The organism is Amycolatopsis sp. NPDC048633 (assembly GCF_040650695.1).
Lineage (GTDB): Bacteria > Actinomycetota > Actinomycetes > Mycobacteriales > Pseudonocardiaceae > Amycolatopsis.
Map to the genome: position 1 here is coordinate 56,135 of NZ_JBEZHS010000024.1, position 52,631 is coordinate 108,765.

At 72.3% G+C, this 52,631-nt stretch carries 63 protein-coding genes and 2 pseudogenes (2 of these 65 running past the window's edge); 32 read left to right on the forward strand and 33 right to left on the reverse strand.

Going from position 1 to position 52,631, the window contains the following annotated elements; translation table 11 throughout:
- The 8 genes in view from AB0C38_RS33240 to AB0C38_RS33275 are tightly spaced (at most 42 nt apart) and all read left to right on the forward strand, a layout consistent with a single transcriptional unit that may run on beyond the window.
- Window positions 1-144, forward strand: the 3' portion of a protein-coding gene (locus AB0C38_RS33240) for a hypothetical protein (protein WP_360681185.1). It extends 114 nt beyond the left edge of the window; only the last 144 of its 258 coding nucleotides appear in the window; its start codon lies off the left edge, out of view; the stop codon is at window positions 142-144.
- Complete coding sequence (locus tag AB0C38_RS33245; protein ID WP_360681187.1) at window positions 141-1,058, forward strand: FAD:protein FMN transferase; 918 nt, start codon at window positions 141-143, stop codon at window positions 1,056-1,058. The genes AB0C38_RS33240 and AB0C38_RS33245 overlap by 4 nt, the downstream gene beginning before the upstream one ends.
- Window positions 1,055-1,615, forward strand: coding sequence for a ferric reductase-like transmembrane domain-containing protein (locus tag AB0C38_RS33250; RefSeq protein WP_360681189.1), 561 nt, complete (start codon window positions 1,055-1,057; stop codon window positions 1,613-1,615). Before AB0C38_RS33245 ends, AB0C38_RS33250 begins: the two co-directional genes overlap by 4 nt.
- Window positions 1,612-2,742 (forward strand): NADH-ubiquinone oxidoreductase-F iron-sulfur binding region domain-containing protein, encoded by a 1,131-nt coding sequence (locus AB0C38_RS33255; protein ID WP_360681191.1) that lies wholly within the window; start codon window positions 1,612-1,614, stop codon window positions 2,740-2,742. Before AB0C38_RS33250 ends, AB0C38_RS33255 begins: the two co-directional genes overlap by 4 nt.
- Window positions 2,739-2,933 carry a ferredoxin gene (locus tag AB0C38_RS33260; RefSeq protein WP_360681193.1) on the forward strand — a complete coding sequence of 65 codons (195 nt, stop codon included), beginning with the start codon at window positions 2,739-2,741 and terminating at the stop codon, window positions 2,931-2,933. Before AB0C38_RS33255 ends, AB0C38_RS33260 begins: the two co-directional genes overlap by 4 nt.
- A gap of 42 nt (window positions 2,934-2,975) precedes the next feature.
- Entirely contained in the window at window positions 2,976-3,437 is a 462-nt protein-coding gene (locus AB0C38_RS33265; protein WP_360681195.1) for a Sir2 family NAD-dependent protein deacetylase, read from the forward strand.
- Window positions 3,434-3,709 carry a hypothetical protein gene (locus AB0C38_RS33270; protein ID WP_360681197.1) on the forward strand — a complete coding sequence of 92 codons (276 nt, stop codon included), beginning with the start codon at window positions 3,434-3,436 and terminating at the stop codon, window positions 3,707-3,709. The genes AB0C38_RS33265 and AB0C38_RS33270 overlap by 4 nt, the downstream gene beginning before the upstream one ends.
- A gap of 2 nt (window positions 3,710-3,711) precedes the next feature.
- On the forward strand, window positions 3,712-4,233 hold the full coding sequence (locus AB0C38_RS33275) for a hypothetical protein (protein WP_360681389.1): 522 nt from the start codon (window positions 3,712-3,714) through the stop codon (window positions 4,231-4,233).
- A gap of 20 nt (window positions 4,234-4,253) precedes the next feature.
- On the opposite strand, the pseudogene AB0C38_RS33280 reads toward AB0C38_RS33275, so the two are convergent.
- A pseudogene (locus AB0C38_RS33280) lies at window positions 4,254-4,514 on the reverse strand (hypothetical protein); the annotation flags it as partial.
- A gap of 269 nt (window positions 4,515-4,783) precedes the next feature.
- A complete protein-coding gene (locus AB0C38_RS33285; protein ID WP_360681199.1) occupies window positions 4,784-5,356 on the reverse strand; it encodes a TetR/AcrR family transcriptional regulator in 573 nt (190 codons plus the stop codon).
- A gap of 50 nt (window positions 5,357-5,406) precedes the next feature.
- Here AB0C38_RS33285 and AB0C38_RS33290 point away from each other — a divergent pair, with 50 nt between their 5' ends.
- The gene (locus AB0C38_RS33290; RefSeq protein ID WP_360681201.1) at window positions 5,407-6,267 is read left to right on the forward strand and encodes an SDR family oxidoreductase; all 861 of its coding nucleotides are present in this window, start codon (window positions 5,407-5,409) and stop codon (window positions 6,265-6,267) included.
- A 1-nt stretch (window position 6,268) separates the two neighbouring features.
- Here AB0C38_RS33290 and AB0C38_RS33295 read toward each other — a convergent pair whose 3' ends face one another.
- The 4 genes and pseudogenes from AB0C38_RS33295 to AB0C38_RS33310 form a co-directional block, all read right to left on the reverse strand.
- Window positions 6,269-6,568, reverse strand: a complete 300-nt coding sequence (locus tag AB0C38_RS33295) for an antibiotic biosynthesis monooxygenase (protein ID WP_360681203.1) — start codon at window positions 6,566-6,568, stop codon at window positions 6,269-6,271.
- A 66-nt stretch (window positions 6,569-6,634) separates the two neighbouring features.
- A complete protein-coding gene (locus tag AB0C38_RS33300) occupies window positions 6,635-6,901 on the reverse strand; it encodes a hypothetical protein (RefSeq protein ID WP_360681205.1) in 267 nt (88 codons plus the stop codon).
- A gap of 619 nt (window positions 6,902-7,520) precedes the next feature.
- A pseudogene (locus AB0C38_RS33305) lies at window positions 7,521-7,841 on the reverse strand (glycosyltransferase); the annotation flags it as partial.
- A gap of 144 nt (window positions 7,842-7,985) precedes the next feature.
- A complete protein-coding gene (locus AB0C38_RS33310) occupies window positions 7,986-9,464 on the reverse strand; it encodes an aldehyde dehydrogenase (RefSeq protein ID WP_360681207.1) in 1,479 nt (492 codons plus the stop codon).
- Window positions 9,465-9,585: 121 nt separating this feature from the next.
- Between AB0C38_RS33310 and AB0C38_RS33315 the strand changes: the two genes are divergently transcribed.
- Window positions 9,586-9,909 (forward strand): STAS domain-containing protein, encoded by a 324-nt coding sequence (locus AB0C38_RS33315; RefSeq protein ID WP_360681209.1) that lies wholly within the window; start codon window positions 9,586-9,588, stop codon window positions 9,907-9,909.
- 99 nt (window positions 9,910-10,008) lie between these two features.
- On the opposite strand, the gene AB0C38_RS33320 is transcribed toward AB0C38_RS33315, so the two are convergent.
- The 6 genes from AB0C38_RS33320 to AB0C38_RS33345 form a co-directional block, all read right to left on the reverse strand.
- The gene (locus AB0C38_RS33320) at window positions 10,009-10,311 is read right to left on the reverse strand and encodes a protease inhibitor I42 family protein (protein ID WP_360681211.1); all 303 of its coding nucleotides are present in this window, start codon (window positions 10,309-10,311) and stop codon (window positions 10,009-10,011) included.
- Window positions 10,312-10,313: 2 nt separating this feature from the next.
- Window positions 10,314-10,727 carry a hypothetical protein gene (locus AB0C38_RS33325; RefSeq protein ID WP_360681213.1) on the reverse strand — a complete coding sequence of 138 codons (414 nt, stop codon included), beginning with the start codon at window positions 10,725-10,727 and terminating at the stop codon, window positions 10,314-10,316.
- Between the two features lie 10 nt (window positions 10,728-10,737).
- The gene (locus AB0C38_RS33330; RefSeq protein ID WP_360681215.1) at window positions 10,738-11,844 is read right to left on the reverse strand and encodes a C1 family peptidase; all 1,107 of its coding nucleotides are present in this window, start codon (window positions 11,842-11,844) and stop codon (window positions 10,738-10,740) included.
- Between the two features lie 143 nt (window positions 11,845-11,987).
- On the reverse strand, window positions 11,988-12,299 hold the full coding sequence (locus AB0C38_RS33335) for a hypothetical protein (protein ID WP_360681217.1): 312 nt from the start codon (window positions 12,297-12,299) through the stop codon (window positions 11,988-11,990).
- A gap of 238 nt (window positions 12,300-12,537) precedes the next feature.
- Complete coding sequence (locus tag AB0C38_RS33340; protein ID WP_360681219.1) at window positions 12,538-14,100, reverse strand: serine/threonine-protein kinase; 1,563 nt, start codon at window positions 14,098-14,100, stop codon at window positions 12,538-12,540.
- Between the two features lie 80 nt (window positions 14,101-14,180).
- Window positions 14,181-15,140: an SDR family NAD(P)-dependent oxidoreductase gene (locus AB0C38_RS33345; protein ID WP_360681221.1), complete on the reverse strand. Its 960-nt coding sequence runs from the start codon at window positions 15,138-15,140 to the stop codon at window positions 14,181-14,183.
- 107 nt (window positions 15,141-15,247) lie between these two features.
- Here AB0C38_RS33345 and AB0C38_RS33350 point away from each other — a divergent pair, with 107 nt between their 5' ends.
- Entirely contained in the window at window positions 15,248-15,787 is a 540-nt protein-coding gene (locus tag AB0C38_RS33350; protein WP_360681223.1) for a DUF6069 family protein, read from the forward strand.
- Window positions 15,788-15,798: 11 nt separating this feature from the next.
- Complete coding sequence (locus AB0C38_RS33355) at window positions 15,799-16,215, forward strand: nitroreductase/quinone reductase family protein (protein WP_360681225.1); 417 nt, start codon at window positions 15,799-15,801, stop codon at window positions 16,213-16,215.
- 27 nt (window positions 16,216-16,242) lie between these two features.
- On the opposite strand, the gene AB0C38_RS33360 is transcribed toward AB0C38_RS33355, so the two are convergent.
- From AB0C38_RS33360 to msrA, 5 genes are all read right to left on the reverse strand, one after another.
- Window positions 16,243-17,046: an ABC transporter permease gene (locus tag AB0C38_RS33360; RefSeq protein WP_360681227.1), complete on the reverse strand. Its 804-nt coding sequence runs from the start codon at window positions 17,044-17,046 to the stop codon at window positions 16,243-16,245.
- Window positions 17,043-18,011, reverse strand: a complete 969-nt coding sequence (locus tag AB0C38_RS33365) for an ATP-binding cassette domain-containing protein (RefSeq protein WP_360681229.1) — start codon at window positions 18,009-18,011, stop codon at window positions 17,043-17,045. The genes AB0C38_RS33360 and AB0C38_RS33365 overlap by 4 nt, the downstream gene beginning before the upstream one ends.
- Window positions 18,012-18,073: 62 nt before the next feature.
- Window positions 18,074-18,589 carry an OsmC family protein gene (locus tag AB0C38_RS33370; protein ID WP_360681231.1) on the reverse strand — a complete coding sequence of 172 codons (516 nt, stop codon included), beginning with the start codon at window positions 18,587-18,589 and terminating at the stop codon, window positions 18,074-18,076.
- A 94-nt stretch (window positions 18,590-18,683) separates the two neighbouring features.
- Entirely contained in the window at window positions 18,684-20,969 is a 2,286-nt protein-coding gene (locus tag AB0C38_RS33375; RefSeq protein WP_360681233.1) for a M4 family metallopeptidase, read from the reverse strand.
- Window positions 20,970-21,288: 319 nt separating this feature from the next.
- A complete protein-coding gene (gene msrA / locus AB0C38_RS33380; RefSeq protein WP_360681235.1) occupies window positions 21,289-21,804 on the reverse strand; it encodes a peptide-methionine (S)-S-oxide reductase MsrA in 516 nt (171 codons plus the stop codon).
- A gap of 174 nt (window positions 21,805-21,978) precedes the next feature.
- Here msrA and AB0C38_RS33385 point away from each other — a divergent pair, with 174 nt between their 5' ends.
- Both AB0C38_RS33385 and AB0C38_RS33390 read left to right on the forward strand, forming a co-directional pair.
- Entirely contained in the window at window positions 21,979-22,656 is a 678-nt protein-coding gene (locus tag AB0C38_RS33385; protein ID WP_360681237.1) for a TetR/AcrR family transcriptional regulator, read from the forward strand.
- A gap of 121 nt (window positions 22,657-22,777) precedes the next feature.
- Window positions 22,778-23,161, forward strand: a complete 384-nt coding sequence (locus AB0C38_RS33390; RefSeq protein ID WP_360681239.1) for an STAS domain-containing protein — start codon at window positions 22,778-22,780, stop codon at window positions 23,159-23,161.
- Window positions 23,162-23,194: 33 nt separating this feature from the next.
- Here AB0C38_RS33390 and AB0C38_RS33395 read toward each other — a convergent pair whose 3' ends face one another.
- A complete protein-coding gene (locus AB0C38_RS33395; protein ID WP_360681241.1) occupies window positions 23,195-24,061 on the reverse strand; it encodes a LysR family transcriptional regulator in 867 nt (288 codons plus the stop codon).
- 87 nt (window positions 24,062-24,148) lie between these two features.
- Between AB0C38_RS33395 and AB0C38_RS33400 the strand changes: the two genes are divergently transcribed.
- Window positions 24,149-24,601: a nuclear transport factor 2 family protein gene (locus AB0C38_RS33400; protein WP_360681243.1), complete on the forward strand. Its 453-nt coding sequence runs from the start codon at window positions 24,149-24,151 to the stop codon at window positions 24,599-24,601.
- Between the two features lies 1 nt (window position 24,602).
- Here the strand turns inward: AB0C38_RS33400 and AB0C38_RS33405 are convergent, their stop codons facing one another.
- Together AB0C38_RS33405 and AB0C38_RS33410 are read right to left on the reverse strand one after the other, a co-directional pair.
- Window positions 24,603-24,908, reverse strand: a complete 306-nt coding sequence (locus tag AB0C38_RS33405; RefSeq protein WP_360681245.1) for a hypothetical protein — start codon at window positions 24,906-24,908, stop codon at window positions 24,603-24,605.
- Between the two features lie 9 nt (window positions 24,909-24,917).
- Entirely contained in the window at window positions 24,918-25,154 is a 237-nt protein-coding gene (locus tag AB0C38_RS33410) for a three-helix bundle dimerization domain-containing protein (protein ID WP_360681247.1), read from the reverse strand.
- Window positions 25,155-25,302: 148 nt separating this feature from the next.
- Between AB0C38_RS33410 and AB0C38_RS33415 the strand changes: the two genes are divergently transcribed.
- The gene (locus tag AB0C38_RS33415; protein ID WP_360681249.1) at window positions 25,303-26,223 is read left to right on the forward strand and encodes a hypothetical protein; all 921 of its coding nucleotides are present in this window, start codon (window positions 25,303-25,305) and stop codon (window positions 26,221-26,223) included.
- A 69-nt stretch (window positions 26,224-26,292) separates the two neighbouring features.
- Window positions 26,293-26,733: a L,D-transpeptidase gene (locus AB0C38_RS33420; protein WP_360681251.1), complete on the forward strand. Its 441-nt coding sequence runs from the start codon at window positions 26,293-26,295 to the stop codon at window positions 26,731-26,733.
- Here the strand turns inward: AB0C38_RS33420 and AB0C38_RS33425 are convergent.
- Together AB0C38_RS33425 and AB0C38_RS33430 are read right to left on the reverse strand one after the other, a co-directional pair.
- Window positions 26,688-27,173 (reverse strand): hypothetical protein, encoded by a 486-nt coding sequence (locus tag AB0C38_RS33425; protein ID WP_360681253.1) that lies wholly within the window; start codon window positions 27,171-27,173, stop codon window positions 26,688-26,690. The genes AB0C38_RS33420 and AB0C38_RS33425 overlap by 46 nt on opposite strands.
- Window positions 27,174-27,205: 32 nt before the next feature.
- Window positions 27,206-27,640: a hypothetical protein gene (locus AB0C38_RS33430; RefSeq protein WP_360681255.1), complete on the reverse strand. Its 435-nt coding sequence runs from the start codon at window positions 27,638-27,640 to the stop codon at window positions 27,206-27,208.
- Window positions 27,641-27,751: 111 nt separating this feature from the next.
- On the opposite strand from AB0C38_RS33430, the gene AB0C38_RS33435 reads away from it, so the two are divergent.
- Window positions 27,752-29,113 (forward strand): NAD-dependent succinate-semialdehyde dehydrogenase, encoded by a 1,362-nt coding sequence (locus tag AB0C38_RS33435; protein WP_360681257.1) that lies wholly within the window; start codon window positions 27,752-27,754, stop codon window positions 29,111-29,113.
- Window positions 29,114-29,123: 10 nt separating this feature from the next.
- Here the strand turns inward: AB0C38_RS33435 and AB0C38_RS33440 are convergent, their stop codons facing one another.
- A complete protein-coding gene (locus tag AB0C38_RS33440) occupies window positions 29,124-29,483 on the reverse strand; it encodes a hypothetical protein (RefSeq protein WP_360681259.1) in 360 nt (119 codons plus the stop codon).
- A 17-nt stretch (window positions 29,484-29,500) separates the two neighbouring features.
- Entirely contained in the window at window positions 29,501-30,787 is a 1,287-nt protein-coding gene (locus tag AB0C38_RS33445) for an ABC transporter substrate-binding protein (RefSeq protein WP_360681261.1), read from the reverse strand.
- Between the two features lie 125 nt (window positions 30,788-30,912).
- On the opposite strand from AB0C38_RS33445, the gene AB0C38_RS33450 reads away from it, so the two are divergent.
- Together AB0C38_RS33450 and AB0C38_RS33455 are read left to right on the forward strand one after the other, a co-directional pair.
- Window positions 30,913-31,935: a LacI family DNA-binding transcriptional regulator gene (locus AB0C38_RS33450; protein ID WP_360681263.1), complete on the forward strand. Its 1,023-nt coding sequence runs from the start codon at window positions 30,913-30,915 to the stop codon at window positions 31,933-31,935.
- Between the two features lie 102 nt (window positions 31,936-32,037).
- Window positions 32,038-32,406: a DUF742 domain-containing protein gene (locus AB0C38_RS33455; protein ID WP_360681265.1), complete on the forward strand. Its 369-nt coding sequence runs from the start codon at window positions 32,038-32,040 to the stop codon at window positions 32,404-32,406.
- Here AB0C38_RS33455 and AB0C38_RS33460 read toward each other — a convergent pair.
- Window positions 32,393-33,223, reverse strand: a complete 831-nt coding sequence (locus AB0C38_RS33460) for an alpha/beta hydrolase (RefSeq protein ID WP_360681267.1) — start codon at window positions 33,221-33,223, stop codon at window positions 32,393-32,395. The two genes, AB0C38_RS33455 and AB0C38_RS33460, sit on opposite strands and share 14 nt — an antisense overlap.
- Before the next feature lie 38 nt (window positions 33,224-33,261).
- Entirely contained in the window at window positions 33,262-33,867 is a 606-nt protein-coding gene (locus AB0C38_RS33465; RefSeq protein WP_360681269.1) for a TetR/AcrR family transcriptional regulator, read from the reverse strand.
- A gap of 32 nt (window positions 33,868-33,899) precedes the next feature.
- Here AB0C38_RS33465 and AB0C38_RS33470 point away from each other — a divergent pair, with 32 nt between their 5' ends.
- From AB0C38_RS33470 to AB0C38_RS33505, 8 genes are all read left to right on the forward strand, one after another.
- Entirely contained in the window at window positions 33,900-34,763 is an 864-nt protein-coding gene (locus tag AB0C38_RS33470; RefSeq protein ID WP_360681271.1) for an SDR family NAD(P)-dependent oxidoreductase, read from the forward strand.
- Window positions 34,764-34,869: 106 nt separating this feature from the next.
- The gene (locus AB0C38_RS33475) at window positions 34,870-36,195 is read left to right on the forward strand and encodes a cytosine permease (RefSeq protein ID WP_360681273.1); all 1,326 of its coding nucleotides are present in this window, start codon (window positions 34,870-34,872) and stop codon (window positions 36,193-36,195) included.
- A gap of 20 nt (window positions 36,196-36,215) precedes the next feature.
- Complete coding sequence (locus AB0C38_RS33480; RefSeq protein WP_360681275.1) at window positions 36,216-37,766, forward strand: hydantoinase/oxoprolinase family protein; 1,551 nt, start codon at window positions 36,216-36,218, stop codon at window positions 37,764-37,766.
- On the forward strand, window positions 37,766-38,836 hold the full coding sequence (locus AB0C38_RS33485; RefSeq protein ID WP_360681277.1) for a DUF917 domain-containing protein: 1,071 nt from the start codon (window positions 37,766-37,768) through the stop codon (window positions 38,834-38,836). The genes AB0C38_RS33480 and AB0C38_RS33485 overlap by 1 nt, the downstream gene beginning before the upstream one ends.
- Complete coding sequence (locus AB0C38_RS33490) at window positions 38,833-39,927, forward strand: DUF917 domain-containing protein (protein WP_360681279.1); 1,095 nt, start codon at window positions 38,833-38,835, stop codon at window positions 39,925-39,927. The genes AB0C38_RS33485 and AB0C38_RS33490 overlap by 4 nt, the downstream gene beginning before the upstream one ends.
- Window positions 39,924-40,637 (forward strand): SDR family oxidoreductase, encoded by a 714-nt coding sequence (locus AB0C38_RS33495; RefSeq protein WP_360681281.1) that lies wholly within the window; start codon window positions 39,924-39,926, stop codon window positions 40,635-40,637. The genes AB0C38_RS33490 and AB0C38_RS33495 overlap by 4 nt, the downstream gene beginning before the upstream one ends.
- A 21-nt stretch (window positions 40,638-40,658) precedes the next feature.
- Window positions 40,659-41,729, forward strand: coding sequence for a DUF917 domain-containing protein (locus AB0C38_RS33500; RefSeq protein ID WP_360681283.1), 1,071 nt, complete (start codon window positions 40,659-40,661; stop codon window positions 41,727-41,729).
- A 100-nt stretch (window positions 41,730-41,829) separates the two neighbouring features.
- On the forward strand, window positions 41,830-43,308 hold the full coding sequence (locus AB0C38_RS33505; protein ID WP_360681285.1) for a helix-turn-helix domain-containing protein: 1,479 nt from the start codon (window positions 41,830-41,832) through the stop codon (window positions 43,306-43,308).
- On the opposite strand, the gene AB0C38_RS33510 is transcribed toward AB0C38_RS33505, so the two are convergent.
- The 3 genes from AB0C38_RS33510 to AB0C38_RS33520 are packed head-to-tail and all read right to left on the reverse strand — an operon-like array spanning window position 43,309 to window position 45,853.
- Window positions 43,309-45,024 (reverse strand): hypothetical protein, encoded by a 1,716-nt coding sequence (locus AB0C38_RS33510; protein ID WP_360681287.1) that lies wholly within the window; start codon window positions 45,022-45,024, stop codon window positions 43,309-43,311.
- Window positions 45,024-45,338, reverse strand: coding sequence for a hypothetical protein (locus AB0C38_RS33515; protein ID WP_360681289.1), 315 nt, complete (start codon window positions 45,336-45,338; stop codon window positions 45,024-45,026). The genes AB0C38_RS33510 and AB0C38_RS33515 overlap by 1 nt, the downstream gene beginning before the upstream one ends.
- Complete coding sequence (locus tag AB0C38_RS33520) at window positions 45,335-45,853, reverse strand: YbaB/EbfC family nucleoid-associated protein (RefSeq protein ID WP_360681290.1); 519 nt, start codon at window positions 45,851-45,853, stop codon at window positions 45,335-45,337. Before AB0C38_RS33520 ends, AB0C38_RS33515 begins: the two co-directional genes overlap by 4 nt.
- A gap of 183 nt (window positions 45,854-46,036) precedes the next feature.
- Between AB0C38_RS33520 and AB0C38_RS33525 the strand changes: the two genes are divergently transcribed.
- The gene (locus AB0C38_RS33525) at window positions 46,037-47,047 is read left to right on the forward strand and encodes an aldo/keto reductase (protein ID WP_360681291.1); all 1,011 of its coding nucleotides are present in this window, start codon (window positions 46,037-46,039) and stop codon (window positions 47,045-47,047) included.
- Here AB0C38_RS33525 and AB0C38_RS33530 read toward each other — a convergent pair.
- The gene (locus AB0C38_RS33530) at window positions 47,044-47,517 is read right to left on the reverse strand and encodes a hypothetical protein (protein ID WP_360681294.1); all 474 of its coding nucleotides are present in this window, start codon (window positions 47,515-47,517) and stop codon (window positions 47,044-47,046) included. The genes AB0C38_RS33525 and AB0C38_RS33530 overlap by 4 nt on opposite strands.
- A gap of 101 nt (window positions 47,518-47,618) precedes the next feature.
- On the opposite strand from AB0C38_RS33530, the gene AB0C38_RS33535 reads away from it, so the two are divergent.
- From AB0C38_RS33535 to AB0C38_RS33545, 3 genes are all read left to right on the forward strand, one after another.
- A complete protein-coding gene (locus tag AB0C38_RS33535) occupies window positions 47,619-48,308 on the forward strand; it encodes a response regulator transcription factor (RefSeq protein WP_360681296.1) in 690 nt (229 codons plus the stop codon).
- The gene (locus AB0C38_RS33540; protein WP_360681298.1) at window positions 48,305-49,570 is read left to right on the forward strand and encodes a HAMP domain-containing sensor histidine kinase; all 1,266 of its coding nucleotides are present in this window, start codon (window positions 48,305-48,307) and stop codon (window positions 49,568-49,570) included. The genes AB0C38_RS33535 and AB0C38_RS33540 overlap by 4 nt, the downstream gene beginning before the upstream one ends.
- A 73-nt stretch (window positions 49,571-49,643) precedes the next feature.
- Window positions 49,644-50,039 carry a hypothetical protein gene (locus AB0C38_RS33545; RefSeq protein ID WP_360681300.1) on the forward strand — a complete coding sequence of 132 codons (396 nt, stop codon included), beginning with the start codon at window positions 49,644-49,646 and terminating at the stop codon, window positions 50,037-50,039.
- Window positions 50,040-50,132: 93 nt separating this feature from the next.
- Here the strand turns inward: AB0C38_RS33545 and AB0C38_RS33550 are convergent, their stop codons facing one another.
- From AB0C38_RS33550 to AB0C38_RS33560, 3 genes are all read right to left on the reverse strand, one after another.
- Window positions 50,133-50,681: a DUF4232 domain-containing protein gene (locus AB0C38_RS33550; protein ID WP_360681302.1), complete on the reverse strand. Its 549-nt coding sequence runs from the start codon at window positions 50,679-50,681 to the stop codon at window positions 50,133-50,135.
- A gap of 149 nt (window positions 50,682-50,830) precedes the next feature.
- Window positions 50,831-51,388 (reverse strand): DinB family protein, encoded by a 558-nt coding sequence (locus tag AB0C38_RS33555; RefSeq protein WP_360681304.1) that lies wholly within the window; start codon window positions 51,386-51,388, stop codon window positions 50,831-50,833.
- Between the two features lie 18 nt (window positions 51,389-51,406).
- Window positions 51,407-52,631, reverse strand: the 3' portion of a protein-coding gene (locus AB0C38_RS33560; protein ID WP_360681306.1) for a glucodextranase DOMON-like domain-containing protein. 2,045 nt of this gene lie beyond the right edge of the window; 1,225 of the gene's 3,270 nt are visible here — the last part of the coding sequence; the start codon falls outside the window, past its right edge — the gene reads right to left on this strand; the stop codon is at window positions 51,407-51,409.

Below are 52,631 nucleotides of genomic sequence, written 5' to 3' on the forward strand. Positions count from 1 at the left end.
TTCGGCCTTTCGACCGCGTCCGCCGCCGCCGACACCACGTCGACCAGCACCTCGGACTCCGTCGGTACCCAGGACCAGCTTCAGCCGACCGACGGCTTGAGCTCCGGCTCGGGCAGCGCCCACACGGGCTCGGGCGCGTCGTGACGACGGCGTTCCCTGCGCTGGGCACGACGGCTTCGGTGGTGGTCACCGACCCCGCGCGGCTCCTGGCGGCGGCTTCGCTCCTGAGTGACGAGCTGGCCGCGATCGACCTGGCGTGCAGCCGGTTCCGGGCGGACTCGGAGATCTCACGGCTGCACGAGCGGGCCGGGCAGCAGGTCCGGGTCGGCTCGCTGCTGGCGGAGGCCCTGGGGGCGGCGTTGCGCGCGGCTCGGCTGACGGCCGGATTGGTGGACCCGACGGTCGGTGCCGCGGTGCGGGCACTCGGGTACGACCGGGACTTCGCGTTGCTCACCGGCAGCGCGGTTGAGAGTGGCGCCGCCCCGGCCCCCGCTCCCGGCTGGCACCGCGTGCTCTTCGACCCGGCCCTGCGCCTCGTCGTCCTGCCGCGCGGCGTCCAGCTCGACCTCGGTGCCACCGCGAAAGCCCTCGCCGCCGATCGGGCCGCGCGCCGGATCCACCTCGCGCTGGGGTGTGGCGTCCTCGTCAACCTCGGCGGTGATCTCCGGGTCGCCGGTCCGGAACCCGCCGGTGGCTGGCAGGTCGCGCTCGGCGACGACCACGCCGAAGCCGTCGCCCGGCCGGCTGCGCGGGTCGCCCTCACCACCGGCGGCCTCGCCACCTCCGGGACCACCCGCCGGCGCTGGCGCCACGCCGGGCGCACCGTGCACCACATCGTCGACCCGCGCACCGGTGATGTCGCGCAACCGCTCTGGCGCACCGTGACCGTCGCCGCGAAGTCCACTGTGGACGCCAACACCGCGAGCACCGCCGCCATCGTCCTCGGGACCGACGCCCCGCGCTGGCTGGAAGAACGACGGCTGCCCGCGCGGCTCACCTCCGACGCCGGCGACGTCGTCACGACGCCGGGCTGGCCCGCCGAAAGGAAAGCCGCATGAGCTGGTACTTCAGCCGCGCGACCGGCCTCGTCTCGCTGGTGCTCTTCACCGGCGTCGTCGTCCTCGGCGCGCTCGGCGCCGGCCGGTTCGCGACCCCGGCGTGGCCTCGCTTCACCGTCGCCGCCCTGCACCGGAACCTCGCGCTGACCAGCCTCGCGTTCCTCGCCGCGCACATCGCGTCGGCGGTCCTCGACGGCTACGTCCCGCTGAGCTGGCTCGACGTCGTCGTCCCGTTCGGCTCGGACTACCAGCCGCTCTGGGTCGGGCTCGGCGCCGTCGCGATCGACCTGCTGCTCGCGATCGTCGTCACCAGCCTGCTGCGCACGCGCATCCCGCCGCGGGCCTGGCGGGCCGTGCACTGGCTGGCCTACCTCTGCTGGCCGGTCGCGCTGGTGCACGGCTTCGGCATGGCCGAGGACGACGCCGCGTACGGCTGGATCGTCGCCCTCGACGTGCTCTGCGTGCTGGCCGTGCTCGGCGCCGTCGCCTTCCGCGCCACCCGTCAGGACGCCGACACCGCGACCCGCAAGCTCTCGCCGCTCGGAGGCACCCGATGACCATCCTGCCGCCCCACCGCCTCGACCTGGCCGGCCACCGGCGCCGCAACGGCGTCGTGCCCTGGGTCGCCTACCACGGTGAAGACGGCCGCGACCGGCTGATCGAAGCCGTCGCCGCGGCGGACCTGCGCGGCCGCGGCGGCGCGGGCTTCCCGACCGCGGTCAAGCTGCGTTCAGCCCGGTCGCCGCGCTCGGTCGTCGTCGCGAACGGGTGCGAAGGCGACCCGCTCAGCCACAAGGACGCCGCGCTGCTGGCGCTGTCCCCGCACCTGGTGCTGGACGGCCTGCAGCTCGCCGCGCACGCCATCGGCGCCGGGGAGGCCGTGCTCTGCGTGCACGCGGGCAGCCCGGTGCTGCCGAGCGTCTTCGCGGCGCTCGCCGAACGCGACGACCGCGTGCCGGTGCGCGTCGAGGAGATCCCGCGCCGGTATGTCGCCAGCGAGGAGACCGCGCTCGTCCACCACCTGACGTCGGGGGACGCGCGGCCGCTGGGCAAGTCGCCGCGGCCCGACGAACGCGGGGTGCGCGGCCGGCCGACGCTCGTGGACAACGTCGAAACGCTGGCGCAGCTGGCTTTGGTGATCCTCCTCGGCCCGCGGCACTACCTTTCCGCCCGCCGGGACTTGGTCACGGTCACCGGTGCCGTCCGGCGGCCCGGGGTCGTGGAGACGGCGCCCGGCGTGTCGCTGGCGGCGGTCCTGGCCGCGGCGGGCGGCGAGACCGAGCCGGTCCAGGCGGTGCTGGTCGGCGGGTACGGCGGGACGTGGACTTCGGATTTCGCGGCCGGTGTGCCGGGGATTCCGGCGGTGTACGCGCTGCCGGCGCGGGCGTGCGGGCTCGAGTACACGGCGAAGGTGCTGGCGTTCCTGGCGGCCGAGTCGGCCCGGCAGTGCGGGCCGTGCATGTTCGGCCTCCCGGCGATCGCGGCGGACTTCGCGGAGCTGCTCCGCGGCGGCCCCTCGACGTCCCGGCTGGCCCGCCGTCTGCCGCTGCTCACCGGCCGCGGGGCGTGCGCGCACCCGGACGGCGCGGCGCGGCTCGCGACGAGCGCGTTGCAGGTGTTCGGTCTGGATGTGGCAGCGCACGCGGCCGGTGGCCGGTGCCGGGTGCTGGAGAGTGTGGCGTGAAGGTGACGGTGGACCCGATCGGGTGCCGGGCGCACGGGTTGTGCGCGGACCTGCTGCCGGAGTTCGTGCGGCTGGACGAGTGGGGCTACCCGATCGTGGCGTCGGGCCCACTGCCGCCGGAGCTGGTCGGAGAGGCCCGGCGCGCGGCGGCCGCGTGCCCGGCCCTGGCGTTGCGGCTCAGGGCGCGGTAAATCCGGTCGTCGCCTCGCTCCCGGGTCGTTAACCTCCGGAGTATGAAGCTCACCGACCGGATCCGCGGCGCCCGGCTCGTCGGCGTGCTGACCGGTGCGGGCATCTCCACCGCTTCGGGGATTCCCGACTATCGCGGCCCCGACGGGATCTGGACGCGCACGCCGAGTGCCGTGAACGCCTTCACGCTCGAGAACTTCATGGCCGACGCCGAGGTGCGCCGCGAGTTCTGGCGCAGCTACCGCGGCCATGCGGCGTGGACCGCCGAGCCGAACGCGGCCCACCGCGCCCTCGCGAACCTGGATGGCTCGGGAACCGCCGTGCGCGTCCTCACCCAGAACGTCGACGGCCTGCACCAGAAAGCCGGCCTCGCCGCGCGCAAGGTCCTCGAACTGCACGGCACCTTGCACACCACGCGGTGCACTGACTGCCCGGTGCGGCTCCCGACCGCCGAGTGCTGGAGCTCGGTGAAGATCCGCGTTGTCCGGAGTGCGGCGGGATCTTGAAGCTCGACGTCGTCCTCTTCGGACAGACGCTGGACGGAGACGTCCTCGGCCGCGCGCGGAACGTCGCCGCGGCGAGCGAGGTCTTCCTGGCCATCGGCAGCACGCTGCAGGTGGAGCCGGCGGCGTCGCTGTGCACAGTAGCGGCCCGGTCCGGCGCGACGCTGGTGATCGTCAACCGCGATCCGACGCCCTACGACGAGGACGCGGCTTTCGTGCTGCGGGAGGACATCGAGACGGTGGTTCCGGAACTCTGCGCCGCGGTGCGGAGCTGACGATGGGAGATCCCGGGGCGGTCGCCGATCCGGACAACTGGGTCGGCGGCTTCTACGAGCTGTTCCTGGAAGCCGGTGAGGCCGCGCTGTCCGCGCTCTGGCGCGCGACCGGAGCCGAGCAGGTCTCCGAGGACTCCGGCCACGTGCGGGGCACGGTGCACCTGCCCCTGGGCGGCCCGGTCGTCTGCGGCAGCTACGCCGACATCGGCGGCGACGGACCGGACTACGTCGAGTTCTATCTCCCGCTCGGCGCGCTGGCCCGGCTCGACCGGCGGATCGGCGGCTTCCCGTTCGGCCCGGGCGGCGGGCCGGCGTCGCTGTCGTGGCGTGCGGCGCTGGACACGTGGCTGGCGGGGGTGGCGGAGGAGGTGTTCCGCGAGGTCGGCTTCAGCCTCGGCGTGATCGGCTTCGAGCTCGACGCGGTGACGTCGGCCGGCCTCGGCGGCGTGGTGCCGGACGCGCGCTGGGAGGGGTACCTGCTTCCGGTCGACGGACGCCTGAAGTACTGGCCGGCGAACCGATAAGACGGCCGAGTGGCCCAAGCCCGTTCGAAGTCGGCGGCTTCGACGCGCGAGGCCAGGAACTCCTCCTGCGCGTTGATCTCGTCCAGTGGCGGGACCGCGAGCCGGCCCAGGCCGGTGCCGCCCACCTCGTGGTCCTCGTCGGCCCAGCCGAGCCGGCCGTCGCGGAAGAACTCCACCTTGCGGCGCTCGTATCCGTCCGGGCCGATCTCGCTGATCATGTCGACGGGGTCGTCGGCGAAGTCGTGCTCCCACCGGACCCGCAGGTACCAGACGCCCGTCATGCGAGCCGGCCATCGCCGGTCAGGCGGCAGCGGCTCGCTCGGCAGTCGGCCAAGGAGTCCGCCGCCTTCCGGCGGACCCTTGACTCTGAAGTCAGGTCCAGATCCGGTTCCGATTCCGCGCGGAGCCCGGCGTCGAGGACTGGGTCCGTGACCTCGTAGCCCGGGAGAAGGCCTGCTGCCCCTTCTACGGCTTTGACATCGCCGTCGAGGACGGCCAAATCCGTTGGGACGCCGCGGCGCTCGTAGCCCTCTATGCGCTTGCCGGGTGATCAGCCGGGCCGGATCGCGGTGACCAGCATGCGCACCAGCTCGTCGCCGTCGACCGTCCACTTCTCCTTCGCCAGGTGACCGCTCAGCTCCAGCCCCGCGATCCCGTGCGCGCTCGACATCAGCAACGCGCCATACCGGCGCGCATCCGCTTCGCCGACCACGTCGGCGACCAGGGCGAGGAACTCGTTCTCCACCCGGGTCGCGGCCGCGGCGGCCACGGGATCGCCGCCCACCTGCGTGCTGAACATCAGCGCGTACAGGTGCGGCTGCCGGCGGCCGACGCTGATGAGGGTCAGCAGGCCTCGCTCGAGCCGGGCGCCCGCACTCGCAGCGAGGTCGGCTCGCAGCTGTTCCACCTCGTCCGCCACCGAGCTCCAGGCGTCGACGGCGAGCGCGGTCAGCAGGTGCTGTTTGTCCTCGAAGTGGCCGTAAGGCGCGCCGCGGGAGACGCCGGCGCGGGCTCCCACCGCCCGGAGGGTCACCGCGTCGGGGCCGCCCTCGTCCAACAGTTCGGACGCGGCCCGTACCAGGGCGCTCCGGGTCGTTGCGGCGGCTTCAGCTCGCGTCACCATGGCGCCGATCATAGTTGACAGTGTCACACGAGTTGCGCATAGTAGTTCATATGACAGTGTCACATCAGAACGAGATCATGGTCGTCACCGGCGCCTCGACGGGCCTGGGCGCCGCGACGGCCCGCGAGCTCGCCGCCCGCGGCTACCACGTCCTGGCCGGCGTCCGTCGTGAGACCGACGGTGACGCGATCCGGGCCGACGGCGTCGAGCCGGTGCTCCTCGACATCACGCGCCCCGAGCACGTCCAGGCCCTCGCCGACCGCGTCGGCGCCGATCCGGACCGCCGCCCGCTGCGCGCCCTCGTCAACAACGCGGGCATCTCGGTCAACGCGCCCGTCGAAGCGCTTCCCCTGGACGAGTGGCGGCGGCTGTTCGACGTCAACCTGTTCGGGCACATCGCCGTCACGCAGGCGCTCCTGCCCTTCCTCCACCGCAGCCGCGGCCGGATCGTGAACATCAGCTCGGTCGGCGGGAAGGTCGCGATGGCCACCTACGGGCCCTATGCGGGGACGAAGTTCGCGCTCGAAGCGGTCAGCGACTCGCTTCGCCGTGAGCTCGCCCCGCACGGGGTGCAGGTCGTGGTCGTCGAGCCGGGCGCCGTGCGGACCGAGATGGGCGACCGCGGCGCCGCCACCGCCACCGGCCTCGCCGACCGGATGACCCCCGAACACCAGCGGCGGTACGGGGGGCTCGTGAAAGCCGTCGTCGCCCATTCGCAGCGGTTCACCCGGGCCGGCATGCCGGCGGACGAAGCCGGATCGATCGTCGCCAAGGCCGCCACCGCTCGGCGGCCGCGCACGCGCTACACGATCGGTCGCGACGCGGCATTCCTGACGCGCCTCACCCGCGTCTTGCCGGACCGGATCCTCGACCGGGTGACCGCGGCGACCCTCCGGCCGTACCTGCCGTAGCTCAGCTCTTCTCGAACGGGCCGCCCGTCCAGGCGACGACGTGCTTGCGGACCCCGCCGTCCTCGAACGGCAGCCGCACCGTCGGCCGCGGGGCCACCTTCCGCCAGGCGTCCAGGACCTCCTCCGACTCCCAGCACTCGAAGATGTTCACCCGGCCCGGCTCGAGCGGGTCGGGCGAGATGGCGACGTCGAGGCAGCCCGGGTGCCGCCGCGCTCCCTCGACGACGACCTGGTGGCCGTCGACGAACCGGTCGCGGTCGGCCGGCTCGACGTACACGTGTCCGGCGATGATCACGGTCATTTCCCTGTCCTTTCCCGAAGGTGCCGTTCACCGGACCGACGAACGGCGCCCCGGGAAACCGACACCTCAGGCGGAGGCGAGCGGCACTGTCGTCAGCAGGTGGCGCGCCGCGACGCTCGCGCCGTCGCTGCGCACTTTGCCCGAGAACTCCCGCGCCCGCATCGCCACGCCGGGCCGTAGCGCGACGTCGAGAGCCGAGGTCAGCGCCTCGGCCGTCGGCACACCCGGCTCGGTCGCCGCGCCGAGGCCCAGGTCGCGGACCCGGGCGGCGAAGTAGTGCTGGTCGTACATCTGCGGCACGACCACCTGCGGCGCGCCCGCGCGGGCCGCCACCGTCGTCGTGCCCGCGCCGCCGTGGTGGACGACGGCCGCGACCCCGCTCGAACAGCGCCTGCTGGTTGACCTCGCCGATGCCGAGGCAGTCCGGAGCGTCGTCGGCGACCAGGTCCGCCCACCCGCGGGCCACGACGGCCCGGCGGCCGTGCGCCCGCGCCGCCGCGAGCGCGGCCACGGCGACCTCGCCCGGCGCGCGCATGCTGCCGAACCCGAAGTACACCGGCGGCTCGCCCGCGTCGAGGAACTCCCGGAGGTCGGCCGGCAGCGGCCGCTCGTCCGGCCAGATCCAGGCTCCCGTCTGGACGATCCGCGGGTCGCCCGGCTCCGGCCACGGCGCCAGCGCGGCGTCGGCCGCGAGCCACGGCCGGTCGCCGAATACGTGGCCCGGCAGGTCGTCGACCGGGGCCTGCCCCGCCGCTGCCCGGTATTCGTTGACCTTTCCGCCGAAAAAGGCGTTCCAGCGCTGCGCGTCTTCATTCCAAAGGGCACGGTTGTCCGCCTTTCCGGGCGACCGCCACGGCATCGGCGGCGGCGCGTGCAGATCGGACGGCAGCGTGATGGGGCAGAAGCTCGCGTAGACGTAGGCGGTACCCGACCGTTCGGCGATCGAGCGCGTGGCGAACTGCAGGGCGCCGCCGGCGACCAGGACGTCACACCCCTCGGCGGCCACGGCGATCGTCTCGAACTGGGTCGTGACGGTGTCCTCGGTGGACTTCCGGATCTGTTCGGGCGTCGGCTTGCCCTGGTGCGCCGACGCGGTCCCGCGCAGCTCCGGGCCGATCGGCACGACGTCGAAGCCCAGCTCGTCGAGCCAGTCCCGGAAGTCCGGCGGCACGCACAGGCGGACGTCCTGCCCGAGCGCTCTCAGCTCCGAGGCCAGCGCCAGCACCGGCTGCACTTCGCCCCGCGAGCCGATCGTGGACAGCAAGACACGCATGAAGGAATCCCCTCCGCAGAAAAAGGTGAGCCCGGATTGTGGACCCGCACCGGGGTCTTGCCGCAAGCCCCGGGGTCGGCTATACCTTTAAATGGGGAGAGGGAAATCCTTCGCCGGTCCGGCGCGTCTTCAGCCCAGCGTCCTTTACCCCAGGGTGAACGGATCCCGCGTGCCGCCGGTCAGCTCGACCCAGACGGCCTTGTCCACCAGGTACTCGTCCATCGCGTGGACGCCGTTCTCCCGGCCCAGGCCCGAGTTCTTCACCCCGCCGAACGGCACCGACGGCGCCACGACCCGGTACGCGTTGATCCACACCGTCCCGGCCTTGAGCTTCGCCGCGACGCGGTGGGCGCGGTGCACGTCCTTCGTCCACACTGCGCCGGCCAGGCCGTACGGCGTGTCGTTGGCCAGCCGGATCGCCTCGGCCTCGTCGGTGAACGTCAGCGCGGCCAGCACCGGCCCGAACACCTCCTCGCGCACGACCGTCGACTCCGGCGTCACGCCGGTCAGCACCGTCGGGCGCACGAACAGCCCGCCCAGCGCCGATTCCGCCTCACCGCCGCAGACGACCGTCGCCCCTTCCGCCTTCGCCGTTTCCAGGTAGTGCAGCACTTTCTCGTACTGCGGGGCGTTCGCGACCGGCCCCATCTCGGTGTCCGGGTCGTTCGGGTCGCCCAGCCGGATCGCCGCGGCCCGCTCGGCGACCAGGCGGACCAGTTCGTCGTGGACGTCGGCGTGCACGATCAGCCGCGACCCGGCCATGCACGTCTGGCCGGTCGCGGCGAACACGCCGGCGACGACGCCGTTGGCCGCCGCGGCGAGGTCGGCGTCGGGGAACACCACCTGCGGCGACTTGCCGCCCAGCTCCAGCGTCACCTTGTTGAGGTTCCCGGCGGCCGCCAACGCGACCGCGCGGCCGGTGGCGGTCGACCCGGTGAACGCGACCTTGTCGACGCCCGGGTGCCCGGCCAGCGCCGCGCCCGTCTCGCGGGAGAGCCCGGTGACGACGTTGACGACGCCGGGCGGGAACCCGGCCTCGGTGATCAGCCCGGCCAGCCCGAGCGTCGAAACGGGGGAGTGTTCGGACGGCTTCACCACCACCGTGCACCCGGCGGCCAGCGCGGGCGCGAGCTTCCAGGTGAGCAGCAGCAGCGGCGAGTTCCACGGCGTGATGGCCGCGACGACGCCGACCGGCTCACGGCGGGTGTAGACGAGGTAGTCCGGGTTCGGCGCCGGGATCTGGCGGCCCTCGATCTTGTCGGCGAGGCCCGCGAAGTAGTGGTACCAGCCGCCGAGCCCGGTGAGCTGGCCGATCATCTCGCGGTAGAGCTTGCCGGAGTCGTTCACCTCGAGCCGCGCGAGCCGCTCGGCGTGTTCGCCGATGAGGTCGCCGAGCCGGCGCAGCAGGGCGGCGCGCGCGAAGCCGGTGGTCGCGCCCCACTCGCCCTCGAGTGCCGCGCGGGCCGCCGCGACCGCGTCGTCGATGTCTTCGGGGCCGCCGTCCGGTACGACCGCCCAGGATTCGCCGATGTACGGGTTCTGCGACCCGAACGTCCGGCCCGAGCGGGCATCGACCGCTTTTCCGTTGATCAAAAGGGAAAACCGCGGGAGTGGGTCGGCCATGGGACAGTCCTCCTCGACGTCGAGCCGTGACGCTCTCAGCCTGCACCCGCCCGGGGGCCTGACGTAACCTTTCACGAAGAACCCGGACCGGTGGGAAAAACCCGGTCGGCAGGAGGTCGTGATGACACTTCGCAGCGTTCTCTTCGAAGACGAGATCATCCTGTCGGTCGACGGGCTCTTCGACGGCGGTCTGGCCCCCGCCTACCACCACGCGGTCGAAGACGCCTACGCCGCCGGGGTCCGCCGCCTGGTGGTGGACCTGACGATGGCCACGGCGGTCGACGGCGGCGCGGCGGCGGTCCTGGCCGCGACGGCGGCCGGCTGCGCGTCGCGCGACACCCACCTGATCATCGCGATGCCCGGGGGCGTCGAGGCGGAGATCCGCGACCCGGCGCAGGTCAAGCTGCTGCTGCGCAGCTTCGAACCCTGGCAGGACGCAGGCTGACGAGCGCCCCAATGTGGCCTTGATTGCGTTGAACGCACCCAAGGCGGCCTTCGGTGCGTTGAACGCACCGAAGGCTACATTGGGGCGCTTGGGCCGGGGCTAGCGGACTCGGACTGTCAGGCGGAAGTGGTGCAGCTCGGTTTCCGGCTCCCACGGGCGGGCGTGGCGTGCCACCAGCGTCGTCTCGCCCGGGGCGTCCGCGTGCAGGACGAACCGGTGCTCGCCGGTGCCGCCGGCCTGGTCCGTCGCCGGGTGGAGGGTTTCCTCGACGACCCGCAGCGGGGGCTCCGGACCGTCCAGCACCCACTGGTAGCCGGTGCCCGCGTTCTCGGGCAGCCGCAGCTCCAGCCGCTCGCCCGGCGCGACGTCCGCCGAAGCGCCGTCGGCCTCGAGCGTGATCACCTTCACCAAAGGTAGATCTCGTGGATCAGCCCGTCGGCGGCTTCGGGATACGTGACCGACCCGGCCAGCCGTCCCGACGACGCCAGGGACAGCAGCGCCTCGTGCACGCTGTCGCTGTTCGTCGCGAGGCGCTTCCAGCCGATGCCGTCGACGTAGGCGTAGCCGTTGCGGTCGGCGTTGTTCGTCCAGAGCGCGAGCACCTTCTTGTTCGACTGCCAGGCCGCGGCGGCCGCGGACGGCGCCGCGGTCTGCGGCGCGCCCGGGGGGCTCAGCACCGGCTCGGTGCGGGGTTCGGTGGTGACCGACGTCGTCGCGGCGTGCAGCTGGTCCGGGGTGAGGGGCTGCGGCGCGGTGTCGGGACTGGCGGTGGGCGCCACCGCCGCGGGCGCGGCGGACGGGCTTGTCGATGCGGCCATCTCGCGGCTCCTAGAAGACGTAGGTCTCGATGATCGTGCCGTTGTTGTTGAACGCGTTGACCGGACGGCCACCCTGCTTCGCGGCGACGAGCTCGATGAGCATCGCCTTGTTGACCACTTCGTCGTCCGCGGCGAGGTGCAGCCAGCCCAGGTCCTTCAGGTACGCCCACGTGTTGCGGTCCTGGTCGTTGCTCCACAGGCCCAGCACCGGCGTCGAACCGGTCCACGAGCGCAGGCTCACCGCGTCGACCTGCTCGACCTGCCAGGTCTCGATGCCGCACTCGCCGTAGCCGATCCGGAAGAAGCCGCCGTCACCCCAGCTGGTGTTCCAGCTGTTCTTCGCGATCCAGCAGCCCTGGGCGTCGTCGTAGCCCACCAGCGTGACGCAGTGGCCGCCGGCCAGCGCGCCGGTGACGTGGCGGTACACACCCGTCTGGTAGGAGAAGAAGTCCTGGTAAACGAGGAAACACGCGATGAGCGCGCCGCAGGCGGCGAGCTTTTCCTTCATCGCGGCCGGGTTGCCGGTCAGCGCGGTGTAGGACGGCGTGGTCGCGAGCCGGTTCGGCCAGTCGGCGTTCAGCTTGGCGCCGGAGCGGTTGCGCGGGCTGTACGGGAAGTAGTCCTCGTAGGTGATGCCGACGTCGTGGCAGGCCTTCAGCGCCCGGTCGGGCATCCAGCCGGTGTCGCAGGTCGCGTTGTCGTTCGCGCCGTGGGTGTAGAACAGGTGCGCTTCGGAGAGGTCGAGCTTCAGGCCCGGCTGCCCGCGGGTGAACGCGGCGACCGTCTCCATCGCGGCCACCGTGCCGAAGGAGACGCACGAACCGCAGTCACCCTGGTCCTTGACCGGCGTGACGTAGTCGGCGCCACCGGCGTTGCGGCTGTCGAACTGCGCGGGGGCGCCGGCGGCCTCCCCGGCCGTGAGGGACTTCGCCTGCGTCTCCAGGTCCCGCCGCTCGCTCTCCGGCGGCAGCGGCACGCCCAGGCGGTGCCGGCGCTGGTCTTCCTCGAGAATGGTCATGGAGTTCTCGCCCATGACCCAGGGGTGGCCTTGCGCGGCCAGTTCGGTGCGGACGCGGTCGAGTCCGACCGGCGGCGCAGGAGTAGCGGGATCGGCCATGATGACTCCCCAAATCTGGAACGCCGCGCGGGCGTTGCGGTGGCCGTGCCCGACCGTTGTACGCCGGGGTCGGGCGAGGTCACCAGGGGTGTCATCCCTTTGCCGAGGAGCAGTTTTGTGGCGCCTGGAAAATGATCTGCCGGTCAGGAGATCTCGATGCGCACGCCATTTTCGGCAGGCGTTTCCCGCGACAGTTCTTCGGCGAAGATGGAGTCGATCTTCCGGGACGCGGTCCGCAGTTTCGCGGCGCCCGCGACGAGCAGCACGAGCGCGGCGGCGGGGACGACGAGCAGCACGGGCGGCCAGCCGGCGCCGACGACAGCGACGATGGAGATCATCGCGCACAAGAGGAAGAGGGTCCTGGCGGCACCGCGCGGCCACGCGGAGCGGGGCTTGGCGTGCCGCCCGCGCGGGGTTCCGAAAACCGGCCGCACGAGGGCAGCGTGGACACTCATCAAGACCTCCGGAAAGTCGGCGAACCAGCCGGGACGGGGGATTCCCGGCGGTGGTGCCCGGGGCCGGAACCACCGGTGCGGACACGTGGTGTGTGTCGGGGCGAAGTGGGTTCCGGTTACCGGACGTTATTGCTTCGAGTCCGAATTCGGGGAAACAATTCGAGACGGCTTCCGGTCTATTCCGAATGGGTTTCCGGCGCTAGGGCCGTTGGGCCCGGATCGGGCCCGGCCGGAGGTCCTAGTCGTGGCCGGGGCCCTTGCCTTTGCCCTTGCCGTGGGTCTCGGGCTTGGGCGGTTTGACGGGCTTGGGGGCCTTGGGCGCGGCCTGGCGTTCGTGGGTGACGGCGGCGGGTTCGAGCTCGGCGGACTCGGTCGCGCGGGGGCTCGGATCCGGGGTCCCGGACCCGGCGAGCGGTGCCTCCGACGGCCGGGTGGACGCGGGAGAGCTGGGCGCCGGCGGCTGGGCCGGAGTGCTGGTCCCGGGTTCCTGCGAGGAGAGCAGCATGGCGGAAACGGCGGCAACGGCCGCGGCGGTCAACCCGGCGGCCGCGGTGAACCGCCGACGCTGCGCGGGCAGGCTCGCCGGCGACAGGCCCGCGGCGACGAGCATCCTGCGGGGGCCGGCGGGGTCGGGCCGGTGCGGGACGCCGGTGTCGCGCATGGTCGGGGCGAGCGGGCTGTGGTGGCCGGGGCTGGGGGCGAGCGTGTCGCGGGAACCGGATTCCTCGGTGCCGGCCTCGGGCTGGCTGGGGCCGTGGTGGCCGGGGATGGGGGCGAGCGGGCCGTAGTAACCGGGATCGCCGGTGTGGGGCCCGGGGTTGCGTCCCACCGCGCCGAACCGGCCGCGCCGGCCGCGGTCGCCAGGTGCCGCGCGGTGCCAGCGCCTCAGCACCCCCGCCGCGGCGAGCCCGCGGCGCTCGGTGGCCCACGGCCGCGCCGGCGCCGGTTTGTGCAGGAGCTGCCGCACCTCCTCCGCCGTCGGTCTGTCCGCGGGGTCCCGGTGCGTCATCCGCTGCAACGTGTGCGCGAGCGACGGCGGCAACCCCTCCGGGATCCGCGGCGCCCTCGTCAGCCGGGCCATCGCGGCCTCGACCATCGTGCCCGGGTACTCGCGACGGCCCGTCGCGCACTCCAGGAGGATCAGCCCGAGCGCGTACACGTCCGCGGGCGGGCCCGCCCGCTCGCCGCCGACCTGCTCGGGGGCCAGGTACGCCGCCGTGCCCGGGACCACGCCCGTGCCGGTGATGTGCGTCGTGTCGAGGGCGTGGGCGATGCCGAAGTCGCCGATCAGCGGGCCGTCCGCGGACAGGAACACGTTGGCGGGCTTGAGGTCCCGGTGCACGACGCGCCGCGCGTGCACGTGGGCCAGCGCTTCGGCGAGCCCGTCGGCCAGCGCCGTCACCTCGGGCACCGGCATCGGGCCGCCCAGCAGCCGTTCCGCCAGGTTCTCGCCCTCGACCAGCTGCATCACCAGGTACGTCCGGCCGTGCTCGGTGCCGCTGTCGAGCAGCGCCACCACGCCCGGGTGGGTGATGCTGCCCTGGATGCTCATCTCGCGCAGCCGGCGGCGCTGATCCAGCGCGACCACGTCCCGGTCGTAGATCTTGACCGCGACCTCCCGCTCGAGCCGCAGGTCGACAGCCCGGTACACGCGGGCCGTGCCGCCGCTGCCGACCAGCCGGCCGACCTCGTAGCGGCCGGCCAGCAGAGGCGGTGGATTCTCGTCGTGGAGGGAGCGCGGCTGGACGGTGAACTCGCCGAGCGCGAAGTGCGCACAGGTGACGTCGTTCGCGTCGCTCATCGGCGCGTGCCCCGTTCTACCGGCGTCGTCGGCCACGGCCGCGATGTACCCCGATCGCGTGACCGGCAAACGTCAGAAGATCACGCGAAAGCGTCGACGCCGGTGAGTTCCGCCGACAGAGTCCACAGGCGACGGGCCTCTTCGCGGTCCACCGCGTACCGGCGGACACCCGACTCGGTCATGCCCTCGGCGTCCGGCGGGGACAGCTCGGCGACGTCGCAGTCCTCGAGGTACAGCCCGCCGAGCCCGGCCAACTGCGGCGACGTCGCGGCCCAGACCGTGGTCGCCGCGCCCTGCTCCGGCGTCTTGAACTGCACGAGGAAATTGCCGGCTTCGTCGATCCAGCCGCGCTCGATCATCTCCTCCTTCGGGAGGTGCCGCTGCAGGGGCGTCATGATCCCGCCGGGGTGCAGTGCGAAGGCGCGGACACCCTGCTCCGCGGCCAGTTCGTCGAGCCGGACGGCGAAGAGCACGTTGGCCGTCTTGGCCTGCCCGTAGGCCGCCCACTTGTCGTAGCCGTGCTCGAACTGGACGTCGTCCCAGCGCATGGCCGAGTTGTGGTGGCCGCGCGAGGACAGCGAGACGACGCGGGCGCCGTCGGCGACCGCCGGCCACAGCCGGTTGACCAGGGCGAAGTGGCCGAGGTGGTTGGTGGCGAACTGGGCTTCCCAGCCCGGGCCGACGCGCGTCTCGGGGCAGGCCATCACACCCGCGTTGGCGATGAGGAGGTCGATCCGCCGTCCGGAGGCCAGGAAGCGCTCGGCGAAGGCGCGGACGCTGTCGAGGTCGCCCAGGTCCAGCTCCTCGATCTCGACGTTGTCGACCCCCGAGAGGGCCTCTTCGGCGGTCGCGCGGCGGCGGGCGGGGACGACGACGTGCGCGCCGGCGCCGGTGAGCGCGCGGGTGGCTTCGAGGCCGATCCCGGAGTAGCCGCCGGTGACGACGGCGAGCTTGCCGGTGAGGTCGGCGCCCGCGACGGCTTCGGCGGCGGTGGTGGTCGCGCCGAAGCCCGATCCGATCTTGTGCTGTGCGGTGCTCATGCCTTCGACGGTACGAGCTGGAGTGCGCTCCAGCGCAAGTCGCGCGGCCGGAGCCGAAACGGGGGACAATCGACGCTGAGAGGCGCAGCCGACCCAGGAAGGCTCTGATGTCCGACTACTACGGGAACCAGCCCCAGGACGTCCGCCCGGGGATCGACGCGCGCCGGCTGTGGGCCGGCGGCGTGGCGACGGCGGTGATCGCGGCCCTGCTCGCGGTGGTCGGGTTGCTGATCGCGCGGGGCGTCTTCGAGGTCGAAGTCCTGGCCCCAAAAGGCGAAGGCGTCTGGGGCAACGCGAGCACCACGACGTACGCGCTGGTCGCCGCCGCGGTGGCCCTGCTCGCCACCGGGCTGATGCACCTGCTCAGCGTCGCCACGCCCGCGCCGTCGCAGTTCTTCGGCTGGATCATGGTGCTGGTGACGCTGATCGCGGTGGTCCTGCCGCTGACGCTGAGCGTCGCGCCGAGCGCCAAGATCGCGACCGCCGCGATCAACCTCGTGATCGGCCTCGTCATCGCCGCGGTGGTGAACAGCATGGCGGCGAGCGCCCGCACGCTGCACCGGCGCCGCACCACCCAGCCGAAACCCGCGCAGCCGCAGCAGCGGATGCAGCAGCAGCCCCCGCCGACCCGCTACTACGACCAGTGACCGTGGACACCATGGACGTGCGGGAGACGAACCGCCGCGTGATCGAGCAGTTCCGCGCGGGCGGCGAGGTCGAGGGCATGCACCGCGAGCGGCTGGTGCTGCTCACGACGACGGGCCGGCGCACGGGCGAGCCGCGCACGGTCCCGATGATGTACCACCGCGACGGCGCGCGGCTGCTGGTGGTGGCGTCGAACATCGGGGCGCCCCGCCACCCGGACTGGTACCTGAACCTCGCGGACGACTCACGGGTGACGGTGGAGGTGGACGGCCGGAAGTTCCGGGCGGAGGCGCTGCCACTGCTGGGGGCGGACTACGTGCGGATGTGGACGGAGCTGGAGACGCACTACCCGTTCCTGGCCGACCACCTGGCGAAGGCCAGGGAGGCCAAGCGGGTGATCCCGATCGTGGAGCTGTCCGAAGAGGACTGACACCCACGGGTGCCAGTCCTCCTCGGACTACTTGCTCGCCACCCGGCGGTACTTCGCCGTGGCCAGCGGCGCGAACACCAGGATGATCGCCACACAACAAAGGATCGCGTACAGCGCCGCATTCTCCGCCGGCCACCCCGAAGGCGCCGGTCCGAACCGGTTCCCGAACAAGTCACGCGTAGCGTTGATCACCGCCGTGAACGGGTTCCAGTCCGCGATCGCCTTCAGGAACGCCGGTAGCGTCTGCGTCGGGACGAACGCCGACGAGATGAAGCTCAGCGGGAACATCCAGACCAGCCCGAGGCTCTGCGCCACCTCGACGCTGCGCGCCGCCAGGCCGATCAGCGCGCCCACCCAGGACAGGGCCCACGCGAACATCAGCATCACCAGGTAGCCCAGCAGCGCGTCCCAGAAGCTGCCGCGGATCCGCCAGCCGACGATCAGGCCGCACGCCGACATCACGACCAGCGCCACCACGCTGACCACCAGGTCCGACGTCGTCCGGCCGAGGACCACCGCGATGCGGGACATCGGCAGCGAACGGAACCGGTCGATGATGCCCTTCTGCAGGTCGTTGGCGAAGCCGATGACGGTGAACGCCGAGTTGAACGCCACCGTCTGGGCGAAGATCCCCGCGATGAGGAACTCGCGGTAGGCCGCGCCGCCCGACTCGCCGCCGATCGCGTTGCCGAAGACGTACGCGAACAGCAGCACGAACATGATCGGCTGCAGCGTCGCGGCCATCAGCCAGTCGGGGTTGCGGCGGACGTTCATCAGGTTGCGCCACGTGATGATGCCACCGTCCGAAATGCCCTTCGCGAACGCGTTCACTTCGCAGCCTCCTTCGACTCGGCACCGTGCCCGGTCAGGGACAGGAAGACGTCGTCGAGCGTCGGCCGGTGCAGGCCGACGTCCTGCACCGTGATCCCGCGGGAGTCGAGCCGGCGCAAGGCCTCGATGAGCGCCTTCGGCCCGGTGTCGACGAGGATCTCCGCCCGCCGGGTGTGGTCGTCGCCGGCCGGCTCGCCGGTGCCCACCTCGCGCAGCACCTCCAGCGTCGCCGGCAGGTCCGCGACCGAGGCGACGACCAGCTCCAGCCGTTCGCCGCCGATCTGGGCCTTGAGCTCGTCGGCCGTGCCGCGCGCGATCACCCGGCCGTGGTCGATCACCACGATCGAGTCGGCGAGCTGGTCGGCCTCTTCGAGGTACTGGGTGGTCAGCAGCACGGTCGTGCCGTCCGCGACCAGCTCCTTGATGACGCCCCACGTGTCGAGGCGCCCGCCCGGGTCGAGGCCGGTGGTCGGCTCGTCGAGGACGACGACGGTCGGCTCCGCGACCAGCGCGCCGGCCAGGTCGAGCCGCCGGCGCATGCCGCCCGAATAGCCCTTCGCCGGCCGGTCCGCGGCCTCCTCGAGCGCGAACCGCGCCAGCAGCTCCCGCGCGCGTGACCGGGCGGCGGACTTCCGCCTGCCGTAGAGCCGCCCGACCATGTAGAGGTTCTCGAACCCGGTGAGGTTCTCGTCGACGGCCGCGTACTGGCCGGACAGCCCGATCCGCTGCCGCACCTCGTCGGGCTGGGCGAGGACGTCGTATCCGGCCACGCGCGCCGACCCGGAGTCCGGTCGCAGCAGCGTCGTCAGGATGCGGACCATGGTGGTCTTCCCGGCGCCGTTCGGGCCGAGCAGGCCGAGCACGCGCCCGGCCGGGATGTCGAGGTCGACGCCGTCGAGCGCGCGGGTCGACCCGTACGTCTTGACGAGCCCGCGCACTTGGACGGCGCTGTCCGGTTCCGGCATGGCGGTTCCCCTCTCGGTGACCCCGCCAAGCTAGGCCACGCCGCCCCCGTTGTCCTCCGGGTTTATCCCTGACCCGCCGAGAGGGTGACGGCGAACTCCGGCGGCATCCGCAGCGTCTGGAACACGACGCAATAGCGCTCGGTCAGCTTCTTGAGCGTCGCCAGTTCGTCTTCGGACGCGTCGGTGTCCAGGGCGAACGAAAGCCGGATCGCGCGGAAGCCCACCGGCGCGTCCTTCGCGACGGCGAGGGTGCCGCGGAAGTCGAGGTCGCCTTCGGCGCGGACGCGACCGCCGCGCACCTCGAGACCCAGCGACGTCGCGACCGCCCGCAGCGTCACCCCGGCGCACGCGGCGAGCGCTTCGAGCAGCATGTCGCCCGAACAGGCGAGAGTGCCGTCGCCACCCGTCGCCGGGTGCAGTCCCGCCTCGACGACCGCACGGCCCGTCTCGACCTTGCAGGAGATGCCGAGGCCGTCGAGCTCGGCGTCGGCGTGCAACGTGACGAGCGCGCTTTCCGGCGCCTCGCGGTACTTGTCCTTCAGCGGGGCCTGGGTCGCGCGCAGCTCTTCGGTGTCCATGGGCCGATTCTGCCCCCGCGGACAGGAGAAAGCGAAAGGCGGGGAGCCGGAGGTTTCCCGGTCTCCCCGCCTTTTCAGTGCGGATTCAGCGGTTTCAGCTCAGCGTCACCGCGACGTCGTCGATCACGAACGACGTCTGCAGCGAGCTGTCCTCGGTGCCGGTGAACTTCAGCGCCAGGGTGCCGCCGGCGGCCGACGAGACGTCGATCGTCCGGAGGGCGTACCCGGAAGCCTTGTTCAGGTTGGAGTAGCTGCCGAGGGTGGCGCTGCCGTTGGTGACGGTCAGCTTGTCGTAGGCGGTGGTGCCGGTCGTCTCCGCCGTGTCGATGTGCAGGTAGAACGTCAGGCTGGCGTGGCAGCCGGCCGGGATGCTCACCGACTGCGCGACGGACTCCGTGTGCGTGGAGCCGTAGCCGTCGAGGTAGGCGGAGTAGGTGCCGCCGTGCGCGGCCTGACCCTGCGAGCCCCACTGGCCGATGGCACCGGTGGTGCCGGTCCAGTTCGCCGCGCCCGACTCGTAGCCGCCGTTGACGATCTTCTGGCCGGAGCAGCCGCCGGTGGTGCCGACGGTCCAGCTGAACGACGCCGTCCCGGTCTTGTTGGCCGCGTCCTTCGCCGTCACCGTGACGTTCGAGGTGCCCGCGGTGGTCGGGGTGCCCGAGATCGTGCCGGTGGAGGCGTTGATCGACAGGCCGGCCGGCAGGCCGGTGGCGGTCCAGGAGTACGGCGAGGTGCCGCCCGAGGCCGACAGCGGCAGGCTCACCGCGGTGCCGGTCACGGTGGACTGGTTGCCCGGGTTCGAAACCGTGACGGTGCCGGTCGCCGAGCAGGTCGGGTCGGCCGACTGCGCCGGCACGCTGATCGCGTCCCACGCCGCCTTGACGGTGTTGAACTCGGTGCAGCTGCCCGGGAACAGGTTCTTCGCCGCGGTCAGCGTCCAGGTGCGGTACTTCAGGTACGAGCTGCCGGAGGTCTTGAGCAGCATCGCGTTGTAGAAGATCTTCACCGCGTTCTGGACCCCGATGCCGGTGACCGAGGAGCTGTTGCAGGTGGTGCTGGTCGGCTGCCCGTTGGTCGGGTTGGTGCCTTCGGCCAGCAGGTAGAACCAGTGGTTGCCGGGGCCGGCGGCCGCGTGCACCTCACCGTTGGGGACGGAGCTGTCGTAGCAGTTCTTGTCGCCCAGCGCCGACGGGTTGTACATATTGCGGATCGGGCCGGAGCCGACGAGGTTCACCGACTCGCCGACGAGGAAGTCCGGCACGTCGCCGCCCGAGGGCTCGTTCGCGAACCACTCGGTCGAAGCGCCGAAGACGTCCGCGACGAACTCCTGGGTGCCGGAGCCGGAGATGCCGCCGGGGGTGTGGTCGTCGATGCCGTGGCCGTGCTCGTGTGCGACGACGTCGATCGAACCGATCCACTGGTTCTGCGTGTTGTGGCCGATCTGGACCTGGGTGCCGTCGTAGTAGGCGTTCTCGTCGTTCAGGCCGACGCGGATCGGCCAGCCGCCGCCGTTGCCGTCGAAGCCGTTGCGGCCCAGCCACTGCGAGAGCATCTTGTTCTCGGTCTGGGCGGCGAACAGCGAGTCGACGCAGCCGGTCTCGCGGCTGGTGGCGTTGCCGGTGCCCCAGGCGTCGTCCGGGCCGCTGAAGGTGGTGTTGTTGGCCGCGTCCTGGCAGGACGTGTTGGTGATGGCCGGGTCCTTCAGCGTGTACGTGCTGCCCGAGTGGGTGGTGTCGAGGTGCACCGGGTTCGGGCGGTTGTAGGCGCTGGTGCCGTCCCCGTTCATGACGTGTTCCTGCGTCTTGAGCACCTTGCCGGTGGCGGCGTCGACGATGACGTCGAGCCGGCTCGGGCCTTCGGCGTCCCGGCCGACGACGGTGTTCTTCCACGCCAGCGCCGGCGAACCGAGCGCGTACACGACCTGCTGGGCGGGGCTCACGCTGTCCACGGCGGACAGCTGTTGCCGCGCGGTCGCCTCGGCCGCGGCCTTCGACACGCTCGCGGTGGTCGAGGCGAGGTTGATGGTCTGGTCCTGTGCGACGGAGGTGCCGAGCACCTGGCCCGTCGAGTTGGTGGCCACGACGAAGTCGCCGCCGACCACGGGCAGGCCCTTGTAGCTGCGCTCGTAGGGGATGTACTGGAGGCCGTTGGTCGAGGAAATCGCTTTCTGGGCCTGGAAAACGTCGTCCGAGCTGGCGTGCAGCGCGGCGGGCCTGCTCGCCACGAGACCGGCGGCCGCGGTCGTGGCCTGGGCCAGGGCGCTCGGGGCGGCGTTCGGGATGGCGTTCGGGCTGGATTGCGCCTGTGCGGTACCGGTGATGCAGAGCGCGCCGACGAGCACGCCGGTTGCTGCCAAGACGACTGGACGTCTCAGTTCCATCGAGGGATCTCCTCCGGGCAGGGTGAACCAGACCCGGGTTCGAGGCCGGGCCGGATCAAGGGGACGAGAGGTGCTGCTGTGCAACGGAAATCAGAATCCGGTGCCGGAGCCTCGTGAACAAGCGACTAACGTACGGTCTTATCTACCGGACGCAATAACTCCCAAAAAGGACATTCCCCGCTATTGGGATTCGATCGCCTGACCGTCCACTCAGGACGGGAAGCGGATCACCGCCGTTCGGGTGATCTTTCCCGCGGCCGAAACGACGAAAGGCCCCTTCGCCGGGGATCGGCGAAGGGGCCTTGGTGATACGAGTGTGTCAGGCGGTCTTCTCGCGCTTCGGGAGCTTCCAGCCCGGGCGCACGAAGTGGCAGGTGTACCCGTTCGGAATGCGCTGCAGGTAGTCCTGGTGCTCCGGCTCGGCCTCCCAGAAGTCGCCCACCGGGCTGACTTCGGTGACGACCTTGCCCGGCCACAGCCCGGACGCCTCGACGTCGGCGATCGTGTCTTCGGCGACGCGCTTCTGCTCGTCGTTTTCGAAGAAGATCGCCGAGCGGTAGCTCACGCCGATGTCGTTGCCTTGGCGGTCCTTCGTCGTCGGGTCGTGCACCTGGAAGAAGAACTCGAGCAGGTCGCGGAACGTCGTCCGCGCGGGGTCGTAGACCACCTCGATGGCCTCGGCGTGCGTGCCGTGGTTGCGGTAGGTCGCGTTCGGGACGTCGCCGCCGCTGTAACCGACCCGGGTCGAGATCACCCCGGGCTGACGGCGGAACAGTTCCTGCATGCCCCAGAAGCAGCCGCCGGCCAGGACGGCCCTTTCGGTTGACGTGGTCACGGCGTCACTCCTTCTCCTCGTGTGGTGCTGCCACCTGTACAACTTCGGCGGCGTACTGATGATTCCACGAGGGGATTACGGAAGCCTGACGTCACCCGGTTTCGGTGACGCGGGTCGTGAACCGATGCTAACTCTCACTTGATATCAATGATACTCGCTGGTAGCGTCGCTATCATGGATGCGAGAACGCGGATTCTGGAGGCTGCGGCCGACCTGCTGTCCCGCTCGGCCGACTTCTCCACGCGGGCGGTGTGCGAGGCCGCCGGGGTCGGCGCGCCGGCGCTCTACCGGCAGTTCGGCGACAAGGAGGGCCTGCTCGCCGCCGTCGTCGACCGCGGGTTCGAGGAGTACCTCGCCGGCAAGCGGGCCGCGAAGCCCTCCGGCGACCCGGTGCGCGACCTGCGCGACGGCTGGGACAACCACGTCGCGTTCGCGCTCGGCCACCCCCACCACTACCGCCTGATGTACTCGGGCCTGTCGACACCGCCGGGCGCGGCGGCCGAGGCGCACAGCCTGCTGCTCGCGGTCCTGGAGCGCTGCGCGGCCGCGGGACGCCTGAAGCTGCCGCCGCCGCTCGCCGCCCAGATGGTCATGGCGGCCAACGCCGGCGTCGCGCTGTCGATGATCACCCGGCCGGAGCTCTACGCGGATCCCGAGTTTTCCGTCCTGGTGCGGGAAAGCGTGCTGGCCGGCGTCCTCGCCGAGGCGCGGCCGGAGCCCGGCGACGTCGCGGCGACGGCGACGGCGCTCGCCGCCCGGCTGCCGGAGACGGCGCCGGGAGGCCTGACGGCGGCCGAGGTGACGCTGCTGCGGGAGTGGCTGGCCCGGTTGAGTATCCACAGTGGACACTGAGCTGGCCGGCCGCGCCGGTTGCTCCGTCCGCTTGAACCCCGGCTTCTGTGCGGCCCCGGCCGGGCGGGGGTGGGACGATGGGCCGGGGGCCGGCCCCGATCCGGCTCCGGGGAGGCGCGCGATGCGCGAGCGGGAAGAAGCCGTCGCGGAGCGGAGCAGCGGTGTGCTGGTCGTCGAGGTCCGCGGCGAGCTGGACATCGCCACCGTGCTGCGGTGGACGACGCTGATCGAAGCCGCTATCTGCGAACTGCCGGAACCGCACCTGCTGGTGCTCGACCTCACGTCGCTCGAGTTCCTGTCGGCGCAGGGCGCGCGGGGCCTGCTGGAGGCGGTCGAGTGCTGCCGGACCCGCGGGATCACCGGCTGCCTGATCGTCACGCCCGGGAGCGTGACCGACCGGGTGGTGCGGCTGACCGGGCTCCCCTCCCGGGTCCGGGTGTTCCCGAACCGGCTGACGGCCATCGCCGCCTGCCAGCCGGTGGAGATGCGGTGGCTGCCGGGCTGACCGGCTCGCGGACCCGGCCGGGTAGGCGAGTCGTCAGGCCGGTTCGCGGACCAGTTCGGCCGCGGCTTCGGCGAAGGCGCGGACCCGGGCCGTCGCGGACCCTTCACGCCAGATGAGAGCCCACTCGAGGCGGGGCGCGCCGTCGAGCGGGACGTACGCGACGTCGGGCCGTGGGTAGTAGCGCCGGATGTGGGCGCCCACCGGCAGCACACCTTCGCCGGCGCCGGCCAGCGTGAGCAGCTCCTGCAGCCCGGCGCGCGGCCGCGACGTCGCGCCGGGAGCGTGTTCGTCCAGCCACGGGTCCGGCAGCGCGCAGCGCAGCACCGTGACCCGCGCCAGGTCGGCGACTCCCACGGCGTCCCGCCGGGCGAACGGGTGGCCCGCCGCGACGGCGAGGAAGCGCGTCTCCCGCACCAGCACCGGACCGGTGACCAGGCCGGGCCCGTCGAGCGGGAGCCCGGCGAGCACGACGTCGACCTCGCCCTCGCGCAGCCACGGCAGGACCTCGGCCGGGCGCACCTCGCGGAACTCGACCTCGCAGCCGGGCACGCGCCGCCGGAACAGCTCGGCCACCCCGGCCAGCAGCTGCCCGCCCGCGGCGTCGCCGAACGCGACGCGCAGCGTGCCGGTGACCCCGCGGCCGGCCTCGACCGCGCGGTCCAGGGCCGCTTCGACCGCCGACCACGCCGGCCCGAGGTCGGCGAGGAGCTGCCGGCCCACCGGCGTCAGCTCGACGCGACGGCTGGTCCGGGTGAACAGGGGTGCGCCGATCCGCCGTTCCAGCTTCCGGATCGTCTGGCTGACCTGGGCGGTCGACACGCGCAGCCGCTTCGCGGTGCGGCCGAAGTGCAGCTCCTCGGCCAGCACCAGGAACGACTCGACCTCGCGCGTCTCCGCCATCCCGCCCCTCCATCGTTAATCCCTGCTTCACGATCGTGGCACAGAAGCGCGTTGATCGGCTTTTCGGATGCGGCGAGGCTGGGGGACATGACTACGGACCTGCACGACCGCGTCGAGATCGTCGACGCGCTGTACCGCTTCGGCCTCGGCCAGGACCTCAAGGACCGGGCGCTGTTCGCGTCGTCGTTCGCCGCCGACGCGGAGCTGGACTTCCGGCCGGCGGCCGCGCGCTGGGGCGCGGAGCCGCCGCTGATGACGGGCCGGGACGCGATCGTCGACACGATCCTCGCGCTGTTCGAGGGCCGCGTCGACACGACGCACCAGGTGACCAACCCGCGCGTCACGGTGGACGGCGACATCGCGCGGCTGACGGCCATGGTCGAGGCCCAGCACCTGCTGAGCGACGACCACGGCAAGCACGCACTGCTGAAGAACCGCTACGACGTGACGCTGGTGCGCGACGGCGACCGCTGGGTCATGCGCCGGGTGCGGATCGAAAACGCGTGGTACACGGGCGATCCGACCGCGATCTTCGGCTGAGCTACTCGCCGCGCATCGAGCGGCGGATCTCGGCCAGCCGGTCCTTGGCGGCCTGGTCGCGGTCGGCGATCTTCTTGTCGAGGGTCTCCGCCGTGTTCTCCGTGCCCAGCCCCGCCAGCTCGGTCGCGCCCACGGACGTCGTGTAGCGGTTCTCGATCTTGTCGCGGACGAAGTCGAAGCTGGGCACGCCGCCCTGGCTGTAGTCCGGGTCCGGCAGCGGGGGCGAGGGGATCGCCAGTGCGGCGGTCGGCGTCTCGTCGACGATCTCACCGTCCACGACGTCCGGGTCGTCCTGGGGCTTGTCCATCTCCCGACTTTAGCGCCGGTGGCGGCCCGGCGGGGCGTCGAGGGACTCGCGGACGGCCCGTTCGACCAGGATCGGGACGAACGCGTGGACCCGCGCGGCGGCGAACCGGGTCCGCTCCCGTTCGACGAGGGCGTGGGCGGCCGTCCGGTCCAGGTCCGCGTAGTCCTGGCGCAGCCGGTCTTCGACGATGTCCAGCTGCAGGTCGAGCTGTTCGGACGCGATCGTGTCGAACGTCTGGGTGGTCATGGTGGTCTAGTACCTCGCCGGAAGAACGCGGCGTGAACTGAAGATGAACGACACGTGAGGGGCGGCCAGTGGGTAATTCGGCCGTGGGGCGGCGCGGCCCGGTGGGGAATTCTCGACGCGCAAAGCCGGTGTCCGGAGGGAGCAGACCATGAGTGCCGGGGCCTACCGCGCCGAAACCACCGAAATGGGGACGGTCGCCAAGGCGGTGGAAGACGTCGGGTCGTCCTTCATGTCGACCACTCGCGACCTGGAAGGCCTGGTGCTGGACGCGTTGTCGTTCGCCGGCATCGGCAGCGGGGTCGCCGCCGCGAATTCGGCGCTGCATTCTTCGCTGGGCAGCGCGTTGCAGAAGTTCCTGAGCCTGATCACGAACGTGAACCAGAACGTCCAGACCGCCGCGAACGGCTACAACGCGGCCGACTCCGACGTCGCGCAGGCCTACGGCGGCGGGCCGCAAACCGCCCAGGGCGGCGGCGGGGGAGCGGCGGCCGCGGCGGCGCCACCGCAACTCGACGCGCGGGTCGTCGACTCGATCATGCGCTCCGAGGGCGCGACGGGGGAGCAGGGCGGCGTGCCGGAGGCGTACGGCTTCCGGCAGAACATGCACAACGGCTACGACCGGATCGTCGCCGCGCGCGAGCAGTACGGCATCGGCAGCGCGGAAGAACGTGCGGTCGTCTCCGACCTGATGACCGCGAACGCGCGCACCGCGGGCGCGCTCAACTTCACCGATGCCGGCACCCAGGCCGCGGTCATGTCCGGCGCGCACATGCGCGGCGCCGGCGGCGTGCGCGCGATCCTCAACCACATGGCGGGCGACGACATCGTCCAGAGCTCGCGCACGCTGTCCGACGCGGCGGTCCAGCACGCGCAGGGCCTCACGCCCGAGCAGTTCCAGCAGGAGTTCCACGACGCGCGCATCGAGTACGACCGGCAGGTCTACGGGGACACGACCACCCACCAGGGCGGCCACACGGCGAACTGGTGGGACCGCTACGGCAACGGGCTGACCCAGCGCTACGACCGTGAGCAGAACGAGTTCCTCCAGCTGTCGCAACCACAGGAGTGATCTCGGATTCGAAGATCGGAAAACGGGGCACACTACCTCCTGTAGCCGAACGACAACGGGAGGCGCACGATGAACCGGAGGATGATCGCACTACTGGGCGGGGTTGCCGCGATGGCGGGGACCGTGGCGTTCGCGGGTACGGCCGAAGCGGCGTCGCCGACGCCGTGCAGTGCCGCCGCGAAGGCCTGCGTCCAGCGCAGTTCGAATACGGCGTGGCTGACGGACGGCGCCGGGAACGTCACCTACGGCGGCGTCCCGATCACCGTCGGGCTGGCGAAGTACCCGACGCCGCTCGGGACGTTCCACGTGCAGTACAAGGACATCGACCACTACAGCAAGCAGTTCAACGGGCCGATGCCGTACTCGGTGTTCTTCACGACCACCGGCGTGGCGTTCCACCAGGGCAGCCTGAAGGTGAAGTCCCACGGGTGCGTGCACCTTTCGCACGCGGCCGCGGTGACGTTCTACAACTCGCTGCACCCGGGTGACGTCGTCCAGGTCGTGCCCTGATCCGTCCCGTGTGGACGGTCCAGGAGCGCGCCGATGACGGCGCCGAACACCAGGTGGTCCAGGACCTGCGGGGCGCGGGGAAGTGCCCGCACGGCCGGGTAGGCCCGGTCGGCTACGCCCAGGTCCAGTGCCGCGATCACGAGCCCGGCCGCCGCGCCTCGGAGCAGTCCGAGGCGGTGGCGGCGGGCGGTCGCGGTGAGCACCCCGGTCCAGGCGGCCGAGACGACGATGTGCGCGATCAGCCCGGCGGCGACGCCGGGCCGGTCGCGTCGGCCGGGGAGCAGGGTGCCGGCGGCACGGGTCGCGGCGAGCGCGTCGCGGCCGGTGAGGAGGGCGTGGGCGGTCGACGGTATCCCGCTCACGACCGCGACGAGGGCTCCGGCTCGCGCGGCTCGGCGACCCGATGCCATGAACGACTCTTTCACCTCGTCAGACGACATGAACGACTCTTTCATGTCGTTGGTCTGGGAGGTCAGCCGGCGGCCAAGTACGCGGCGAGGCGGATGCGCAGGCCGCGGACCTGCGGGAGCGCGATCGTGAAGCTGCGCGCCGGCCGGTAACCCGGCCACGGGTCGCCGTGGGTGCACGGTCCGGCGAAGTAGACGAAGCCGTCTTCGTCGTCGTAGCGGCCTGGTGACCAGCGTGTGGCGTCACCCGCCCGGCGGTCCGGGCACTCGGCTCGCGCCAGCCAGTACGCCTCGTGCTTCATGACGCGCTTGAGCTGCCCGGCGAAGGCCGGCAACTCGTCTTCGGGCAGGCCGAGACCGCGGCCGCCCCAGACGCGGGGCGCGCGTTCATACGTGCGCTCGCGACAACCGAACGTGACCGCGCCGCCCGCGTACCGACGAGTCCAGCTTTTCGTTGCCAGGGCGGAGAAAGGGGTTCCGCCGGTGAGTTCCAGCGTCATGAGGGAACGATAGTCGATCACGCGCCGACGGGTACCGCCGCGCGGGTGTCGACCAGTGATCCCATGGTGTATACAGTATGCAGTAGGCTAGCGTGGGCAGAGGAGACCGCCATGTATTCCGTCACCAACCCCGCCACCGGTGAACTCGTGGAGGAGATCCCGAACGCGACCGACGAGGAGGTCCGCGCCGCGATCGACCGCGTCCACGGCGGGTTCGCGGCCTGGCGCGCCCGGCCGGTCGCCGAGCGGGCCGCGACCGTGTCGCGCGCGGCGGAGCTGTTCGCCGAACGCGCCGACGAGCTGGCCGCGGTCATGACCCTCGAAATGGGCAAGCGGATCAACGAAGGCCGCGGCGAGGTCGGCGTCGTCGCCGACATCTTCCGGTACTACGGCGAGCGCGGCCCGGACCTGCTGGCCGACGAGCCGCTCCCGATCCGCGGCGGTGAAGCCGTGCTGACCAAGGAGCCGATCGGGGCGCTGCTCGGCGTCATGCCGTGGAACTTCCCGGCCTACCAGGTCGCCCGGTTCGTCGCGCCGAACCTGGTGCTGGGTAACACGATCCTGCTCAAGCACGCGTCGATCTGCCCGCGCTCGGCGGCGGCGATCGAGAGCGTGCTGCGGGACGCCGGCGTGCCCGGGGACGCGTACGTGAACGTGTTCGCGTCGAGCAGGCAAGTTCCGTGGATGCTCGCCGACCCGCGTCTCGTCGGCGTCTCGCTGACCGGCAGCGAGCAGGCCGGGATCTCCGTCGCGGCCGAGGCCGGGCGGAACCTCAAGAAGTGCGTCCTGGAGCTGGGCGGGTCCGACCCGCTGATCGTGCTGGACACCGACGACCTGGACGAAACGGTCAAGGTCACCGCGACGGCCCGGATGCGCAATTGCGGCCAGTCGTGCAACGCACCCAAGCGGATGATCGTGCTGGGCGACCTCTACGACGAGTTCGTCGACCGCCTGGCCAAGCGCGTCGCGGAGTACTACGTACCGGGCGACCCGGCCGACCCGGCGACAACGCTGCCGCCCCTGGCCTCGATCGCGGCGGCAGAGGAGGTGGCGGCCCAGGTGGAGAAGGCGATCCACGAAGGCGCAACCCTCCGCGCGGGCGGCCGGCGGGTTCCTGGGCCGGGGGCTTTTCTCGAGGCGACGGTGCTCACCGACGTGACGCCGGAGATGGCGGCGTACCACGAGGAGATCTTCGGCCCGGTGGTGCTGGTGTTCCGCGCGGAGACGGAGGAGGAGGCGATCGCCCTGGCCAACGACACGCCGTTCGGGTTGGGTGCCAGCGTGTTCGGTACGGATCGGGAACGGGCGGTGCGGGTGGCCCGCCGCATCGAGGCGGGGATGGTTTACCTGAACAAGTCGGGCGGGTCGGAGGCGGATCTGCCGTTCGGGGGGATCAAGCGGTCGGGCATCGGGCGGGAGCTGGGGCCGCTGGGGATCGAGGAGTTTATGAACAAGAAACCGATACGCCTCTGACGAGCGGGCCTCAGCCGGGCGGTTGCTCGGTCTGCAACGACCGGTCCACCTCACGATCGATCTCCGCCTGCTCGCGTTCCGACCTGGCCTTGGACGCCCTCAAGCGGGCCTTCGCCCGGTCCACTTCGGCGCCCGTGCGGTCTAGGGACTCGTGGTCGATCTCCGTCAGCGTTGCCTCGAAATCCGGGCGGGTTCCCGAGACCGCTTCGAAGCGGGCTTCGTGGAACTTGATGCGGTCTTCGCGCTTGTCCGCCAGGTTCTCCCGGCGGTCGGCGCTCCGGTCGCGTTCGTCGGCGCGGTGGTCGCGCTCGTCCGCCTGGCTGTCGCGTTCGTCCGCGCGGCGGGCGCGCTCGCTCTCGGTCTCGCCCATGCCCTCCACGATACGGCTTACGGGATGATGCCCCGGGAGTTCAGCGCGTCCGCCAAGCGCTCGCGCAGCTCGTCGGCCGTGGCCTGGACGTCGATCTCCGCCGGTGGGGACAGCACCTTCGACATCACCGTCGACAGGTTCTGGTACGCCGGGGTCAGCGGGCGGACCGCCGCGTCCGTCAGGGCCGCCTGGATGTCGCCCTTCATCGGGTACTGGTCGGCCATCGTCGGGTTTTCCTTGGGGTCCGCCGGTTTCGCCGGGTCCAGCGGCGCGTTGTCGCGGTAGATCGACGCGATGCTCGGCGGGATGCCGTCCACCAGGGCCTGGTACTTCTGCGAAGTCGCGTTCCGCAGGCACAGCGCCGCTTCGAACGCCTCCGGCTTGTGCTGCGAATACGTGGAGACCGCCAGGTTGAACCCGCCGATCGTGACGCGGCTGGGCTGGCCGGCGACCACCGACGGGTACCGCGTCCACTTGAAGTGCGCCAGGTCCTGCGGCTTTTCCTTGGCGTAGGACGCGTACACGAACGGCCAGTTCAGCTCGGTCGCCGCCTGGCCGCGCTGGAACGCCTGGCGGATGTCGTCCTCCTTCTGGTTCGTCAGCGACGGGTCCGTGATCCCCGCCGTCGTGAGCGTCTTCAACAGCGAAAGCGCCTTCACCGCCCCGTCGTCCATCACGACGGACTTGCCGTCGTCGGAAAGGATGTGCCCGCCCGCGGAGGCGACCAGCGTGTTGTAGAAGACGACCAAGCCTTCGTACTGGGCGCCGGTGAACACGACCTGGTACGGCTTCCCGGCGGCCTTCAGCTGCCGGGCCTGCGTGATGAGCTCGTCGAACGTCTTCGGCGGCGACGGCGTGATCCGGTCGTCGTACCAGAGCAGCTGGACGTTCGTGTTCTTCGTTGCGCCGTAAAGCTTCCCGTTCCACTGGGCGGTGGCCAGCGGCCCCGGCAGCACGTCCCGCGTGGCCGCCGCCGCGCTCGCGCCCGTCCACTCCTCGGCCCAGCCCGCTTCGGCGAACTCCGGCACCCACGTGACGTCGAGGCCGAGCACGTCGAGCGAGGAGTCGCCCGCGGCGAGCCGGCGGACCATCTGCTCGCGCTGGCCGTCCGCGCCGCGCGGCAGCTTGTTGTAGACGATCTGGTAGCGGCCCGCGGCCTCCTGCGTGCACCGGTCGACCACCGTCTGGAGGTGGTCCTCGGGCGAGATGTACAGGTTGATCGTCAGGCCGGTGGCCGACGAGCACGCGGCGAGCGCGGTGGCGGCGAGCAGGGTCGCACCGGTGAGAGGGAGGAGCTGGCGCATGGCGGCCTCCTTGCCGGACAGGCGAAGCATTGCAAGCGCTTGCATCGATGATTAGCCTTGATCAAGGACACTGTCAATGGTAAAGACGAAGATGGTTGCAAGCGCTTGCAACGAATGGGGCAAGGATGCCGGAGAAGCTCGACGACGTGGCCCGCCTCGCGGGCGTCTCGGCGGCCACTGTGTCGCGGGCCCTGCGCGGGGTGCCGGGCGTCGCCGACCGCACGCGGACCCGGGTGCTCGCGGCTGCCGCGGAGCTCGGCTACGCCATCTCGCCCGCCGCGTCGAGCCTGGCGACGGGCCGGACCGGGACGGTCGGCGTGATCGTGCCCTACGTCGACCGCTGGTACTTCTCGCGGCTCATCTCCGGGGTCGAGCGGGTGCTGCGCGACGCCGGGATCAGCCTGCTGCTCTACAACCTCGGCGACGCCCCGGGCCGCGCGCGGTTCTTCGCCGGTCTGCCGCTGCGCCGCCGGGTCGACGCCGCGCTCGTGCTTTCCCTGCCCCTGAACGAGATCGAACGCGAGCTGCTGCTGGGGCTCGACACCCCGCTCGTCACGATCGGCACCGAGGAGCCCGGCGCGGACTCCGTCGGGATCGACGACCACGGGGCCGCGGTGACGGCAATGCGCCACCTCGTCCAGCTGGGCCACCGCGAAATCGCGTTCATCGGCGAGAGCGACCCGATCCCGCTCGGGTTCACGACGCCGTTGCGGCGGCTGGCCGCGTATCGCGAGGTCTACCACGCGGTGTGCCGGGAGGACGGCCGCGAGCCGGAAGCCGCGTTCGAGACCGGGGGCGGGTTCACTGTCGCGGGCGGGGAACGGGCGATGAGCGGCCTCCTCGGCCTGCCCCGCCGGCCGACGGCGGTGTTCGCCGCGTCGGACGAGATGGCGTTCGGTGCGCTGCGGACGCTGCGCCGGGCCGGGCTGCGGGTGCCGGAGGACGTCTCGGTGCTCGGGTTCGACGATCACGACCTCGCCGACCTGCTCGAGCTGAGCACGGTCGCCCAGCCCGTGGCCGAGCTCGGCGAGCGCGCCGGGCGGCTCCTCCTCGCGAGATTGTCCGGTGGAAAAATCGCGACATCTCCGGCGATTCTCGGGACTCGACTAGTCCTTCGCGGCAGTACCGCTCCGCCATCAGCCCGCTGACCTGCTCTTTTTTCGGCGTTGCTCTGTTCGGTCGATTGCGGCCCAGTGGATCACCGTGTGGAATAATCGCCGACAAGGATTAATCGCCGTGAGGAGCTGGCTGTGCACTGGGGGTCCGTGCTCGAAGAAGGCGGGGCGGGGATGGTCCGCCCGTATTTCCGCACCCATGGCCGAACGCGCCCGACCCGGGACCTCCCGATCGAGACGCTGGTGTCGATCACCCAGCGCGGGCGGGCGGTCGTGCGGGGGAGTACGACGGAGGAGTCGGAGATCTGCGCGCTGCTCCGGACCTCGCAGTCGGTCGCCGAGGTCGCGGCGCTGCGGCGGATCCCGCTGGGGGTGGCGCGGGTGCTGCTGTCCGACCTGGCCGACCGGGGGATCGTCGCCGTGCACACGGCCCGGAAGGGGTCGGGGAACCGGCCGAGCCTCGAGCTGATGGAACGCATCCTCCACGGCCTCAGCCGGCTGTGAACTCCCGGACCAGCCGCGCGAACTCCGCCGGCTGATCCAGCGGGATCAGCGTGTAGCTGTCGTCCACCGAGACGAGCTTTCCCTTAGGGAGCAACGCGGCCAGCCGCTCGCCGTGCTCCGGGGGCATCACGCGGTCCTCGCGAGCCCAGACCACCAGCGCCGGCCGGTCGAACGACGGCAGCCGCTCGGCCACCTCCAGCAGGATCCCCGGCGACGCGGCCGCCTCCCGCAGGACGCGGACCGTGTCGCGCCGGACGCCGGCCTCGCTCAGCAGGGACCGGATCCAGCGGGCGGACGCCGCGTCGCCGCGCTTCGTCAGCCAGCCGAACGCGATCGGCAGGCGCCGCACCGCGCGCAGCCGCAGCTGCTGCATGAACACCCCGAACAACGCCGGGGACAGCTTCCCCGTCAGGAACAGCGTCTTGCCGGTGAGCCCGGGCGGGAAGTTGTCGAACGCGTCGCACGAGGCCAGCACCACGCGGCTCACCCGGGACTCGCCGGCCACCATCAGCAGCTGCACCAGCGCGCCGCCCGTGTCGACCCCGGCCAGCGTGACGTCCCGCAGGTCGAGGCACTCCAGGAACTCCGTCAGCAACGCGGCGATGCCGGGCAGCGAGAGGTCGGCGCCGGCGCGCATCGGCACCCGGTGCGCGCCCAGCGGCAGCGTCGGGACGACGCAGCGGTGCCCGGCCAGCTCGGCGACCGGGCCGTCCCACAGGGAGCCGTCCATCAGCAGGCCGTGGACGAAGACGACGACCGGGCCCGGCCCGCCCGTGTCGGTGTACTCGACGGTCCCCGCGGACAGCGCGATCTCCATGGCAGAAGTGAACCACGTGGTTCGCAAACTGTCGAGGCTCAGGGAGCGGCTTCCTCCCGCTCCACCGCGCGCAGCAATGCCGCGAACCCGGCCTCGGCGCCGGAGCCGTCTTCGCTGGTCAGCAGGTCGACGAGGAAACCGCGCAGGGTCGCGAGGATCATCGAAGCGACCTCGAGCTTCCGCTGCTCCGGCCAGCCGGGCGGGCAGAACGACAGCAGCGTCGGCAGGTACTGCTGGGACGCGCCCCAGCCGAGCGCGGAGTAGCGGCCCGGGTCGTACATCGCCAGGCCCATCGCTTGGTCGAGCACGCGCCGCAGCTCCGACTCCTCGTCGCGAAGGCTCTCCCAAGCCGCGCGGACGCGGCCGGCCAGTGACGACGGCGAGGTGGCGACCGCGGTCAGCGCGTTGCCGATCCGCCGTTCCCGCAACGCGAAGACCACCTGCCGCAACAGGTCTTCGACGCCGTCGAAGTGGTAGAGCAGCACCTTGTGCGTTGTCCCGGCCGACCGCGCCGCACGGCGCAGCGAGAAGTCGACCAGACCGTTCTCGGCGACGTCGTCGGTGATCTTCGCCAGCAGCTCGCGGCGCCGGGCCTCGCCGCGGGCCGAGCCGGCCGACCGCCGGTAGCCGGTAGCGTTGTCCATGGCGGACAGCTTGGCACGGGGAGGGGACGCCGATGCGGGTGCTGGTGACCGGGGGCAACGCCGGGATCGGCTACTTCACCGCCGAGCAGCTGGCCTCGGCGGGCGCGGAGGTGGTGATCGGCAGCCGCGACCCGGCGAAGGCCGAGACGGCGGCCACCGCGATCCGCTCGCAGGTCGTCGGCGCGCGCGTCACGCACGTCCGGCTCGACCTCGCCGATCTGGCCTCCCTCGAAGCGGTCGACCCCGGCGAGCTCGACGCCGTCGTCTGCAATGCCGGGGTCATGCTCGACGCGCCTCCGCGACGCGAGACCGGGAGCGGGCACGAGCTGATGTTCGGCACCAACCACCTCGGGCACTTCGCGCTGGTCGCCCGGCTGATGCCGCGGCTGGCGCCGGCCGCGCGCATCGTCACCACCGGCAGCTTCGCGGCGAAGTCGGCGCGCCTCGACTTCGCCGACCTCCAGAGCGAGCGTGACTACCACCCGAAGCGCGCTTACGAACGGTCCAAGCTGGCTCAGATGCTCTTCGCCTTCGAACTCGACCGGCGGCTGCGCGAGGCCGGTTCGAAGCGGCTGAGCGTGGTGGCCCACCCCGGCGGCGCGCTCGACTCGCTGACGCCGTCACGCCCGCCGGTGCACGTCCGCACCACCGGCCAGTGGCTGCGCGGCGTACCCGCGCGGGTGCTGCTGCAGGGCAAGGACGCCGGCGCGCGGCCCGCCGTCCGCGCGGTGCTCGGGCCGGACGTCGCCGGCGGGCAGCTGTGGGGCCCGAGCGTGTTCGGCCTGCGCGGCCGTCCCCGCCTCGAAGAGCGCTGGACGAACCTCGCCGACGACGCCGCCGCCGGGCGGCTTTGGGCGGAAAGTGTCACGCTGACCGGGCTGGACCCGCTGGGCTGAATGCACAGGTCTGAGGCCGCGACTGTGCACATCGCACGGTGACGTCGCCGGGAGGGCTGCTTACGGTGCGAAGAACCGTTTCCCCAGCCCGGAGAAGGAGGTCGGCGTGGCCTCAACAGTCGGTGTCGATGACTATGCCCTCACCAGAGTGCCGGACCACGCCCGGTACTCGTGGTGGTCGGTCGCCGTCCAGCGGTTCGGCCAGGTGTCCGCCCTGTCCCAGTTCCTGCTCGGAGCCACCGTCGGCTTCGGGATGAGCTTCTGGCAGGCGGTCCTGGCCTTCACGCTCGGCTCGGTGATCCTGGAGCTCATCACGATCCTCGTCGGCGTCATCGGCGTCCGCGAAGGTCTGTCCACGTCCATGATCGCCCGCTGGACCGGCTTCGGCCGCGGCGGCTCGGCGCTCATCGGGCTCGCCATCGGGATCAGCCTCATCGGCTGGTTCGGCATCCAGTCCGCGGTCTCCGCCCAAGGTCTCGTCTCGCTCATCGGCGGCCTGCCGGAGTGGGGCTGGGCGCTCGTGTTCGGCCTGCTCGTCACCGCGATCGTGGTGCGCGGCTTCCATTCCATGGCCTGGACGGCCTACCTGACCGTCCCGGCGTTCCTGATCCTGGTCGGCTGGTCGATCATCTCCGAACTGACCCGCCACGACCTCGGCGCGCTCGTCTCCTCGGCCCCGCCCGGGCCGGCGTTGAGCCTGCTGCAGGGCACCACGCTGGTGGCGGGCGGCTTCATCGTCGGCGCCGTCATCACCCCGGACATGACCCGCTTCAACCGCACCACCGCCGACGTCGTCAAGCAGACGCTCGTCGGGATCACGCTCGGCGAGTACGTCATCGGCCTGTCCGGTGTCCTGCTCGCGCACGCCGTCGGCAGCGCCGGGATCACCACGATCGTGACGTCGTCGGTCGGCTGGATCGGGCTGCTGATCGTCATCGCCGGCACGATGAAGATCAACGACTGGAACCTGTACTCCTCCGGGCTCGGCGTCGTGAACTTCATCGGCACGGTGTCCGGCCGCAAGGCGCACCGCGGCTTGGTGACCGCCGTGCTCGGTGTCGCGGGCAGCCTGCTCGCCGCGGCCGGGATCCTCGCGAAGTTCACGGACTTTCTCACCGTGCTGGGCGTCGCGTTCCCGCCGATCGCCGGGATCATGGTCGCCGAGTACTTCGTCGTGAAGAAGTGGCGCGGTGACCTGGAATCCGCCCGCGCCCGCGGCACCGTGCCGGAGGACGCGCCGGTGTGGGTGCCCGCCACGCTCGTCGTCTGGATCGCTGCCGCGTTGTTCGGCGAGTTCGTCGAGTGGGGCCTGCCGAGCATCAACTCGCTCGTCGTGGCTTTCGTCCTGTACGTCGTCGCCGGGAAGCTCGGCCTGGTGCGGGGGTTCGGCAGCAGCCGGACCGCCGACGCCGAGCCCGCCCCCGCCGTCTGAGTCCTTTAAGGAGAATCCCTGTGCGCATCGGCATCGACGTCGGCGGCACCAACACCGACGCGGTCCTGCTCGACGGCCGTCAGGTGCTCGCCTCGGTCAAGACCAGCACGACCGCGGACGTCACCTCGGGCATCGTCGCCGCCATCGACGGCCTGCAGCGGCAACGCGCGTTCGACCCGGCGGCGGTGCGGGCGGTGATGATCGGCACCACGCACTTCATCAACGCCCTCGTCGAGGCGCACCGGCTCGCGCCGACCGCCGCCGTGCGGCTCAGCTTGCCGGCCGGGGCGTCGCTGCCGCCGATGGTCGACTGGCCGCAGCGGCTGGTCGACGCGGTGTCGGGGCGCAGCTACCTCGTCCACGGTGGACACGAGTTCGACGGGCGGCACATCGCGGAGCTCGACGAGAGCGAGCTGCGCAAGGCCGCCGACGACATGGGGACGGCCGGGGTGCGCAGCGTCGCGATCACCTCGGTCTTCTCCCCGGTCAACGCCGAGTTCGAGACCCGCGCGGCGGAGATCATCGCCGCGCAGCTGCCGGACGTCGCGATCTCGCTGTCCCACGAGATCGGCCGGATCGGGTTGCTGGAAAGGGAAAACGCGACGGTGATCAACGCGGCGCTGCGGGAGCTGGCCGCGCACATCGTCGACGGCCTGTCCGCGTCGGTGACCGGCGCGGGCATCACCGCGCCGCTGTACCTGAGCCAGAACGACGGCACGCTGATGGACGTCGACTTCGCCCGCCGCTACCCGGTGGCGACCTTCGCCTCCGGGCCGACGAACTCGATGCGCGGCGCGGCCGTGCTGTCCGGTTTGGACACCTGCGCGGTGGTCGACGTCGGCGGCACGACTTCGGACGTCGGTGTGCTGCGGCAGGGGTTCCCGCGTGAGGCGACCACCGACGTCAGCGTCGCCGGCATCCGCACCAACTTCCGGATGCCGGACGTGCTGTCCATCGGGATCGGCGGCGGCAGCCGGGTGCGCGGCGACGCCGGGAACGTCACCGTCGGCCCGGACTCCGTCGGCTACGAGCTGACGTCGAAGGCGCTCGTCTTCGGCGGGGACACGCTCACCGCGACCGACATCGCGGTCGCGGCGGGCCGGGCCGACATCGGTGACGCGTCGCTGGTGGCCCACCTGGACCGCGGCCTGGTCCGGGCGGCGCTGGAGAAGATCGCCGCCGACGTGTCCGATGTGGTCGAACGGATGCGGACGTCGGCCGAGCCGCTGCCGGTCGTCGCCGTCGGCGGTGGTTCGGTGCTGCTGCCGGACGAGCTGGCCGGGTGCGGCGAGGTGCACCGGCCGGAGAACTACGCCGTGGCCAACGCGATCGGGGCGGCCATCGCGCAGATCGGCGGCGAGGTCGACCGCGTCTACGTGATCGAACCCGGCCGTCGCGAGGCCGTCGTCGAAGAGGCGAAGCAGGAGGCCATCGACCGTGCGGTGGCGGCCGGTGCGTCGCCGGCGTCGGTCGGCATCGTCGACTTCGACGAGGTGCCCATCCCGTACCTGCCCGGCAACGCCACGCGCATCCGCGCGAAGGCCGTCGGCGACCTGCAGCTGGGGGCGTGATGCGCGAGATCACCGAGCACGACCTGCACGACATCGCGCGCGGCGCGGCGATCCTGGGCACCGGCGGCGGGGGAGATCCGTACATCGGCCGGCTGCTCGCGCTCGCGGCGGTCCGCTCGCACGGGTCGGTGCCGCTGGTGCCCCTGGCGGAGGTGCCGGACGACGCCGTCGTGCTGCCCGTGGCGATGATGGGCGCGCCGACGGTGATGGTGGAGAAGCTGCCCTCGGCCGAGCAGGTCGGGCTCGCGGCCCGCACGCTCGCCGGGTACCTCGGCAAGGAGCTGACGCACATCGCGTGCGCCGAGGCCGGCGGCGTCAACTCGCTGATCCCGGTCGTCGCGGCCGCGCAGCTCGGCCTCCCGCTGGTCGACGCCGACGGGATGGGCCGCGCGTTCCCGGAGCTGCAAATGGTTTTGCCGACTTTGTACGGCATCCGCGCGACCCCGATGTCCATTGCGGACGAAAAGGGCAACCGCGGGGTGCTGGACACAGTGGACAACCGCTGGGCCGAGCGGCTGGCCCGCTCGGCGACCATCGACATGGGCTGCTCGGCGATGATCAGCAACTACGCGATGTCCGGCGGGCAGGCGCGGGAGTCGCTGGTGCCCGGCACGCTCAGCCTGTGCGCCGAGCTGGGCGCGCTGGTCCGTTCCGCGCGCGCCGCGCACGAGGACCCCGTCGCCCGGGTGGTCGAGCGGCTCGGCGGGCGGCGGCTGTTCAGCGGCAAGGTCGTCGACGTCGCCCGCCGGACGGTCACCGGCTTCGCCCGCGGCGAGGCCCGGCTGTCCGGGATGGACGGTGACACCGGTGCGGAACTGGTGCTGCGGTTCCAGAACGAGCACCTGGTGGCCGAGCGTGACGGCGTCGTCGAGGCGTCGGTGCCCGACCTGATCTGCACGTTGGAACGCGAGTCCGGGGAGGCCGTGACGACCGAAGGCCTGCGGTTCGGCCAGCGCGTCACGGTGATCGCCGCGCCCGCCGACCCGCGCTGGCACACGCCGGAGGGCATCGCGCTCGCCGGGCCGCGGTACTTCGGCTACGACATCGACCCGATCGGGGTGGCCGGGTGAGCTGGACCCTGACCGAGGACGACCTGCCCGACCTCGCCCGCGGCGCCGCCGTGCTCGGCACCGGCGGGGGCGGCGACCCGTACGTCGGCCGGCTCCTGGTGCGCGAGGCGATCCGTGAACACGGGCCGGTCACGATCCTCGACCCGTCCGAAGTGGACGACGACGCCCTGGTCATCCCGACCGCTCAGATGGGCGCCCCGACCGTGGTGCACGAGAAGCTGCCCAGCGGTTCCGAACCCGTGCTGGCGTTGCGGACGCTGGAGAAGCACCTCGGGAAGGGGGCCGACGCGACCATGCCGATCGAGTGCGGGGGCATCAACTCGATGATCCCGCTGCTGGTCGGTGCGCGGCTCGGGCTGCCGGTGGTCGACGCCGACGGCATGGGCCGGGCGTTCCCGGAGCTGCAGATGGAGACGTTCGGCGTCTACGGCGTGTCCGGCTCCCCGATGGCGATCGGCGGCGAACGCGGCGAGACCACGGTGATCGACACCGGCGCGGACAACCGGCGGATGGAGTGGCTGGCCCGCGGCGTCACCATCCGGCTCGGCGGTGTCGCGCACATCGCCGAGTACGCGATGAGCGGCGCCGACGTCAAGCGGACCGCCGTGCCGCAAACGCTTTCGCTGGCCTTGACGGTCGGCCGGACGATCCGACTCGCTCGTGAACACAACGAGGATCCGGTCGACCGGCTGGCGTCGGCGTTGCGCTCGACGCCGTACCAGCACCTCCGGGTGCTGTTCCGCGGCAAGGTGTCCGATGTGGAGCGCCGGACCGAAGAGGGCTTCGCGCGCGGGCGCGCCGCGGCGGTGTCGTTCGACGGTTCGAGCAAACTGGAGATCTTGTTCCAGAACGAGAACCTGCTGGCCACAGTGGACGGTGCCGTCCGGTGCGTGGTGCCCGACCTGATCTGCGTGCTGGAGGCTTCGACGGCCGAACCGATCACGACGGAGACGCTGCGGTACGGCCAGCGCGTCACCGTCGTCGGCATCTCGACCCCGCCGCTGATGCGCACGCCGGAGGCACTGGACACCTTCGGCCCGGGCGCGTTCGGGCTGCCGCACCCCTTCGTCCCCGTCGAGGAGATCGCGTGAGTGCACTGGAAGGCCGGACCGTCGTCATCATCGGCGGCGGTTCCGGCATCGGCTTGGAAGTGGCCCGGCGGTCGGTTCTCGAAGGCGCGAAGGTGCACCTCGGCGGGCGCACGCCGGAGAAGCTGGCCGCGGCGGCCGAGGCGCTCGGGGCCACCTGGCAGGTCGTCGACAGCACCGACCAGGACTCCCTGGCCGCGTTCTTCGGCGCCCTCGACCGCGTCGACCACCTCTTCACGCCCGGCGCGTCCTACACGGTCGGGCCGCTGCGGGAGCTGAGCGACGAGGACGCGGCGAGCCCGTTCGTCACGAAGTTCTGGGGTCAGTACCACGCCGTCAAGCACGCGGTGCCCCGGTTGGCTCCCGACGCGTCCATCGTGCTGATGTCCGGGGCGGCGAGCGTCCGCCCGCCGGGTGCGGCGCCCGCGTACGTCGCCTGCAACGCGGCGGTCGAAGGCCTCGGCCGCGGGCTCGCGGTGGAGCTGGCGCCGGTCCGGGTGAACGTCGTCGCGCCGGGCACGATCGACGGCAACCTCTGGGCCGGGCGCCCCGCCGACGTGCGGGAGGCGAGCTTCGCGCAGTACCGCGCGGACACGCTGCTGCACCGCGTCGGGAAGGAGTCCGAAGTGGCCGATGCCGTGCTGTACCTGTTCGGCAGCACCTACACGACCGGGTCGACGCTCTACCCCGACGGTGGGTACGCCCTGCGCTGAGTTCGTCTACTGTGGTCAGTCATGCGCATCACCGCTGGTGACGTGGCCGCTCTCGAACGCGGGGTGGCCCTGCTCGGGTCCGGTGGCGGCGGGGACACCGTGACCGCCGCCGTGCTGCTGCGCAAGCTGCTCGCGGACGGCCGGTCACTGTTCGTGCGTCCTGCCGGTGAGTTGCCGCCGGACGCGCGGGTCGTGCCGATCGGCGTGGTCGGCGCGACGGCGGCGTTCACCGAGAAGCTGCCCGGTGGCGGCGAGTTCGCGGCCGCGGTGGCCGCCGTCGAACGCTGGACCGGCGAACGCGCCGACGCGCTGATGTCGATCGAGATCGGTGGCCTCAACGGGTTGCTGCCGCTGGTCGTGGCCGAGCAGCTCGGGCGGGGGTACGTCGACGCCGACCTCTCCGGCCGCGGGTTGCCCCGGCTCGACCAGTTCTCGGTCGCCGCGACCGGCCGCGGGGTCGCGCCCGCGGCGCTCGCGGAGCCCGGCGGGCAGGTCGTGGTGCTGGCGGCCGGGTCCGACGTCGTGATCGAGCGGGGCACCCGCGCGTTCCTGGCCGGCTCCGGCGGGTGGGCGGCGTTCGCGCTGGCCCCGATCCCGGCCGGCGAGCTGGCCGGGTGTTCGGTACCGGGGACGACGAGCGGCGCTCTGGAGCTGGGCCGCCGGGTGCTGGCGGTGGGGGAGAGCCCGCCTCGTGACGCGCTCGAGGCGGCGTTGGCGGGGTCAGTGCTGGCCCGCGGGCGGGTCCTGGAGGTGGCGCGCCACCTCGGTCCGGGGCAGCACGGCAGCCCGGGGTTCGGCCGCGGCAGCGTCACCCTGGCCGACCACCGCGACGGCGCGTTGCTGCGCCTGGAGATGGAGAACGAGTACCTGCTGGCGTTGCGCGACGGCGCCCCGGTGGCGTCGACGCCGGACGTGCTGTCGGTGCTGGACCACCGCACAGGGGTACCGGTGTCCTGCGACGCGATCCGCACAGGAGTGGAGGTCGACGTGGTGCGGCTGGCGGCGGCGCCGTTCTGGAGAGACCCCCGGTGGCTGCCGGTGGTGCGGCCGAGGGCGTACGGCATCGACAGTGACCCGGTGGGGGCGGAATGAGACCCCATGCGCCCCAATGTGGCGTTGGTTGCGTCCAGCGCACCCAATGTGGCGCGCATGGGCCCGTCTGGGTGCGCGGCACCGGCTCGGTGAGACCCTCATGAGTCTGCGGCGGGTGCTTGCCCTGCCCGGTTGGGCGGTGCACGTCCGGCTGCTCGCCGGGGAGGCCGGGCTCGATCGTCCACTCGCGACGGTTCAGGCCACTTTGGACGCTTCGCACCTCCCCGCCGTCGGGGAGCTCACCGTTGTCGCCCGGCCGGTCGCCGGGACCGACTGGCAGATCGATGCCCTGTTGCGGCGCTGTGCCGACGCCGGGGCCACCGGGGTGCTGCTGTCCGGGACCGAGCCGCTCACCGCGTCGCGCCTGCTCGCCGACCGCCTCGCCGTGCCGCTGCTGACCACCGGGGCGCCGCCGTTGGACCTGCTCGTCGAGGCCCGGTTGCTCCTCGCGGCCCCCGAAGTCGACCGGGCGGACCTGCTGCTGGCCACCCACCGCGCGCTCGGTGACCGGCTGCGCCCGCCCGAAGAGGTCGTCGCCGTGCTGCGGCGGCTGCTGCGGTCGCCGGTCGCGGTGCTCGACGACCGCGGCGCGCCGCTGGCCGGCGAAGTGACCGGGCGCGTCCGCCTGGATGAGGCCGTGCCGCAGCGGACCGAGGTCGACGGCGGTGTCTTCCTCGCCCACCCGGTGCTGCTGCAGCGCCCGGCGATGTGGCTGGCGGCCGAGCTGCGGGGGAACGAGGCCGCGCGGGCCGACGTCGTCCCGCCCGCGCTCGCCGTGGCCGCCGGGGCGCTGCAGCGGTGGCTGCTCGCGAACCGGCTCGAGCTGGAACGGGACGCGCGCTCCCGCACGGCGCTGCTCGGTGACCTGCTGCGCCTCGACACCGAGCCCGGTGCGGACCTGCGCCGCCGCGTCGCCGATGCCGGCTGGCGGCTCGGCGGCTGGCACGTCGGGCTGCACATCGGCGTCCCGGCGGCGGTCGACACGGTCGCCCGCACGCAGGAGGTCATGCGGGCGCTGGAGGTCGAGGCGGTCGTCGTCGAGCACGGCGACGGCTGGACCGGCTGGGTCACCTTCGACCACGAACCCACGGCGGAACGGGTGCGCGCCCTGGCGACCCGGCTCCAGGCGGCGCACCGGGCGCTGCACCTGGGCGCGCACATGGGGGTGGGGCGGCCACACCCGCGTCCGGAAGGGCTCGTGGCGACCGTCGCGGAGGCCCTCGACGCGGCCCGGCTGGCCGCGACCCGGCCGGAGACCGGTCACTTCCTGCACGTCGACCAGCTCGGCATGGCCCAGTTGCTGCTGGAGTGGACCCGCACGGATACGTTCGAGCCGGCGGCGCGGGCGCTGGTCGCGCCGTTGCGTTCGGTACCGGGCGACCTGGTCCGGACCCTCTCCGCCTACCTCGACGCCGAGTCGTCGATCGCCGAGACGGCCACGGTGCTGGGCGTGCACCGCAACACCGTGGCGGCCCGGATCGCGCGGATCGAGCAGCTGCTGGGGGTGGACCTCTCCCGCCCGGACGAGAGGCTGGCGCTGCACCTCGCGTCCCGGGCGGTCATCCTCTCGGAGGAGTGACTAGTCGTCGTCCCCGCCGCCGGTGACGTTGCCGATGCTGGCGGGCACGCCCTTGATCATGTCGACGACGGTCTTGCCGGCCAGGCCCGACTTCCCGAACCACGGGTCGGTCATGATCTTGATGGCCGACTCGAACTTCTCGGCGCCTTCCTTGCCGAAGACCTTGCCGAGCTGCTCGACCGAGAAGTTGTTGATCTTGTCGAACTTCTGCATGATCTCGGGCGTGACACCGTCCACCTTGGACAGCTTGTCCTTGATGACGGCGGTCATCTGGTCGGTGAAAGGCTTGTGTGGCTTGGGTTCCGGAGTGGCCGCCGCCGGCGTGGAGTCCGGCTTCGGTTCCGGCGTGGTGTCGGGCTTGGGCTCCGGCGTGGTGTCCGGCTTCGGTTCCGGAGTGGCCGACGACGGCGCGGGTTCCGGCTTGGGCTCGGGCGTCGTGTCCGGCTTGGGCTCGGGCTTGGGTTCCGGCGTGGCCGAGGCCGGTGTGGTGTCCGGCTTGGGCTCGGGTTTCGGCTCGGGCGTGGTGTCGGGCTTCGGCTCCGGTTTGGGTTCCGGGGTGGCCGAGGACGACGACGGCGCGGGTTCCGGTTTCGGCTCGGGCTTCGGCTCGGGGGTGGTGTCCGGCTTCGGTTCGGGCTTGGGTTCCGGAGTGGCCGACGACGGTGTGGTGTCGGGCTTCGGCTCCGGCTTCGGCTCGGGGGTGGTGTCCGGCTTCGGTTCGGGTTTGGGTTCCGGAGTGGCCGAGGACGGCGTGGTGTCGGGCTTGGGTTCCGGCTTCGGCTCGGGGGTCGTGTCCGGCTTGGGCTCGGGCTTCGGTTCCGGCGTGGCCGACGACGGTGTGGTGTCCGGCTTGGGTTCCGGCTTCGGCGTCGGGGCCGGGGTGGTGTCCGGCTTCGGGGTGGGCTTCGGCGTGGGGGTCGGGGTCAGGCTGCTCGTCGGGGGCTTCGCCGCCGCCAGGTCGTCGCCCGCCTTGCCCATCTTCGCCAGCGCCTTCACCAGCTCGCCCAGCTTCTTGGCCAGCTGCATGAGCTTGGCGCCGATCTTGCCCAGCGCCGTGGCCACCGTGCCGATCGTCGTGGTGATGAACAGCGCGATCGACGCGCCGAACGTCACCGGGGCCAGCACCGCCGCGATCAGGGCGCCCTTGACGATCGTCGCCAGGAGCATCGCGATCAGGTCGCGGAGGATGCCGCGGAAGGCGCCGACGATGCCGCCCGCGATCGTCATGTTCTTGCCGGCCTGGTCCAGGTAGCCGCCGAGGGAGGCCAGCTGGTCGGTGACCGCGTCCATGTCCTTCTTGAACTGGTCCGCGGCGTTGCCGGACCAGTCCTTCATGAGCGTCTCGATCGCGCCCTGGTGGTCCGTCGACCACTGCTCCAGCTTCTTCTTCTCGGCCTTGAGCGCCTCGGCGGCCGCCTGGATGCCGATGGGGTCGCCCATCAGGATGTCCAGCGGCCACCGCAGGATCGTGATGTGCTCGATGAGCCAGCCGATCCCGGCCGTGAGCAGGCTGCCGATCGGGTCCAGCACGAGACCGATGGTCTCCAGCGCCATCCCCGCCGCGCCGATGCCGATCGCGACCTTGTCGTTCTCCTTGCGGGCTTTGTCGAGGCCGACCGCCGCCTCGAAGAAGCCCGCGCCGGCGGCCCGGTTGTCCTTGTCGAAGAGTTCGGACCCGTGGAGGCTGACGTCCTTGCTCTTGTAGTCGTCGCCCACTATTCGAACCTCACGATCGAGTCGACGGCGTCTTCTTCGCCCGACTGATAACGCTTCGCGGCCTCGGCGACCTTGTCGGAGAACTCGCCGATGGTCTTGGCGTATTCGCCGAACTGGTGGTGCGCCTTGTCGGTCCACGTGCTCGCGCCCGCCGCCATCAGCTGGCACGCCGGGTTGATGCCGAACATGCCCGGGTCGCAGACCATGCCGCCGACGAGGTCCGCGGTGCCCTGCAGGTTGCTCTGGAGCTCGTCGAGGTGCTTGCCGAAGGTCGCCAGGGGTCCCGAGTCGACCCTGAAGCCGCCGCCGCTCACCAGGGGTTCGATTCGTCGTCGCTGTGGTCGTCGGCCGGGGGACGGCGACGCGGGGCGGGCCCGGCGGCCGGCGGTGCGGGCGGGCGCGCGGGGGGAGCCGCGGGCGGCGGGGTGCGCTCGGGCTCGGCGCTGTCCGGCGCCGCGAAGTCGCCGTCCGGCGGCGGGTCCGGCGGCAGGAAGGACCGGACCATGTCGGTCGACTCCCCGTCGCCGTTGATGGTGGCGAAGGAGTCCGCGACGCTGCGGGCGGTCTGACGCTGCGCCTCGCGCACCGTGCTCATGATCGCCGCGGTCAGCCGCGCGGATCCCATCTCGGTCGCGCGGTGCCCGAGCTCGAGGTTCGTGAGCGCCCCGTTCGGCGCGAGCGTCACGGTGACCGCCCCGTCGCGGGAGCGCACCGTGGCGCCGGCGGCGGAAAGCGCTTCGTTCAGCGCCGCCGCCTTCGACTGCATGTCCCGGACCTGCCGCTCGAGCAGGAGCTCGAAGTCTTCACCTGGCCCCAGGTTCGGTTGCACGAATTCGACTCCTCGCCACGCCGGGGTGTGGGGCCCGGGCCCCATGATCGGGCCAGGTTAGCGCACCCCCGGAGTTCATTCCGGGCTCACCGGGAGGATGGCTCCTTTTCTCCCCGAAGTTGCCCTGGAATGCCCTCGATCGGGTTTGACCCGGTCCGCGCTCCGGGTTGCACGATCGGGGACATGACACGACTGGACGACTACCGGGCACTGGGCCGCTCCGGGCTGCGGGTCTCCCCGCTGGCCCTGGGCGCGATGACCTTCGGCACCGGCTCCTTCTGCGCCGCCGACGACACCTCCCGCAAGATCTTCCGCGCCTACGTCGACGGCGGCGGCAACTTCGTCGACACCGCGGACAACTACAGCTCCGGCCGCAGCGAGGAGCTGGTCGGCGAGTTCCTGCGCGACGTCGGCCGCGACGACATCGTCCTCGCCACCAAGTACTCCGGGCCCGATTTCGGCGGCGGCGAACCGCGGTCGGACCCCCGCCGCCGCAGCAACGGCCGCAAGAACATGGTCGCCTCGCTGGAGGCGTCGCTGCGGCGGCTGCGCGTCGACCACGTCGACCTGTACTGGCTGCACATCTGGGACGGCTTCACCCCGGCCGAGGAGGTCATGGCGGCGTTCGACGACCTCGTGCGCGCCGGGAAGGTCCGCGCGGTGGGGCTCAGCGACGTCCCGGCCTGGTACGCGACGAAGGCCGCCATGCTCGGCGGCCCGCCGGTGACCGCGTTGCAGCTGGAGTACTCCCTGGTCGAGCGGGCGATCGAGGCGGAGTACGTGCCCCTGGCCCGGGAGTTCGGCATCGCGGTCCAGCCGTGGGGCGCGATCGGCGGCGGGTTCCTGTCCGGCAAGTACACCCGCGACGGCGGCGGCGAGGGCCGGCTCGCCGACGGCGCGCCCTACCGGTCCCTGCCGGAGACCCGCTGGGCCGTGCTGGACACCGTCCGCGAGGTCGCGGCCGAGGTGGGCGCGACGCCGGCCCAGGTGGCGCTGCACTGGGTGACGCGCCGGCCGGCCATGCCCGCGCCGCTGATCGGCGCCCGGTCACCGGAGCAGCTCGCCGAAACCCTCGGCGCGCTCGAGCTCGACCTGACCGACGACCGGCTCGACCGGCTGACCGCGGTCAGCGCGCCGGAACTGCCGTTCCCGCACGGCATCCTGGCCCGGCTCAACGCCGGGCTGCCGGGCTAGCCGCGTCCGCGGTGGCCGCCGCTGTCGTCGGCGACCGTTTCGGCGTGCGGCTCGCCCTCGCGGCACGTCACGACCGTCACGTTCTCGGCCCCGTCGTTCTTGAACTTGACCGACGCGGTGGCGGCCGGCCCGCGGGAGACGTCGTCGTCGACCTTCCAGCCCGGGTCCGGGCTCCAGGACATCAGCTCGACCTGGTCGCCGGTGCACTTCGCGACGAGGCGGCCGCCGGGGACGGTCAGGCCGCGCGGTGCCGGGGCGCTCGGCGACGTCGTGGTCGAGGCCGGGGCCACCGGGGTCGTGCTCGTCGGCACGGTTTCCAGCGCGCGGGCGACGTCGTCCTGCGACAGCGGCTGGTTCTGCGGGCCCAGGATGCCCGCGCCGACGACGTCGAGGGCCACGGTGCCGGCGCCCGCGGTGACCGCGGCGGCCAGCAGCCAGCCCGCCGTCATCCACAGCCCGCGCCTGGTCACCTGTCCACTGTGCCATCCGGGAGGGTTAAAGCGCGGCTAAGACGTCCTTAGCGTTCGCCAGGAGCCCGGCGAAGCGGCTTCGCGTGTGTAGCCTCCCGAGAATGGCGACCGTGCTGCTCGTCGAGGACGACCCGACCATCCGCACGGCCGTGCTGCGCGCGCTGGGCGAGCGCGGGCACACGGTGACGTCCGCGCCGACCGCGATGGCCGGGCTTCAGGCGGCCGTCACCGACCGGCCCGACGTCGTCCTGCTCGACCTGGGCCTGCCCGACCTCGACGGCCGCGAGGTGCTGCGCATGGTCCGGGCGGTCAGCGCGGTGCCGATCATCGTGGTCACCGCGCGCGACGCCGAGGCGGAGATCGTCCGGCTGCTCGACGCCGGCGCCGACGACTACGTGGTCAAGCCGTTCGGCGGGGCCCAGCTCGACGCGCGGATCCGCGCGGTGCTGCGGCGGGCCGAGCCGGAGGAGACGACGGCGCCGGTGGTCGTCGGCGGCCTGTCGGTCGACGCGCGGACGCGGCAGGCGTCCCTCGACGGCGCGCCGCTGGACCTCACCCCGCGCGAGTTCGACCTCCTGCACTACCTCGCGAGCCGGGCCGGGACCGTGGTGAGCAAGCGCGAGCTGCTCGCCGACGTCTGGAAGCTGCCCTACGCCGGCGCGGACAAGACGGTGGACGTGCACCTGTCGTGGCTGCGGCGCAAGCTCGGCGAGACCGCGCAGGAGCCGCGGTACCTGCACACCGTGCGGCGCGTCGGCGTCCGGCTGGCCGAACCGGGGGGCGAAGCGTGAGGAAGCGGCTCGCGGTGCTGGTCGCGGCCGCGATGAGTCTGGTGCTCGTCGCCTTCCTCGTGCCGCTGGCGCTCTTGCTGCGGTCGGTCACCGCGGACCGCGCGGTCACCGCCGCGACGGCGAAGGCGCAGTCGCTGACATCCTTGGTGGCGACGTCCGGCACGGCGTCGCTGCGCCCGGCGGTCGACCAGCTCAACACGACCGCGGGGCACCCGGTGACGGTGTTCCTGCCGGACGGGACCGTGCTCGGCGCGCCGACCCCGCGCACGCCCGGGGTCGCCCTGGCCGCCGCGCAGGGCAGCAGCCTGACCGTGGAGGACGCCGGCGGCCGCGAAATCCTCGTCGCGGTGCAGGGCCTGCCTCGCGGGACCGCCGTGGTGCGCGCGTTCGTCGATCGCGCCGAGCTGAGCCGCGGCCTGGGCGCGGCGTGGCTGCTGCTGGCCGGGCTGGGCGTGGTGCTGCTGGCGCTCGGGGTGTTCGTCGCCGACCGGCTGGCCCGCTCGATCGTGCGGCCGGTGCACGAGCTCGCGGCGGTGTCGCGCCGGCTCGCCGAAGGGGACCTCGACGCCCGGGCGCGCCCGGGCGGGCCGGGGGAGGTGCGGTCGGTCGCCGCCGCGCTCAACCTCCTGGCCGCGCGGATCCGGGACCTGGTGCGGCAGGAACGCGAAGCCGTGGCCGACATCTCGCACCGCCTGCGGACGCCGCTGACCGTGCTGCGGCTGGACGCCGAGTCGCTGACCGATCCCGCCGAGGCCGAGCGGATCACCGCCCACGCCGAGAGCCTGGAGCGCCAGGTCACCGCGTTGATCGACCAGGCGCGGGCGCGGGACTCGGCGCCCGGCTCGTGCGACGCGGCCGCGGTCGTCCGGGCGCGGGCCGAGTTCTGGTCGGTGCTCGCCCAGGACCAGGACCGCGCGGTGACGGTCTCGCTCGACCCGGGCCCGCTGCCCGTCGCGGTCGGCGAGCCGGAGCTGGCCGCGTGCCTGGACGCGTTGCTGGGCAACGTCTTCGCGCACACGCCGGAGGGGACGGCCTACGCGATCCGCCTGACCGGGACGGCCGGCGGGGCGCGGCTGGAGGTGTCGGACGAGGGGCCCGGGTTCGACGAGGTCGGGCGCGGCGCGAGCGGCGCCGGGTCGACCGGGCTCGGGCTGGACATCGCCCGCCAGACGGCGCGCGCGTCCGGCGGCCAGTTCACGGTCACCCGCGGGCCGGGGGCGCGGATCGTGCTGGACCTCGGAAAAGCTTTAGGGATGCCTTAAGCCTCGCGCAGTGCGCCGCTATCACGGGGCGAGTGATGCTTCTTTCGTTGTCGGAGAACGAGAAGGAGCAGACATGCGCAAGATTCTGGTGATCGCGGCGGCCGGCGCGGTGCTCGCGGTGGGCGGGACGACGGCGGCCCTGGCGCAGTCCGGAGCCGACGACGGGACGCGGGTACCCACGTCCGTCGAGGCCACCCCGACGAGCGAACCCTCGGCCGCCACGGAAACCACCGAAACCACACGCAGCACCGAAGCCACGGAGTCGCCGAGCGCGACCCGGACGGCACCGAGCACGTACCCGACCCGGTCCGCGCCGAGCCCGTACCCGACGCGCACCCACGATCGCGGGGACGACCACGGCGGTCACGGTGCCGAAGCGGGCGACGACCACGGCGGCCACGGGGACGAGCCGGGCGACGACCCCGGGCGGCACCACGAGGCCGGCGACGACCACGGCGGCCGTCGCTGACCTCCGGACGTCATGAACGACTCTTTCATGCCGTCAGGCGCCATGAAAGAGTCGTTCATGTCCTCCTCGCCGGTCCACTGTGGACGCGAGAGGCTACGGCTGCGCGGGGCCCGCGGTCACCGCGCCGACGGTCAGCCCGTGCGCCTCGGCCGAGTCGTCGAGCGGGCCCTGGTTCCACGGCAGCGTGATCGCGGGGTCGCTGACGTCGCCGCGCGGGGTGGTCGTCTGCGGCGCGGTCACCGTCACGCTCGACGGCTGGACCTGGTTCTCCGAGGCCTCGATACCGGTCCAGTGCAGCAGCATCGACGCGGGCCCGCCGTCGGCGACGGTGACCGCCGGCGCGTCGGCCGCGGCCGGGTCCGCCGTCACCGTCACGCCACCGGCGCCGGTCAAGGTGACCGGCAGCGCGCCCTGCAGCGTGCAGGTCTCGCCCGGCTTCGCGGTGAACTCGACCGACGCGTACCGCTGGCCCGCGCCCGGAGACCCGGCGACCAGCGTCGTGTCGATCTGCGAAGACGTGCAGTGGAAGTCGGTCGGCATCGCGGAGGCGGTCCCGGCCGCGGCGACGACGGCGGACGCGGCGGCGCCGGTCACGGCGAGGGCGGTGACACTGCGGGCGAGGACACTGCGGCGGACGGACATGAGGGGAACCCCTTCCTGTGTAAAGCGGTCCGGTGAGTTCTCCACCGAACTTTCGTGTTCACAGGAAAAGATGCCCAAGACTCGATCAGGTTAGCTCCGAAGTGCGATTGCCCGCACAAAAGCAACCCTGAGTGATCTTGAACGTCCCCCTAACGAGCAGCTGTGGCCGCCCGCTCGATCTCCGCGTACCGCGCCGTCCAGAACTCGCTGTCCCGGGAGGGGGCGCTGGTCGCCCCGTCGAGCTGTTCTCGCAGGATGTCGGCGTGCCCGGCGTGCCGGTTGGTCTCGGTGAGCACGTGCACCATGACGTTGAACAGCAGCACATCCGGCCGCGGCCACCACGGCACGTGCCCGGGAGCGTCGACGTCGAGTGCGTCGATCGTCGCGTCGGAGTGCTCCGCGACGCGGCGGTAGCGGGCCACGATCTCCGTGCGGGTCTCCTCCGGAGTCGCCCAGAAGTCCCGGCCGCGCGCCTCGAGGTCGTCCCAGCGAGGCAGCGGCTCGGGGAACGGCCGGCCGAACACCTCGCCCAGGTACCGGGTCTCCCACAGGGCCAGGTGCTTCACCAGGCCGAGCAGGTTGGTCCCGGTCGCGGTCAGTGGGCGGCGCACGGAGTACTCGTCCAGCCCGTCGAGCTTCTCCAGCACCGCCTCGCGGGCCTCGCGCAGATCGTCGTGCAGGTACTGTTTCGCGAACTCGTCGATCACGGTTCCGAGCCTGCCAGATCACCCCACGGGCACGCCACGCACCGCGACCGGCCCGCGGGCCGGGTCCAGCTCGGCCGCCTGGTCCACCCCGGCCGGTGTCAGCACGTCGACCGCCTTCGGGGCCGTCGCCGGGTCCGCCGCGCAGATCGGCGCCGTGCCGCCCGCCGCGCACAGGCCGAACGTGTACTGCCCCGCCGTCGGCGTGAACGGCCGTGCCTGGTCGGGGGAGTTGCCGTCCTGGCCGGTCAGCACCACCGCGAACGTCCAGCCCGCGCCCGGGGTCCCGAAGGCGGCCTTCGGGACGCTCACCGTGATGTATCGCGTCGCCTGCGAAGCCTGGACAGACGGCGTCGCCAGCGAAGCACCCGAAGCGTCTACGAGAGCTGGGTCGGCGAAGCCCTGGACCTCGATGCGCCGGCTCCACGCGTCCTGCGCGGCGATCGAGTACGCCCGGCTCGGGAACGGCGCCGCGGTCGACGTCGCCGTCGCGGCCGGGTCGTGCGCGTAGATCGTCAGCAGCTGCGCGCCCAGCGGCGAGCCGAACGTGGGGGACAAGTCGCGGAGCTGGGCGCGGAACACGAGGTTCGGGCCCGAGTCGATGACCTGGAACCGCTGCAGGTCGAACGCGCCCGCGTGGAAGTCCCCGGCCGTCGGGTAGGTGAACGTGCCCGGCCCGTTGTCGTCGCCGTCCGGGTCGGCCGTGTCGAGCAGGACCGTCCCGGTGACGAAGTCCGAGCTGATCGTCTTCTGCGCGTAGCCGGTCCCGGTCCCGGAAGTGGCGGCCGCGGTGACGACGTTCGCGCCCAGGGGCGTCGGCACCGTCGCGCTGAACGTCCCCGCCGCCGAGGCCCGGGTCGACAGCACCGAGGTCGTCCCGGCGTCCGTGGCGGACACGGCGAGGTCGACCCGGCTGCCGGCGGGCGCGGTCCCGGTGACCGCCGCGGTCGCGGTCGACACCGAAGCCGGGGCGTCGAGGGTGACCGCCAGCGCCGCGGGCGGGGCGTGCGTGACGTACCGGGCGCGGACGTCGGCGGGCTGCTCGGTCAGCCGGCCGTCGTCCAGGGCCCGGGCCAGCCGCACCGACTGCGACTGCGCCCAGCTCAGCGGCGCGACCGAACCGGCGGGCTGCCCGGGGGCGAAGCCGATCGACGCCGTGCGCGGGTCCGAGCCGTAGGGCGACGCCGGCACAGCCGGGTTTTCCCATGCCTGCTCCGGAATCAGACCGGTCCCGCCGGTCTGCGCG

Coding starts and splice junctions, on each gene's coding strand:
- AB0C38_RS33250 (WP_360681189.1), top strand. CDS start 1,055: ATGAGCTGGTACTTCAGCCGCGCGACCGGCCTCGTCTCGCTGGTGCTC.
- AB0C38_RS33255 (WP_360681191.1), top strand. CDS start 1,612: ATGACCATCCTGCCGCCCCACCGCCTCGACCTGGCCGGCCACCGGCGC.
- AB0C38_RS33265 (WP_360681195.1), top strand. CDS start 2,976: ATGAAGCTCACCGACCGGATCCGCGGCGCCCGGCTCGTCGGCGTGCTG.
- AB0C38_RS33275 (WP_360681389.1), top strand. CDS start 3,712: ATGGGAGATCCCGGGGCGGTCGCCGATCCGGACAACTGGGTCGGCGGC.
- AB0C38_RS33285 (WP_360681199.1), bottom strand. CDS start 5,356: ATGGTGACGCGAGCTGAAGCCGCCGCAACGACCCGGAGCGCCCTGGTA.
- AB0C38_RS33290 (WP_360681201.1), top strand. CDS start 5,407: ATGACAGTGTCACATCAGAACGAGATCATGGTCGTCACCGGCGCCTCG.
- AB0C38_RS33295 (WP_360681203.1), bottom strand. CDS start 6,568: ATGACCGTGATCATCGCCGGACACGTGTACGTCGAGCCGGCCGACCGC.
- AB0C38_RS33310 (WP_360681207.1), bottom strand. CDS start 9,464: ATGGCCGACCCACTCCCGCGGTTTTCCCTTTTGATCAACGGAAAAGCG.
- AB0C38_RS33315 (WP_360681209.1), top strand. CDS start 9,586: ATGACACTTCGCAGCGTTCTCTTCGAAGACGAGATCATCCTGTCGGTC.
- AB0C38_RS33325 (WP_360681213.1), bottom strand. CDS start 10,727: ATGGCCGCATCGACAAGCCCGTCCGCCGCGCCCGCGGCGGTGGCGCCC.
- AB0C38_RS33330 (WP_360681215.1), bottom strand. CDS start 11,844: ATGGCCGATCCCGCTACTCCTGCGCCGCCGGTCGGACTCGACCGCGTC.
- AB0C38_RS33335 (WP_360681217.1), bottom strand. CDS start 12,299: ATGAGTGTCCACGCTGCCCTCGTGCGGCCGGTTTTCGGAACCCCGCGC.
- AB0C38_RS33340 (WP_360681219.1), bottom strand. CDS start 14,100: ATGAGCGACGCGAACGACGTCACCTGTGCGCACTTCGCGCTCGGCGAG.
- AB0C38_RS33345 (WP_360681221.1), bottom strand. CDS start 15,140: ATGAGCACCGCACAGCACAAGATCGGATCGGGCTTCGGCGCGACCACC.
- AB0C38_RS33350 (WP_360681223.1), top strand. CDS start 15,248: ATGTCCGACTACTACGGGAACCAGCCCCAGGACGTCCGCCCGGGGATC.
- AB0C38_RS33355 (WP_360681225.1), top strand. CDS start 15,799: ATGGACGTGCGGGAGACGAACCGCCGCGTGATCGAGCAGTTCCGCGCG.
- AB0C38_RS33365 (WP_360681229.1), bottom strand. CDS start 18,011: ATGCCGGAACCGGACAGCGCCGTCCAAGTGCGCGGGCTCGTCAAGACG.
- AB0C38_RS33370 (WP_360681231.1), bottom strand. CDS start 18,589: ATGGACACCGAAGAGCTGCGCGCGACCCAGGCCCCGCTGAAGGACAAG.
- AB0C38_RS33375 (WP_360681233.1), bottom strand. CDS start 20,969: ATGGAACTGAGACGTCCAGTCGTCTTGGCAGCAACCGGCGTGCTCGTC.
- AB0C38_RS33385 (WP_360681237.1), top strand. CDS start 21,979: ATGGATGCGAGAACGCGGATTCTGGAGGCTGCGGCCGACCTGCTGTCC.
- AB0C38_RS33390 (WP_360681239.1), top strand. CDS start 22,778: ATGCGCGAGCGGGAAGAAGCCGTCGCGGAGCGGAGCAGCGGTGTGCTG.
- AB0C38_RS33395 (WP_360681241.1), bottom strand. CDS start 24,061: ATGGCGGAGACGCGCGAGGTCGAGTCGTTCCTGGTGCTGGCCGAGGAG.
- AB0C38_RS33400 (WP_360681243.1), top strand. CDS start 24,149: ATGACTACGGACCTGCACGACCGCGTCGAGATCGTCGACGCGCTGTAC.
- AB0C38_RS33405 (WP_360681245.1), bottom strand. CDS start 24,908: ATGGACAAGCCCCAGGACGACCCGGACGTCGTGGACGGTGAGATCGTC.
- AB0C38_RS33410 (WP_360681247.1), bottom strand. CDS start 25,154: ATGACCACCCAGACGTTCGACACGATCGCGTCCGAACAGCTCGACCTG.
- AB0C38_RS33415 (WP_360681249.1), top strand. CDS start 25,303: ATGAGTGCCGGGGCCTACCGCGCCGAAACCACCGAAATGGGGACGGTC.
- AB0C38_RS33420 (WP_360681251.1), top strand. CDS start 26,293: ATGAACCGGAGGATGATCGCACTACTGGGCGGGGTTGCCGCGATGGCG.
- AB0C38_RS33425 (WP_360681253.1), bottom strand. CDS start 27,173: ATGTCGTCTGACGAGGTGAAAGAGTCGTTCATGGCATCGGGTCGCCGA.
- AB0C38_RS33430 (WP_360681255.1), bottom strand. CDS start 27,640: ATGACGCTGGAACTCACCGGCGGAACCCCTTTCTCCGCCCTGGCAACG.
- AB0C38_RS33435 (WP_360681257.1), top strand. CDS start 27,752: ATGTATTCCGTCACCAACCCCGCCACCGGTGAACTCGTGGAGGAGATC.
- AB0C38_RS33440 (WP_360681259.1), bottom strand. CDS start 29,483: ATGGGCGAGACCGAGAGCGAGCGCGCCCGCCGCGCGGACGAACGCGAC.
- AB0C38_RS33445 (WP_360681261.1), bottom strand. CDS start 30,787: ATGCGCCAGCTCCTCCCTCTCACCGGTGCGACCCTGCTCGCCGCCACC.
- AB0C38_RS33450 (WP_360681263.1), top strand. CDS start 30,913: ATGCCGGAGAAGCTCGACGACGTGGCCCGCCTCGCGGGCGTCTCGGCG.
- AB0C38_RS33460 (WP_360681267.1), bottom strand. CDS start 33,223: ATGGAGATCGCGCTGTCCGCGGGGACCGTCGAGTACACCGACACGGGC.
- AB0C38_RS33465 (WP_360681269.1), bottom strand. CDS start 33,867: ATGGACAACGCTACCGGCTACCGGCGGTCGGCCGGCTCGGCCCGCGGC.
- AB0C38_RS33470 (WP_360681271.1), top strand. CDS start 33,900: ATGCGGGTGCTGGTGACCGGGGGCAACGCCGGGATCGGCTACTTCACC.
- AB0C38_RS33485 (WP_360681277.1), top strand. CDS start 37,766: ATGCGCGAGATCACCGAGCACGACCTGCACGACATCGCGCGCGGCGCG.
- AB0C38_RS33500 (WP_360681283.1), top strand. CDS start 40,659: ATGCGCATCACCGCTGGTGACGTGGCCGCTCTCGAACGCGGGGTGGCC.
- AB0C38_RS33505 (WP_360681285.1), top strand. CDS start 41,830: ATGAGTCTGCGGCGGGTGCTTGCCCTGCCCGGTTGGGCGGTGCACGTC.
- AB0C38_RS33525 (WP_360681291.1), top strand. CDS start 46,037: ATGACACGACTGGACGACTACCGGGCACTGGGCCGCTCCGGGCTGCGG.
- AB0C38_RS33535 (WP_360681296.1), top strand. CDS start 47,619: ATGGCGACCGTGCTGCTCGTCGAGGACGACCCGACCATCCGCACGGCC.
- AB0C38_RS33545 (WP_360681300.1), top strand. CDS start 49,644: ATGCGCAAGATTCTGGTGATCGCGGCGGCCGGCGCGGTGCTCGCGGTG.
- AB0C38_RS33550 (WP_360681302.1), bottom strand. CDS start 50,681: ATGTCCGTCCGCCGCAGTGTCCTCGCCCGCAGTGTCACCGCCCTCGCC.